45 protein-coding genes, 1 tRNA gene and 1 pseudogene (2 of these 47 running past the window's edge) are annotated in these 57,671 nt (G+C 70.2%); 24 read left to right on the top strand and 23 right to left on the bottom strand.

Translation table 11 applies throughout. The features are described from left to right. Positions 1–1,476, bottom strand: the 5' portion of a protein-coding gene (locus H1D33_RS26190; protein WP_181570647.1) for a potassium channel family protein. It extends 297 nt beyond the left edge of the window; 1,476 of the gene's 1,773 nt are visible here — the first part of the coding sequence; it begins with the start codon at positions 1,474–1,476; the stop codon falls past the left edge of the window. A gap of 88 nt (positions 1,477–1,564) precedes the next feature. Here H1D33_RS26190 and H1D33_RS26185 point away from each other — a divergent pair, with 88 nt between their 5' ends. The 5 genes from H1D33_RS26185 to H1D33_RS26165 all read left to right on the top strand — a co-directional run bounded on the left by H1D33_RS26185 (position 1,565) and on the right by H1D33_RS26165 (position 5,971). Further along, positions 1,565–2,047 carry an MSMEG_6728 family protein gene (locus tag H1D33_RS26185; RefSeq protein ID WP_307755257.1) on the top strand — a complete coding sequence of 161 codons (483 nt, stop codon included), beginning with the start codon at positions 1,565–1,567 and terminating at the stop codon, positions 2,045–2,047. Positions 2,048–2,074: 27 nt separating this feature from the next. Beyond that, positions 2,075–2,551, top strand: a complete 477-nt coding sequence (locus H1D33_RS26180; RefSeq protein WP_181570648.1) for a hypothetical protein — start codon at positions 2,075–2,077, stop codon at positions 2,549–2,551. A 94-nt stretch (positions 2,552–2,645) separates the two neighbouring features. Beyond that, positions 2,646–4,187 carry an FAD-dependent oxidoreductase gene (locus tag H1D33_RS26175; RefSeq protein WP_181570649.1) on the top strand — a complete coding sequence of 514 codons (1,542 nt, stop codon included), beginning with the start codon at positions 2,646–2,648 and terminating at the stop codon, positions 4,185–4,187. A gap of 18 nt (positions 4,188–4,205) precedes the next feature. Then, positions 4,206–5,324 (top strand): hypothetical protein, encoded by a 1,119-nt coding sequence (locus H1D33_RS26170; protein ID WP_246411852.1) that lies wholly within the window; start codon positions 4,206–4,208, stop codon positions 5,322–5,324. 206 nt (positions 5,325–5,530) lie between these two features. Beyond that, a complete protein-coding gene (locus H1D33_RS26165; protein ID WP_181570651.1) occupies positions 5,531–5,971 on the top strand; it encodes an HNH endonuclease in 441 nt (146 codons plus the stop codon). Positions 5,972–6,284: 313 nt separating this feature from the next. Here the strand turns inward: H1D33_RS26165 and H1D33_RS26160 are convergent, their stop codons facing one another. The 3 genes from H1D33_RS26160 to H1D33_RS26150 form a co-directional block, all read right to left on the bottom strand. Further along, a complete protein-coding gene (locus tag H1D33_RS26160) occupies positions 6,285–6,881 on the bottom strand; it encodes a hypothetical protein (protein WP_181570652.1) in 597 nt (198 codons plus the stop codon). Positions 6,882–6,937: 56 nt separating this feature from the next. Further along, a complete protein-coding gene (locus H1D33_RS26155) occupies positions 6,938–7,705 on the bottom strand; it encodes an enoyl-CoA hydratase/isomerase family protein (RefSeq protein WP_181570653.1) in 768 nt (255 codons plus the stop codon). A 77-nt stretch (positions 7,706–7,782) separates the two neighbouring features. Continuing rightward, positions 7,783–10,179 carry a M4 family metallopeptidase gene (locus H1D33_RS26150; protein WP_181570654.1) on the bottom strand — a complete coding sequence of 799 codons (2,397 nt, stop codon included), beginning with the start codon at positions 10,177–10,179 and terminating at the stop codon, positions 7,783–7,785. A gap of 188 nt (positions 10,180–10,367) precedes the next feature. On the opposite strand from H1D33_RS26150, the gene H1D33_RS26145 reads away from it, so the two are divergent. Continuing rightward, positions 10,368–10,805 (top strand): hypothetical protein, encoded by a 438-nt coding sequence (locus tag H1D33_RS26145; RefSeq protein WP_307755256.1) that lies wholly within the window; start codon positions 10,368–10,370, stop codon positions 10,803–10,805. 10 nt (positions 10,806–10,815) lie between these two features. Here the strand turns inward: H1D33_RS26145 and H1D33_RS26140 are convergent, their stop codons facing one another. Next, positions 10,816–11,700 (bottom strand): LysR family transcriptional regulator, encoded by an 885-nt coding sequence (locus H1D33_RS26140; protein ID WP_181570656.1) that lies wholly within the window; start codon positions 11,698–11,700, stop codon positions 10,816–10,818. Positions 11,701–11,772: 72 nt separating this feature from the next. Between H1D33_RS26140 and H1D33_RS26135 the strand changes: the two genes are divergently transcribed. Continuing rightward, the gene (locus tag H1D33_RS26135) at positions 11,773–12,429 is read left to right on the top strand and encodes a type 1 glutamine amidotransferase domain-containing protein (protein WP_246411854.1); all 657 of its coding nucleotides are present in this window, start codon (positions 11,773–11,775) and stop codon (positions 12,427–12,429) included. 149 nt (positions 12,430–12,578) lie between these two features. Here the strand turns inward: H1D33_RS26135 and H1D33_RS26130 are convergent, their stop codons facing one another. Further along, a complete protein-coding gene (locus tag H1D33_RS26130; RefSeq protein ID WP_181570658.1) occupies positions 12,579–13,193 on the bottom strand; it encodes a histidine phosphatase family protein in 615 nt (204 codons plus the stop codon). A 67-nt stretch (positions 13,194–13,260) separates the two neighbouring features. Continuing rightward, entirely contained in the window at positions 13,261–13,695 is a 435-nt protein-coding gene (locus H1D33_RS26125) for a VOC family protein (RefSeq protein WP_181570659.1), read from the bottom strand. 175 nt (positions 13,696–13,870) lie between these two features. Between H1D33_RS26125 and H1D33_RS26120 the strand changes: the two genes are divergently transcribed. Then, positions 13,871–15,748 carry an asparagine synthetase B family protein gene (locus H1D33_RS26120; protein WP_181570660.1) on the top strand — a complete coding sequence of 626 codons (1,878 nt, stop codon included), beginning with the start codon at positions 13,871–13,873 and terminating at the stop codon, positions 15,746–15,748. On the opposite strand, the gene H1D33_RS26115 is transcribed toward H1D33_RS26120, so the two are convergent. Beyond that, positions 15,717–16,166 (bottom strand): helix-turn-helix domain-containing protein, encoded by a 450-nt coding sequence (locus H1D33_RS26115; RefSeq protein WP_181570661.1) that lies wholly within the window; start codon positions 16,164–16,166, stop codon positions 15,717–15,719. The genes H1D33_RS26120 and H1D33_RS26115 overlap by 32 nt on opposite strands. Positions 16,167–16,330: 164 nt before the next feature. On the opposite strand from H1D33_RS26115, the gene H1D33_RS26110 reads away from it, so the two are divergent. The 4 genes from H1D33_RS26110 to H1D33_RS26095 all read left to right on the top strand — a co-directional run bounded on the left by H1D33_RS26110 (position 16,331) and on the right by H1D33_RS26095 (position 23,692). After that, positions 16,331–16,993, top strand: coding sequence for a DUF4386 domain-containing protein (locus H1D33_RS26110; protein ID WP_181570662.1), 663 nt, complete (start codon positions 16,331–16,333; stop codon positions 16,991–16,993). 403 nt (positions 16,994–17,396) lie between these two features. Then, positions 17,397–19,991 (top strand): type I restriction-modification system subunit M, encoded by a 2,595-nt coding sequence (locus tag H1D33_RS26105; RefSeq protein WP_181570663.1) that lies wholly within the window; start codon positions 17,397–17,399, stop codon positions 19,989–19,991. Beyond that, positions 19,984–21,339: a restriction endonuclease subunit S gene (locus tag H1D33_RS26100; RefSeq protein ID WP_181570664.1), complete on the top strand. Its 1,356-nt coding sequence runs from the start codon at positions 19,984–19,986 to the stop codon at positions 21,337–21,339. The genes H1D33_RS26105 and H1D33_RS26100 overlap by 8 nt, the downstream gene beginning before the upstream one ends. Before the next feature lie 277 nt (positions 21,340–21,616). Beyond that, positions 21,617–23,692: an AIPR family protein gene (locus H1D33_RS26095; RefSeq protein ID WP_307755255.1), complete on the top strand. Its 2,076-nt coding sequence runs from the start codon at positions 21,617–21,619 to the stop codon at positions 23,690–23,692. A 73-nt stretch (positions 23,693–23,765) separates the two neighbouring features. Here the strand turns inward: H1D33_RS26095 and H1D33_RS26090 are convergent, their stop codons facing one another. The 5 genes from H1D33_RS26090 to H1D33_RS26070 form a co-directional block, all read right to left on the bottom strand. Then, a complete protein-coding gene (locus tag H1D33_RS26090; protein ID WP_181570666.1) occupies positions 23,766–25,520 on the bottom strand; it encodes an ATP-dependent nuclease in 1,755 nt (584 codons plus the stop codon). Between the two features lie 852 nt (positions 25,521–26,372). Next, positions 26,373–26,912: a DinB family protein gene (locus tag H1D33_RS26085; protein WP_181570667.1), complete on the bottom strand. Its 540-nt coding sequence runs from the start codon at positions 26,910–26,912 to the stop codon at positions 26,373–26,375. Positions 26,913–27,152: 240 nt separating this feature from the next. Continuing rightward, the gene (locus H1D33_RS26080; protein WP_181570668.1) at positions 27,153–27,587 is read right to left on the bottom strand and encodes a hypothetical protein; all 435 of its coding nucleotides are present in this window, start codon (positions 27,585–27,587) and stop codon (positions 27,153–27,155) included. A gap of 297 nt (positions 27,588–27,884) precedes the next feature. Further along, the gene (locus H1D33_RS26075) at positions 27,885–28,352 is read right to left on the bottom strand and encodes an NUDIX domain-containing protein (protein WP_246411857.1); all 468 of its coding nucleotides are present in this window, start codon (positions 28,350–28,352) and stop codon (positions 27,885–27,887) included. Between the two features lie 23 nt (positions 28,353–28,375). Further along, positions 28,376–29,599 carry a helix-turn-helix domain-containing protein gene (locus H1D33_RS26070; RefSeq protein WP_181570669.1) on the bottom strand — a complete coding sequence of 408 codons (1,224 nt, stop codon included), beginning with the start codon at positions 29,597–29,599 and terminating at the stop codon, positions 28,376–28,378. Positions 29,600–30,561: 962 nt separating this feature from the next. Here H1D33_RS26070 and H1D33_RS26065 point away from each other — a divergent pair. The 7 genes from H1D33_RS26065 to H1D33_RS26035 all read left to right on the top strand — a co-directional run bounded on the left by H1D33_RS26065 (position 30,562) and on the right by H1D33_RS26035 (position 38,076). Beyond that, positions 30,562–31,287 carry a GntR family transcriptional regulator gene (locus H1D33_RS26065; protein WP_181570670.1) on the top strand — a complete coding sequence of 242 codons (726 nt, stop codon included), beginning with the start codon at positions 30,562–30,564 and terminating at the stop codon, positions 31,285–31,287. 654 nt (positions 31,288–31,941) lie between these two features. Beyond that, on the top strand, positions 31,942–32,370 hold the full coding sequence (locus H1D33_RS26060; RefSeq protein ID WP_181570671.1) for a hypothetical protein: 429 nt from the start codon (positions 31,942–31,944) through the stop codon (positions 32,368–32,370). A 426-nt stretch (positions 32,371–32,796) separates the two neighbouring features. Beyond that, a complete protein-coding gene (locus H1D33_RS26055; RefSeq protein WP_246411859.1) occupies positions 32,797–34,176 on the top strand; it encodes an FtsK/SpoIIIE domain-containing protein in 1,380 nt (459 codons plus the stop codon). Then, complete coding sequence (locus H1D33_RS26050; protein WP_181570673.1) at positions 34,173–34,781, top strand: DUF2637 domain-containing protein; 609 nt, start codon at positions 34,173–34,175, stop codon at positions 34,779–34,781. The genes H1D33_RS26055 and H1D33_RS26050 overlap by 4 nt, the downstream gene beginning before the upstream one ends. After that, positions 34,778–36,577: a replication initiator gene (locus tag H1D33_RS26045; RefSeq protein WP_181570674.1), complete on the top strand. Its 1,800-nt coding sequence runs from the start codon at positions 34,778–34,780 to the stop codon at positions 36,575–36,577. The genes H1D33_RS26050 and H1D33_RS26045 overlap by 4 nt, the downstream gene beginning before the upstream one ends. Before the next feature lie 60 nt (positions 36,578–36,637). Then, a complete protein-coding gene (locus H1D33_RS26040) occupies positions 36,638–36,835 on the top strand; it encodes an excisionase family DNA-binding protein (protein WP_181570675.1) in 198 nt (65 codons plus the stop codon). Next, positions 36,835–38,076 carry a tyrosine-type recombinase/integrase gene (locus H1D33_RS26035; protein ID WP_181570676.1) on the top strand — a complete coding sequence of 414 codons (1,242 nt, stop codon included), beginning with the start codon at positions 36,835–36,837 and terminating at the stop codon, positions 38,074–38,076. Before H1D33_RS26040 ends, H1D33_RS26035 begins: the two co-directional genes overlap by 1 nt. Before the next feature lie 73 nt (positions 38,077–38,149). On the opposite strand, the gene H1D33_RS26030 is transcribed toward H1D33_RS26035, so the two are convergent. Next, a tRNA-Thr gene (locus H1D33_RS26030) sits at positions 38,150–38,226 on the bottom strand. Positions 38,227–38,589: 363 nt separating this feature from the next. On the opposite strand from H1D33_RS26030, the gene H1D33_RS26025 reads away from it, so the two are divergent. Beyond that, the gene (locus tag H1D33_RS26025) at positions 38,590–39,681 is read left to right on the top strand and encodes an ABC transporter ATP-binding protein (RefSeq protein ID WP_181570677.1); all 1,092 of its coding nucleotides are present in this window, start codon (positions 38,590–38,592) and stop codon (positions 39,679–39,681) included. Positions 39,682–39,741: 60 nt separating this feature from the next. Here the strand turns inward: H1D33_RS26025 and rlmB are convergent, their stop codons facing one another. After that, entirely contained in the window at positions 39,742–40,866 is a 1,125-nt protein-coding gene (rlmB, locus tag H1D33_RS26020) for a 23S rRNA (guanosine(2251)-2'-O)-methyltransferase RlmB (RefSeq protein WP_181570678.1), read from the bottom strand. Then, complete coding sequence (gene cysS / locus H1D33_RS26015) at positions 40,866–42,281, bottom strand: cysteine--tRNA ligase (RefSeq protein WP_181570679.1); 1,416 nt, start codon at positions 42,279–42,281, stop codon at positions 40,866–40,868. The genes rlmB and cysS overlap by 1 nt, the downstream gene beginning before the upstream one ends. 63 nt (positions 42,282–42,344) lie before the next feature. Between cysS and H1D33_RS26010 the strand changes: the two genes are divergently transcribed. After that, complete coding sequence (locus H1D33_RS26010; protein WP_181570680.1) at positions 42,345–42,992, top strand: IclR family transcriptional regulator; 648 nt, start codon at positions 42,345–42,347, stop codon at positions 42,990–42,992. A 133-nt stretch (positions 42,993–43,125) separates the two neighbouring features. Next, positions 43,126–44,100 carry a PDDEXK family nuclease gene (locus tag H1D33_RS26005; protein ID WP_181570681.1) on the top strand — a complete coding sequence of 325 codons (975 nt, stop codon included), beginning with the start codon at positions 43,126–43,128 and terminating at the stop codon, positions 44,098–44,100. Between the two features lie 119 nt (positions 44,101–44,219). Here H1D33_RS26005 and H1D33_RS26000 read toward each other — a convergent pair whose 3' ends face one another. From H1D33_RS26000 to H1D33_RS25985, 4 genes are all read right to left on the bottom strand, one after another. After that, complete coding sequence (locus H1D33_RS26000) at positions 44,220–47,759, bottom strand: hypothetical protein (RefSeq protein WP_181570682.1); 3,540 nt, start codon at positions 47,757–47,759, stop codon at positions 44,220–44,222. A gap of 250 nt (positions 47,760–48,009) precedes the next feature. Next, positions 48,010–49,698 carry a S8 family serine peptidase gene (locus tag H1D33_RS25995; RefSeq protein ID WP_181570683.1) on the bottom strand — a complete coding sequence of 563 codons (1,689 nt, stop codon included), beginning with the start codon at positions 49,696–49,698 and terminating at the stop codon, positions 48,010–48,012. Positions 49,699–49,787: 89 nt separating this feature from the next. Then, the gene (locus H1D33_RS25990; RefSeq protein WP_181570684.1) at positions 49,788–50,486 is read right to left on the bottom strand and encodes an HAD family hydrolase; all 699 of its coding nucleotides are present in this window, start codon (positions 50,484–50,486) and stop codon (positions 49,788–49,790) included. Then, the gene (locus H1D33_RS25985) at positions 50,483–51,445 is read right to left on the bottom strand and encodes an EamA family transporter (protein WP_181570685.1); all 963 of its coding nucleotides are present in this window, start codon (positions 51,443–51,445) and stop codon (positions 50,483–50,485) included. Before H1D33_RS25985 ends, H1D33_RS25990 begins: the two co-directional genes overlap by 4 nt. 72 nt (positions 51,446–51,517) lie before the next feature. Between H1D33_RS25985 and H1D33_RS25980 the strand changes: the two genes are divergently transcribed. Both H1D33_RS25980 and H1D33_RS25975 read left to right on the top strand, forming a co-directional pair. Beyond that, a complete protein-coding gene (locus H1D33_RS25980; protein WP_181570686.1) occupies positions 51,518–52,063 on the top strand; it encodes a CGNR zinc finger domain-containing protein in 546 nt (181 codons plus the stop codon). A gap of 135 nt (positions 52,064–52,198) precedes the next feature. Further along, positions 52,199–53,049: pseudogene (locus H1D33_RS25975) on the top strand (IS5 family transposase). A 17-nt stretch (positions 53,050–53,066) separates the two neighbouring features. Here the strand turns inward: H1D33_RS25975 and H1D33_RS25970 are convergent. From H1D33_RS25970 to H1D33_RS25960, 3 genes are all read right to left on the bottom strand, one after another. Next, positions 53,067–53,297, bottom strand: a complete 231-nt coding sequence (locus H1D33_RS25970; RefSeq protein WP_181570687.1) for a winged helix-turn-helix domain-containing protein — start codon at positions 53,295–53,297, stop codon at positions 53,067–53,069. 275 nt (positions 53,298–53,572) lie between these two features. Next, positions 53,573–54,982, bottom strand: a complete 1,410-nt coding sequence (locus tag H1D33_RS25965) for a class II fumarate hydratase (protein ID WP_181572579.1) — start codon at positions 54,980–54,982, stop codon at positions 53,573–53,575. A gap of 44 nt (positions 54,983–55,026) precedes the next feature. Continuing rightward, on the bottom strand, positions 55,027–57,671 hold the 3' portion of the coding sequence (locus H1D33_RS25960; protein ID WP_181570688.1) for an AfsR/SARP family transcriptional regulator. The gene runs 337 nt beyond the window's last position; the window shows 2,645 of its 2,982 coding nt (coding positions 338–2,982); its start codon lies beyond the right edge, outside the window; its stop codon occupies positions 55,027–55,029.

The following is a 57,671-nucleotide window of genomic DNA, read 5'->3' as shown; positions in this document are numbered from 1 at the left end:
CGCGCGGTCCAGCAGGGCCGCCGCGAACGACGGCGCGGCCAGGTAGGACACGCTGCGCGAGATGCCGATGCCGAACGCCTGCTGGATCCGTTCGGCGAAGTCGCCGTCGAACAGCCGCAGCACCACCCGCAGGTCGGCGTCGAGCGAGCGGGCGATCAGCGCGGCGCGCAGGTTCGCCCCGTCGTCGGTGGAGACCACCACCAGCGCCTGGCTGGTGTCGACCGAGGCGGACCGCAACGTCTCCTCCAGGCCGGCGTCCCCGACGATGACCGGCACGCCCAGCCGGTGCGCCAGCGCGGCGCCCCGCGCGTCGGGGTTCTTGTCGATGACCACCACCTCGACGCCGAAGTCGTGCAACTGCGCCATCACCCGGGTGCCGATGTTGCCCAGCCCGACCACCACCACGTGCCCGGAGCGGTCGGGTTGGATCCGGCCGGCGTGCAGGGCCAGCCGGGCGTTCACGATGCCGTCGACCACGGCGGCCGTGATCAGCGGAATCAACGCGAGCCCGGCCAGGTTGAGCACCACCTGCATGACCTGGGCGGCGACCGGTTTGTTGACGTCCGGGTCCTGGCCGCTGAGCGTGGTGACCAGGGTCAGGTAGATGGCCTCGCTCCAGGTGACGGCGGCGGCGCGGGCGTTCAGCCAGCCCAGCACCGCGATCACCCCGAGCAGCACCAGCACCGCGATGCCGATCTTGCGGGTGGCGAAGCTGCGGACCGCCCGCACCAGCACCTCCACCGGCTGCCGGCGCCGCCGGGCCCGGACCAGCCGGCGCGCGGCCAGTTCGGTGCCGGGCGGCTGGCCGGTCGCCTCGGCCAGCACCACGTCGGCCGCGGCCTCGTCGGCGGGCAGCACCCGGACCAGCTCCGGGTCGGTGGTCACGGCCAGGCCGCAGACCACGTCCCGCGGGCGTACGTCGGCGCGGCGGGCCACGTAGAGCGTGCGGCCGGCGTGCCGGAAGTGGGTGGGCGCCACCTCGCCCAGCGCGGCGGCGACGAAGGCCGGGGCGGCCATCGAGGCGTCCGAGATGACCGCCGAGTCGGGGAAGAGCTGGCGCAGCCCGTCGGCCAGGTTGGTGTTGAACATCCGCACCACCAGGCGCAGCCGGGGCTCGACCTCCTGCGCGCAGAGCGCCGCGTGCATGTTGCCCACGTCGTCCTGGTGCAGCAGGGCCAGCCCGGCCGCGTCGGCCAGGCCGGCCCGGCGAAACGCGGCCTCGTCGAGCCGGTCCGCCGTCACCACGCGTACGCCGGGCACGCCCCGCCCGTCGGGGCCGTCGGAGCGGCGGCGCTCCGGCACCACGAGCGTCACCCGGACCTGCCCGGCGGCCGGGTCGGTGGCGAGCAGCGCCCGGACCACCCAGTAGGCCAGCGGGTCGGAGCCGCAGACCACGTAGTGGGGGCGTTCGTCCCCGTTCGGCCGGAACCGCCACCCGGTCGCGCGGCGCGCTCGATCGCGCAGAGGCTCGGCCATGCCCGGATCGTAGTCAGCCGCTCGCAGCGAGCGCAGCCCCCTTCGATCTTGAACGCATGCCGCCGCCGGGTACGGGTAGAGCACCGGCATGCAGACGTTCCTGCCGTATCCGGACTTCCTGGCCAGCGCCCGGACGCTGGACCAGAAGCGGCTGGGCAAGCAGCGCGTCGAGGCCATCCAGGTGCTGCGCGGGCTGACCCGACCCGACTACGGCTGGCGCAACCATCCCGCGGTGAAGATGTGGGCCGGGTACGAGGAGGCGCTGACCCGCTACGGGCTGGACATGTGCGCGGTGTGGTGCGAGCCCGGCCGGGCGGACACCTGCGCCGCCACGCTCGCCACCGACCTCGCCGCCGCGTGCGGCATCACCACCGTTCGCGCCCAGGACGAGCTGGCCGCCACCGGGGATCTTCCGCCCTGGCTGGGCCGCGACGACCTGCACCGCAGTCACCGGTCCTCGCTGCTGCGCAAGGACCCCACCCACTACCGCCCCCTGTTCCCCGCCGACACCCCACTCGACCTGGACTACATCTGGCCCCCTTCCGACCGCCCCCGCCACTGCCTGCCGTGAGAGGCCGTCCCCGCCTAGGGTGTCGGGATGACGGTCGCACCGCGGGAGGCGGAGACGCGCATCGGTCCGATCGGCGCCCTGCTCTGCCGAGTGATGTTCCTGGCGATCTGCCTGCCCGGACCGGTCCTCCTGGTCGCTGCCGTGTCGCAGAGCCGGAGCCTGTCCGCCACAGACTTCTGGGGCCTGCTCGCCGGGGGTCTACTGACGACGATCGTCGGCGTCGGCTTCGGAGTCTGGGGCCTGCGACTCGTCACCCGCTCGCGCCGCGACATGCGGCGGCTCGCCGCCACCGGCGTCGCCGCCACGGCGGAGGTGCTCGCGGTGGCTAATCACCTGGGCGAGGACCCCGGGCTGCGACTCCGCCTGCGGATCAGTGGGGTCGGGTTCGCCACCTTCGAGGTCGAGGCGGTTCGCCCCGATGACCCGGCTCTCGTGCCCGGAGCGCTCCTCCCCGTGGTCGTGGACCCGGCGTCGCGCGTCTTCTCGTTGTGCGGCAATGGTTAAGCGGGGGCCCCGCCTCTACCGAATGCGTTAAGAAGGGCCCCCGCCTTTCACCTCGGGCAGGATGGGGGGCACTGTTGAGTGGAGGGTGGGGGAAGTGGGGCTGTCGCAAGCGGTTGGTCGGCTCATCGGCGTACGCGAACACGTGGTGGACCCGGGCGGTGGTGGCGCGCCCCGCGTTCCCCGGCCGGCCTCGGCGCTGGTGGTGGGTGGCGGCATCGCCGGCATGTCGGCGGCGGTGGTGCTGGCGGAGCGCGGGGTGGCGGTGACCGTGCTGGAGGCCGCGCCGCATCTCGGCGGCCGGCTCGGCGCCTGGCCGGAGGCGCTGCCCGACGGTCCGCAGCAGAACGAGCACGGCTTCCACGCGTTCTTCCGGCAGTACTGGAACTGGCGGTCGATCCTGCGCCGGGTCGACCCGACGCTGGGTTTCCTCAAGCCGATCCCGGGCTATCCGATCCTGTCCGCGCAGTGGCCGACCGAGGAGTTCGGCAAGCTGCCGCCGGCCCCGCCGGCCAACCTGCTGGCGCTGCTGCTGCGCAGCCCGAGCCTGCGCCTGGCCGACCTGCGGTCGATGGACCGGGACGCCGCGCTGCCGCTGCTCACCTACGACCCGGAGCGCACCTACGCGGAGTTCGACGAGCGGACCGCCGACGACCTGCTCACCTCGCTGCGCCTGCCGGACCGGGCCCGGGCGATGCTGTTCGAGGTCTTCTCGCACTCGTTCTTCAACCACGAGGCGGAGATGTCGGCCGCCGAGATGATCGCGCAGTTCCACTTCTATCTGCTCGGCAACCCGGAGGGGTTGGCGTTCGACTGCCCGGACCAGGACTACGCGACGGCGATCTGGGAGCCGCTGACCCGGCACGTGGAGAAGCACGGCGGCCGGGTGCTGACCGGCGCCCGGGCCGCGACGCTGGACCGCACCGCGGAGGGCTGGCGGGTGACCGGTGCGGACGGCGACTCCTGGGCGGCCGGGCACGTGGTGCTCGCGGTCGACCCGCCGGCGCTGGCCGCGCTGGTCGCCGCCTCTCCCGGCCTGGTCACGGCGGCGCCCGAGCTGGTAGCGCGGATGCCCGCGTTCGGCGAGCCCGGTCCGCCGTACGCGGTGGCGCGCTACTGGATGGACGGGGACGTGCGCCCGGACCGGGCGGTGTTCAGCGGCGTGTCCCGTCAGCCCACACTGGACTCGGTGACGCTCTACCACCGGCTGGAGGCGGAGCCGCGCCGCTGGGCGGAGCGCACCGGTGGTTCGGTGGTGGAGTTGCACGCGTACGCCTGCGAGCCGGACGTGCCGGCCGACGAGCTGGCCGCGCGGATGCTGCGGGAGCTGACCGCGCTCTGGCCGGAGGTGGCCGACCTGCGGGTCCGCGAGCTGCGCGCCCGGGTCGAGGCGCAGGCGCCGGCGTTCACGCCGGGTAGCCACGCCGGACGGCCCGGGGTACGCACCGACGCCGAGGGGCTGTACCTGGCCGGGGACGGGATCCGGACCGAGTTCCCGAGCGCGTTGATGGAGCGTTCGGCGGCGACCGGGATCATCGCGGCGAACCACATCCTGCGGGCGGAGGGGGCGGCGGCTGAGCCGGTCCGCTCGATCCGTCCCCGGGGGCTGCTGGCACGAACCGCCGATAAGCGGTCATAAAACGCATAAGGTCGGGTGGTGGGCACCGCGGCGCGGACGGAGGACCGGCAGGACGAGCGGACCGCCGTGGTCACCGCGCTGCGCCTCGGCTGGTCCATGGCGGACGCCTACCACCACGCGCAGACCGCCGACCTGGTCGCGGACCCCCACCGGCCGGCGACCGCCCCGGCGAAGCTGTCCAACCTGACCGAGATGCCGGGGCGGCAGCGGCTCGGCATGTACCTCGACGGGGTCGACGTGGCGCTCGCCCAGATCGCCCCGCTGACCCCGTCCGGTCGGGTGCTGCCGTCGACCGACGCCGCCCGGCGGGCCGCCGGGGCGGACCGGGAGCCGCTGCTGCTCGCCCTCGACGGGCTGAACGTCGACGTGCTGCGCTGGACCATGGCGACCAACCACCGGGTCGGGGTGGCGTACCGGCTGGGTCGCTCGCTGGCCGACACGGTCCGCCGGAGTGACGCCGCCGAGCTGGTGCAGCGGTTCGGCGGGCGGCAGGTCCAGCTCAGCCGGTGGCTGGACGAGTTGGCCAGCGTGCTGCCGCCGTACTCGGCGGCGGTGGTGCGCCGCTCGCTGTCCGCCTGGGCCGGCGCGGTCGGCCGGGCCACCGTCGGCGACCCCGGTGAGGCGGGGCTCGCCGAGCTGGCCCGCGAGCTGCGCAACCAGGGCGACCTGTGGCAGGACGTGCTCACCGGCGGCCTGCACCCGCGCGACCTGCTGGACGAGGAGAACTGGGCGGTGGTGGCCCGCAACGTCGTCATCCGGGACCGCAGGCTGGTGGCGCAGGCGGCCCGGGGCATCTTCTGGCCGGTGCTGGCGCCGCTGCTGGTGGTGCTCCTGGCGGTGGTCGGGGTCAGCGCCGCGGCGGCGGCCGGCTCCCCCACCACCCGGGCCGCGGTGGCGCTGGTCGGCCTCGGTGCCGGGCTCACCGCCATCTGGCGGTCCATCTCCACGCCCACGCTGTCGGTGGCCGCCGAGGTGAACCGGCCGCTGCTGGAGAGCGAGCTGGTGGCGCAGATGAGCGCCCGGATCGACCGCCCGCTCGCCGCCGCCCGCCGGGCCGGGCGGGCCGGACGGCAGCGGCCACCGTCCGACGTCGGATCGAAATACGTTGCCCGCGTTTCCGGCGTCGATCTACCGTGAACCCGCAAGGTCAACCACCGTTCCGGGAGCCGTCCATGTCGCTGCGATCCGCTACCACGCTGACGTCGTGGCTGCTCAGCGACGGCTGCCCATGGTCCGGAAGGCCCGACTGACGCGCCTCGCGCGTCCCCGTCGTCGCCGCCCGGTCCCCGTGGACCGGGCGGCCTTTTCGTCGCACCAGCGACCGATCGTGAAGGGAGAACCCGGTGGACGCCGTCCTCGTCGTCAACGCCGACCTCGGCCCGCTGCACCGGGTCACCGTCCAGCACGCGATCCGGATGCTCTGCCGCCGGGTCGCCGAGATCCACGAGTCCGAGCCGGACCAGGTCATCGGCATCTTCCCGCTGCCGCGGGTGGTCCGCCTCGTCCGGTACGTGGTGACCCGTTGGCGGTTCCGGGCCGGCCCGGCCTGGTCCCGGGCCGGGGTGCTGGCCCGCGACGGCCGGCGGTGCGCCTACTGCGACGGCCCGGCCACCACGATCGACCACGTCCTGCCCCGCTCGCGCGGCGGCCGGAACACCTGGGGGAACACCACCGCCGCCTGCTACCCGTGCAACCAGCGCAAGGGCGACCGGACCCCGGCCGAGGCGGGCATGCCGCTGCGGCGGGAGCTGGCGACCCCGAGCTGGGCGTCGCTGGCGCGGTGACGGACGGCCGGCGGGCACAGGGGGCGGCGTCGGGGGTACACCCCGGCGCGGCGCCCGCCGGCCCCGTCCGCCGGAGATCTTGGTACAGGTCGGCCCTCAGAGGGGCGGTTCCGTACCAAGATCTAGGCATTTCCGGGGCGCGCCACGAAGGTGTGGCTGGCCGCCGACGTCGAAGCCTGGATCACCGAGCACCGACGGCCTCGGCCGGCCGACGACGAGGAGTAGCCCCTCCCCCGGGGCCAGCCGGGATCTTGGAAGGAAACGGCCCCCAGAGGGGCCCAAATCTTCCAAGATCTAACGAGGCGCGTGGTTCTCACGCATCGGTGGGAGCGGCGGCGGGGTAGCGACGCAGGAACGCCTCGGCCCGGCGCGCGTCGCGGGGAGCCTGCCAGCAGGCGATGCCGAACATCACGCCGGTGAGGCCCAGCAGGACCAGCCAGATCGGGGCGAAGCTGAGCAGCCCCTGACCGAGGTTCGTCGTCGCCAGGCCGGCGAGCAACAGCACGATCCATCGCTGGCCGGCCAACTGGGCCGCGGTCGCGCGCAGCCAGGGCAGGTCGTCCGGGGACTCCACGACACCACGCCGAACCGCCCGCACCAGTTCACGGCGGCGACGCCAGTCCACCGCCCAGAGCCGCGACTTCCGGTTGGCCCGGTAACCGCCGCTACGAAACATCTGGACCAGCGCGACGATCTCGATCACGACTCCCAGCGCCATCAGGACCTCGCCGGTCACCTCCGCCCAGCCCGGCGGGTCGCCACGTTCCAGCCAGGTGTCCCAGAAGCCGTCCGCCAGTGCCCCTAGCAGAAACGACACCAGCGCGAAGGCCACAATCGTGCCGGCGAGCAGCAGCCGGAACCGTCGACGTCCGCGCCGGATCTCCTGGCGCTCCCCCGTACCGTCCATCATGGTCCCCCGTTCGACCCTCGGGGGCGTACCCCCAGGGTGTGGCGGGGAAACGGCGGTCAGTGCGGCGCCGGCGGGGTCCAGCCGAAGCGCGGCGGCCGGCGTTCGTTGACCGCCGCGATCCCCTCGCGGGCCTCGCCGCTGTCCCGCACCTGGGCGTGCCACCAGGCGATCCGGTCGGCGTCGGCGCGCCCGTCGACGATCTCCTTGGCGGCGGTCACGGTGAGCTGGGACCGTTCGGCGATGGTGGCGGTCAGCGCCGCCACCCGGTCGGCGAGCGCGCCGGCCGGGAGCACCTCGTCGACCAGGCCGATCCGCAGCGCCCGGTCGGCGTCGACCAGGTCGCCGGTGAAGAGCAGGTGCTTGGCGGCGGACGGCCCGACCAGCCCGGCGAGCCGCCGCGTGGTGGGCACCGGATAGACCAGGCCGAGCCGGGCCGGCGGTACGCCGAAGCGGGCGTCCGACGCGGCCAGGCGCAGGTCGCAGGCGACGGCGAGCTGGCAGCCGCCGCCCACGCAGGCGCCCTCGACGGCGGCCACGGTGGGGCGGCGGAACGCGGCGAGCCGTTCCTCGGCGGCGACCGCGATGCTGCCGTCACCGGCGGCCAGCAGCTCGTCCAGGTCGCCGAGGTCGGCGCCGGCGCAGAACGTGCCGCCGGACCCGGTGAGCACCAGCGCCCGCACCGCCGGGTCGGCCTCCAAGCCGTCGAGCAGCACCGGGAGCCGGCGCCACATGGCCGGGGTCATGGCGTTGCGGCGGGCCGGGTTGTGGATCACCACGGTCGCCACCGGGCCGGTGACGGTGACGGTCAACTCCGCGTCGGGCATGGGGCTGACCGTAACGGGCGGGGCCCGGCGACCACCCGCGTGGGGTGGCCGCCGGGCCCCGGGGTCGGGCGGTCAGGTCAGGAGACGTTGAGCGCGGTGTCGTCGACGACGAACGAGGTCTGCAGCGAGGCGTCCTCGGTGCCGGTGAACTTCAGGGTGACGGTCTGCCCGGCGTACGCGGCCAGGGAGAACGACCGCTGGGTGTAGCCGGTGGCCTTGTTCAGGTTCGAGTAGGTCGCCAGCGTCGCCAGCACGGTGCCGGACGAGTTGAGCACCTGCACGTTCAGCTTGTCGTACTGCACCGTGGTGGTGGACTCGGCCGAGTCGATGTGCAGCCAGAAGCTGAAGTTGTAGGTCGAGCAGCCCGTCGGCAGGCTCACCGACTGGGCCAGCGTGTCGGTGCGGGTGGTGCCGTAGCCGTTCAGCCACGCGTTCCAGGTCCCGCCGTGGGTGGGCTGGCCCTGCGAGCCGTACTGCCCGATCACGCCGGAGGTGGTGGTCCAGCCGGTGTTGCCGGACTCGAAGCCCGGGTTGCCGAGCTTCTGGCCGGCGCCGGTGCAGCCGCCGCCGGTGCCGGTGACCGTCAGCGAGTACGTGGCGGTCTTGGCGCCCGAGGTGGCGTTGCCGGTGACCGTCACCGAGTAGGTGCCGGCCGGGGTGCTCGCGCTGGTGGAGATGGTGAGCGTGGACGAGGCGCCCGAGGTCACCGAGGCGGGGCTGAACGACGCGGTGGCGCCGGTCGGCAGGCCGGACGCGGAGAACGTCACGGTCTGCGCGGTCCCGCTGGTGGTGGCGGTGGCGACGGTGGCCGAGGTGGATCCGCCCTGCGCCACCGAACCGGCGGTCGGGGAGAGCGAGACGGAGAAGTCGTTACCGGTGGAGCTGCACGGGGCGTCGTTGCCGGCCACGTTCACCGCGGTCCACGCCGCCTGGACGGTCTTGTACTCGGTGGAGCAGTTGCCGTACAGGTCGGTCGCCGCGCGCAGGGTGTACGCCCGGGCGGTGTTCGACGGGGTGGTGGTGTTCACGTACGAGGTGTTCGAGGTGAAGTACACGTCGAGCGCCCGGTACCAGATCTTCTCCGCCTTGGCCCGGCCGATGCCGGTGACCGCCGGGGCCGAACCGCAGACCGGCGAGGTGCCGTACGAGGTGGCGCCGGTGCCCTCGGCGAGGTTGAAGAAGAAGTGGTTGCCCACGCCGGAGGAGTAGTGCACGTCCTTGTTCTTGGTGCTGGTGGACCAGCAGGAGTCGGACGAGCCGTCCAGCGACGGGTTGTACATGTAGCGCAGCGGCGTACCGTTGCCGTTGATGTTGATCTTCTCACCGACCTGGTAGTCGCCCGGGTCGCTCGGCGCGGCGGCGTAGAACTCCACCATGTTGCCGAAGATGTCGCTGGTGGACTCGTTCAGGCCACCGGACTCACCGGAGTAGACCAGGCCGGCCAGCGCCTCGGTGACACCGTGGCTCATCTCGTGCCCGGCCACGTCCAGCGAGACCAGCGGACGGGCGTTGCCCGAGCCGTCTCCGTAGGTCATCTGGGACCCGTCCCAGAAGGCGTTGACGTAGTTGTTGCCGTAGTGCACCCGGCTCGGCACGCCCTGGCCGTTGCCGAAGATGCCGTTGCGGCCGTGCGTGTTCTTGAAGTAGTCGAACGTCTTCGCGGCGCCGAAGTGGGCGTCCACGCCGGCGGACTGCCGGTTGGAGTTGGTGCCGTTGCCCCACGCGTTGTCCGCGTCGGTGAAGGTGGTGCAGGTGGAGGTGCCGTTGTTCATGTCGCAGGTACGGCCGTTGCCGTGCGACGGGTCGATCATCTGGTAGGTGCTGCCGGAGAGCGTCGTGTCGATGCTGACCGTGCCGGTGTAGATGCCCTGGCCGCTGCCGACCACCGACTCGATCTCGTCGTACGAGCCGATCACCTTGCCGGTGCTGGCGTCGGTGACGACGTGCAGCTTCGACGGCGTCTGCTTGTCCGCCTTCCAGCCACTGGCGACGGTCTCCCAGGCGAGCCGGCCCTTGCCGCTGCTGGCGTCGACGAAGAGTTCGGGCGCGCCGACGGAGGTGAGGCTGCCGGTGAACGCCTTGCGCGCGCTGGCCTTGGCGGCGGCCGCGCCGACCTTGGCGGTGGTGCCCAGGGTCAGCGGGGCGGACAGGCCGACCGAGGTGCCGGTCAGGGTGCCGTCGGGGGCGGTGTGGACGACGAAGTCACCGCCGTAGACCCGCAGACCCTGGTAGGTCCGGGTGTAGCGGGTGTGCGCCGCCCCGGAGGGGTCGACCTTGGTGCGGACCGCCCGGTACGCCTCCCCGCCCGCGCCCTGGACGGCGCCGGGGTTGGTACGGATCAGGCTGTCGGCCCGGGTCGCGGCGGACCCGGGGGTGGGGGCGCTGGGCGCGGCCGCTTGCGCCGTGGTGGTGACGCAGGCCAGCACGCCGCTGGTGAGCAGCGCTGCGCTGACGGCGGCGACGGTTCTTTTCACGTGCCCTCCTGCAAGGAGAAGTTGTGACGGGGGTAGTCACTGATGTAGATATAGCTGAGACATCGACGGACGTGAAAGAGGGCGACGGTTTCCCGTCCCAGACACTGACCGAACGGATGAGGAGGCGCGGTGGACCGGAACCCGGTGGCCCCGTCGTGCGTCCGATCGGCATGAGAGCAGCTCACGCCGTGGCGGTCACCCTCACCGCCGCCCTCGTCCCGCTCGCCGGCTGTGCCCGCGCCGACACCCCGGCACCGGTCGGCCCGGCCGCCACCGGGCTGCCCGGCGTCGAGGTGGTGCTCGTGCGCTCGGGCGGCATCGTCGGCCTGACCGACACCATCACCGTGCGCCCGGACGGCAGTTGGACGAAGACCGACCGGGCCGGCGCCGCCCGCGACGGCCGGCTCGACGGGTCGGACCTCGACCGGCTGCGGCGGCTCGCCGCCGACCCCCGCCTGCTCGCCGAGGCGGCCGTCACCGTGCCGGCGACCATGTGCGCCGACGCGTTCAGCTACCGCCTCACCATCGGCCCGACCACCGTCGGCTACGTGGACTGCCCACCGCAGGCCACCCCGCCGGCCGCCACCTCCGAGCTGGTCGGCCTGCTCACCGGCGCCACCGGCTGAGCGGGCCGGCTCACCAGCCGGGCGCCGCCGCGAGCAGCGTCCGCCGCACCGCCTGCACCTCGCGCCGCCCGGCCGCGCCCGGCCGGACCGCGAGGAAGAGCGTGTTGAGCGGCGGCACCGGCGGCGCGAGCAGCGCCCGCAGCGCGCCCGAGGCCAGCTCACCCCGGCAGAGGTACGCGGGCAGCACGCTCACCCCGGCGCCGGCCGCCACCGCCGACCGGACCGCCCGCAGGTCCGCCACCACCAGGCTCGGCGTCCGGGTGAGCCGGGTGTCGAAGACGGTGCGCCAGTAGCGGCGCAGGATCGGCGCCTCCTCGCCCCAGGCGACCAGCGGCACCTCGCGCAGCGCCGCCGGGGTCACCGGCCCGGCCAGCCGATCGGCCCACGACGGCGCCGCCACCAGCACGAACTCCTCGTCGTAGAGCGGCTCGACCATCACCGGGCGCCGGCGCGGCCGCACGCTCGTCACCGCCAGGTCGAGCCGGCCGGCGACCAGGTCGTCCAGCAGCCCCTCCGGCATCCCGGCCGCCACCCGCAGCTCCAGGCCGTCGGCGACCGGACCGGCCAGCGCCGGCAGCACCCGCTCGGCGAGCAGCTCGGCCGGCCCGCCGAGGAAGACCGTCCGGGCGTACGCGGTGTCCGGCGCCCCGGTCAGCACGGCGGCGAGCCGGTCCAGCGGCTCGGCCACCCGGCGGGCCAGCTCGTCCCCGGCGGCGGTCGGGGTGACGCCCCGCGGCAGCCGGTCGAACAGCGGCCGGCCGACCGCCTCCTCCAGCGCCCGGAGCTGGGCGGTCACCGTGGGCTGCGCCACACCCAGCAGTTCGGCCGCGCCGGTGATCGAGCCCGCGCGGTGTACGGCCAGGAAGCTGCGGAGCAGGTCCAGCGACGCCTTCACATCAGCAAACCTATCGCCGACGTGACTCTTACCTATTGGTCAGCTATGGCTCGGCGCGCCAGCATGGACGGCATGACTCGTGCACTCATCGCTCTGACCAGCCATTCCGAACTCGGTGACACCGGCCGCAAGACCGGCTACTACGTCGGCGAGGCCGCCGAGCCGTGGGAGGTCTTCCGGGCCGCCGGGTACGACGTCGACCTGGTGTCGGTGGCCGGCGGCGAGCCGCCGACCGACGGCCGGGACGCCGACGACAAAACCCAGAACGACTTCCTCGCCACCGCCGGCGTGACCGACACCCCGAAGGCGGCCGACGTCGACCCGACCGGGTACGACGTGATCCTCTTCGCCGGCGGCCACGGCACCATGTGGGACTTCCCCGACGACCCTGACCTGGCCCGGATCGCCCGTTCGGTCCACGAGCGCGGCGGCGTGGTCGCCGCCGTCTGCCACGGCCCGTCGGCGCTGGTGAACCTCACCGGATCCGACGGCTCGCGCCTGATCGCCGGCAAGCGGGTGGCCGGCTTCACCAACGACGAGGAGGCCGCCGTCGGCCTGACCGACGTGGTGCCGTTCCTGCTCGCCGACAAGCTCGCCGAGGCCGGCGCGCAGCACGTGCCGGCGCCGAACTTCACCGAGCACGTGGTGGTCGACGGCCGCCTGGTCACCGGCCAGAACCCCCAGTCCGCCCGCGCGGTAGCCGACGCCGTGGTGACCCTGAACCCCTGACCCGCTCGCACTCCGCGCGCACTCCGCTCGCACTCCGCGATCTTGGAGTTGTGGCACCTCGAATGCACCTTTTCACCCACTACCAGAGGTGCCACAACTCCAAGATCGGCGGGAAGGGTGGGCGGTGCCTCGCGGCCAACGCCGTGACGTCAGAAGTGGTAGTCGTCGGGGAAGCCGGTGGCGCGCAGGTCGGGCGGGAGGTGGGCGGCGTCGTTCAGGGCGATCACGGTGGGTGGGCCGGCGTCGCTCCAGCGGATCACGGTCAGCGCGCAGTTGGCGTGGTTGAGTCCGATCCAGCGGCGCTCCGGCGCCTCCAGCGCGTGGCGTACCAGCCAGGCGACCAGGAAGTTGTGGGTGACCACCAGCTCACGGACGTCGCCCTCGGCGGGAGCGGTGGCGAACCGGGCCACCGCCTCCGCCGTCACACGCGGCCCGTCCCGCCGCTCCTCCTCGGTGAACTCGGCCAGGAACGCGGCGTGCCGCTCGGGCAGGCCGGTGGGGTCGGTGTCGTGCGGCATGTGGTCGCCGGCCCGGTCGTCCCGATGGACCGGGACGCCGGGCAGCGCGGCGGCGACCAGCGCGGCGGTCTCCGCCGCCCGAGCCAGCGGCCCGTGGTGCACCGCGTCGAGCCGCGCCCCGCGCAGCCGCTCGCCGAGCAGCGTCGCCTGCCGCCGGCCCCGGGCGGAGAGGCCGACCTCCGGCGCCTCCGTCGCGGTCTCCTCCTGCTCGCCGTGCCGGGCCAGGAACAGCAGTCGGGTCGCCATCGGTCACCTCGCCAAGATCGGGAAGGCCGACCCTAACCCGCCGCCGAGGCGCCCCGCAGTCCCGCTGTCAGCCGTTCGCCCACTGCTCGCGCGGGTGCATCTGGCCGATCCGGATCCGGTTGCCGAACGGGTCCCGGATGCCGAAGTCGATCCCGTACGGCCGGTCGGTCGGCTCGTCGGTGATCTCCACGCCCTTGGCCACCAGATCCGCGTACGTCTTGTGCGCGTCGTCGGTGGTGAGGAACAGGAAGCCACCGGTGGCGCCCTTGGTGAGCAGTTCCCGGACCTGCTCGGCGGTCTTCGGGTCGAGCGCGGGCGGCCCCGGCTTCTCCAGCAGGATCTCCCGCTGCGCGTCGCCCGGCACGTTGACCGTGAGCCAGCGCATGAAGCCGAGATCCTGGTCGGTATTCACCTCCATGCCCAGCTTGCCGACATAGAAGTCGAGCGCCTCGTCCTGGTCGAGAACGTAGATCTGGGAGCGGGAGATCGAGGTCATCGTCATGCCGTCGACGCTAGAGCAACGCCCTGACCTGGCGCTTATCCAAAACTGCCCGGTTCGGGTCGACCGTGGGGCTGCCCGTCCTGCGGCTTTTGCCCCCACGGCAACACCGGTGCGTAACTCGTTGCTAACGTTCCGCGCACAGGCTGCTCGTTTCGCATCCTCGGGGGAAGCACCGATGCACGTCATGCTGGCCTGGGCCGCAGCGCGTCCACTGCCCGGGCCCGCCCGGACCGCCCGTGAGCAACGCTTCGCGCGGGCGGTCGCCGACCTGGTGCCCGAGGGCTGGCGCCGGCACCGGTACGGCGGCGACGACTGGGGTGTGCTGGTGCTGCACCCGGCCGACCACGGCGCGTACCGGTGGCCCACGCTCGCCACCGACGGCCCGCTCACCGCCGTCTCGCTCGGCGTCCCGGTCGGCGTCGACGCGCCCGACCCGGTGACGCTCGCCCGACGCCTGCTCGCCGGTGACGACATGCACCGGGCGATCGTGCCGCCGTTCGGGCTGCTCGCCCTCGACGGTGACCGCTTCGCCCTGCAACAGGACTGGCTGGGCATGGCCCGGGTGTTCACCGGCGCCGCCGATGGGGTCACCGCCTGGTGCACCCGGCCCGGCCTGCTGGCCGCCTTCCTGCACGGCGCACCCCGCCCCGACTTCGCCGGCTGGACGTCGTACCTGCTCTGCGGCCACTTCGGCGGCGACCTCTCCCCGCTGGCCGACATCCGGTTGCTCCGGCCCGGCGAGCGGGTCACCGGGCGTCGTCGCGCCACCGGCGGCTGGCAACTCACCACCGAGTGCCGGTACGCGGTCGACGACGTCGTGCGCGCCGGCCTCGCCGAACGGGAACGACCCGTCGCGGAGCGGCTGGACCGGGCCGCCGACGCGCTGACCCGCGCCGTCGAGAGCCTGCACCGGCTGCACGACGGGGAGGTCACGCTCGGCCTGTCCGGCGGCAAGGACTCACGGCTCATCGCCGCGACGCTGGTCGCCGCCGGCCGTACGCCGAACCTGGTCACCCACGACGACACCCCGGCCGAGGCCGACGTGGCCCGGGAACTCGTGCGGCGCCTGCGCCGGCGCGGGCTGGACCTGCCGCACCGCACGGTGCCCGCCGCGGCGCCGGCCGACGTCCTCGGCGTCGGACTGCGCGAGCGGGCCCGGCGCCTCGCCGAGTTGCACGACCACCAGTTCCCGTCCACCTATCTGGTGCGGCCGCCCGCACGGACCCGGCTGCCGGAGACGATCCGCCCGGCGAGCCTGACCGGCGCGGCCGGCGAGCTGGCGGTCGGCTACTGGTATCCCCGGGCCGACGCCGACCCCGCCCCCACGCCGGAGCAGGCGGGTCCGGCGCGGCTGCTCGCCGCCCTCCCGCACGGCGCGGCGGCGCCCGAGGCGCTGGCCGCCGAACGGGACCGGGTCGCCGCGGTGCTCGCCCACGCGCGCGACCTCGGGCTGCGCGACGAGCACCTGATCGACTACCTCTACCTGGTCGAGCGGATGCGTCGCTGGTGCACCTCCGCCTACACCACCGGCATGGTCACCCCGTTCCTCGCGCCGGGTTTCGTCGCCACCACGTTCGCGTGCGGCGTCGCCGAGAAGCGGGCCCGACTGCCGCACACCGCGTTGATCGCCCGGCTCGTGCCGGAGTGGGCCGAGGTGCCGTTCGTCAGCGCCGCCACCGGGCCGTCGCGGGCCACCCGGATCTGGGAGGGCGACGGCGTCGCCACCGTGGCCGAACTGCTGGACACCGCGCACGGACCGCTCACCGACCTGATCCGCCGCCCCGCCGTGGAACGCGCGCTGCGCGCCGCCGCCCGAGGCAAGGGACCGGACCCGCGGGTATTGCAGCAGTTCACCGCGCTCGCGGTCGCCTCCGGTCACCTGGAGCCGGGCACCAGCCGCCCGCCGACCGGCGCCACCTACGCGCGGGTCACCGCGCCGCCGCGTCCACGCGCACCGCAGCCTCGTCGGCTGGCCGGGCTGCGCTGGGTGCGACGCAGCCGGCTCGGCGACCGGCTCTGGGTCATGGTGCGGCGGCGGGTCCGGGGCCACTGAGGTCGCCCGGCGGCGGGCCGGCGGCGGTGCTCGGGCGCATCCACGCCTTGGTGAAGCAGCTCGGCAGGTCCGCCGGGGCGACCTTGCGGCGCCGGTAGTCCGAGGGCGACTCGCCGACCACGTCGCGGAACGTCCGGCTGAACGTGCCGAGACTGCCGAAGCCGACCAGGTGACAGATCTCGGTGACCGGCTGCGCGGTGTGCACCAGCAGGTACATGGCCCGCTCGACGCGCCGGCGTTGCAGGTAGCGGTGCGGGGTCTCGCCGAACGTGGCGCGGAACGTCCGGATGAAGTGGGCCTCGGAGACGTGCGCGATCCGGGCCAGCGCGGGAATGTCCAGCGGCTGCGCGTACGCCCGGTCCATCGCGTCCCGGGCGCGCAGCATGGCCCGGTTCGACTCCTCCACCGCCCGGCTCATCGCTGCAGGCTACGCCCGAAAGGCCGGGCCCCCGGTTAACGCCTCAGGCATAGGAAGGGGCCCCGCTTAACATCTCGGTCCGGCGAACCTGGCCGAGTGGCCGATCGCCCGCGGGCAGCCGAGTGGCCATCATCGATGGAACGGTGGCGACGGAGGGGGTGCCGGTGGACCCACTGCGGAAGACCTCGCTGGTGGCCGGCGGGTTCTACGTGCTCACCTTCTCCTCGATCCCCACCGTCGCGCTGTACCGCCCGGTGCGCGACGCGGACTTCCTGACGAGCACCGCGTCGGAGACCCCGGTCGTCGTCGGCGGTGTCCTCGAGGTGATCGTCGCCCTCGCCTGCGTCGGCACCGCCGTCGCGCTGTTCCCGGTGCTCAAGCGTCATGGCGAGGCGCGCGCGCTGGGTTTCGTCGCCGCCCGGGTGGTGGAGGCCGCCGGCATCCTCGTCGGCGTCGCGAGCATCCTGACGATCGTCGGCCTGCGGCGGGCCGGGGCCGGCGCGGAGGCACCGGTGACCGGGCAGGCGCTGGTCGCCCTCTACGACTCGATGTTCCTGCTCAGCCAGAGCCTCATCCCGGCCGTGAACGCTCTGCTGCTGGGCTCCCTGCTCTACCGGTCGCGCCTCGTCCCGCGTGTGCTCCCACTGCTCGGGCTGGTCGGCGCGCCCCTGCTCGTCGCCTCCGACGCCGGCGTGCTGTTCGGGGCCTGGGACCGGTTGTCCCCGGTGACCGCGGTCGGCGCACTCCCCATCGCCGCGTGGGAGTTCTCGCTGGGCGTCTATCTGACCGTCCGGGGCCTGCGGCCCGCGCGGGACGCCGCCGTCTGACCGCCGGGACGTACGGCGGCTGCCGACCCGGGACGCCTTCTGGAATTGGAGCCCCCGGCCGGGATCGAACCGGCGACATCTCGCTTACAAGCTCTGTGCACCGCGTCCGCACGCGTCCGGCAACGGCTTCACGTTCGAAGCGTTGCTCGTGCCAGCCCTCGACAGGGTGCCGTCGTCCAGCGACGTTGCTGTCAGCGTTGCTGTCGACAGCATTGCGAACCGCCTCTCATCAGTCCTCGCAGCACCTTTTTCCAGTCTCGGCGCTCGCCGCTCGGCCAGCACTGCGGCGGCCGGCCGGCCTCGTCACGGAGCCTCGAGCTGCGTGGGATCTAGGTCACACACGCCTGCCCGGCTACCCTCTGGCTGACCCAACAACCTCGTCAGCCAGCCCCGAAGGAAGCCCATGCCCCCGTCGCGCCGACCTCCGACGGCCGTCCCGAGCAAGCACTACACGGATTCGGCGGAGAATCCTCTTCACCGCGACGGCTCCTATGTTTGGGCTCCGCTTGCGCAGGAATGGCGGATCGCGAACCCCGAGGAGTTGGTTCGTCAGGCGTTCATTTACCGCCTGTACACGTACTACGGGTACTCTCTTGAGCAGATGGTCCAAGAGAAGCCGATGCAGGTTGGGCGTCGGGCGACACGAGCGGACATCCTTGTCTGTCGCGATGCTGCCGCGAAGGCAGAGAATCGCGATTACGTCCTGGCGGTGGAGACGAAGGCTGAACACGTACCTCTGCTGGTGGAGGACTACTGGCAGGGCGAAAGCTACGCCCGCTCGGCCGAGTGCGAGTTCCTTGTGATGCACAACCACAAGGAGACTCGCTGCCTTCTGTTGAAGCCCGGTGCGCCGGGCGAGTGCATAGAGGTCGCAGACCTTCCGTCAGCGGCCGACCTCGCTGACAGGCGCAGGATGGCGGCCGTTCGGCGCGCCACCAAGGCGTTCACCCGAGACGAGTTCAGGAAGCTTCTGCACGAGTGTCACTCGATCCTGCGTGACAACCACAAAATGGATCCTGGGTCAGCTTTCGACGAAATCTCCAAGGTCCTCTTCATCAAAATGGGCTTCGAGCGGACTGGCGAGCGGGAGCGCTTCACTCGGGATTACATGGACCGGTACGCGCAAATGCGGCGCAGCAACCCAGAAGGACTGTTGAAAGATCTTTACGAAGACGCTAAGAAGATCTACGAGGCAGACGAGCTCTTCGGTGAGGAGGACACCCTCCGCATCTCTCTCGCTACTTTCCGCCGAATCGTGGCTAAACTTGAAGGCTTTGACCTCTCGGCGACCAGTGATGATGTCAAGGGAATCGCCTTCGAACGTTTTCTCGGTCAAACCTTCCGGGGTGAGTTGGGACAGTTCTTCACGCCTCGACCTGTCGTCGATTTCATGGTCGAGATGCTGGATCCAGGAGAAGGCGACCTCGTTTGCGACCCGGCCAGCGGAACGGGCGGCTTTTTGATCAAGGTCTTTGAGTACATTCGCGCTAAAATTCTCGCGGATGTCGAGAGCAGCAAACGACAGGCCCGCGCGGACCTAGAGGCAAAAGCTGTGGCAGAGGGCTGGGCAGATGAGCAGCTCCAGGCCGCCATCGAGCACCAATTTGCCAGGCTTAACTCTCAGTTGGACGACTCCGATGAAAGCTCACGGATATCCGTCCTGTCCCGTTCAACGATCTATGGGACCGACGCCGAGCCTCGCGCAGCGCGCACCAGCAAAATGAATATGATTATGCACGGCGATGGGCACGGTGGAATCTACTACCACGACGGCCTGATCGATGTTGGAGGGATTTTCCCCGGCCGCTTCAAGTACGTGATTACCAACCCGCCATTTGGATCCAACGTGGGCCGCGACCAGATTGTCGGCGCAACTGAGCAAACCCGGGTACTAGACGATCCCAAGCGCATCAAGCTCTACACCGACCTATACAAAGATGATGATTGGCACTCCAGCCACGTCAGGCTTCACCGAGCGGCCAGAGAGCGACTGCCCATCCTGAGCCTATTCGACATCGGGCGAGACCCGATTGGCGGCTCGGTAGCAACGTCGAAGATCCGACCCAATCGGTCCACCGAAACTTTGTTCGTCGAGCGCTGCATTGACCTTTTGGAGCGCGGCGGCGAACTCGGCATTGTCTTGCCCGAAGGAATCCTCAACAACCCCTCGATGCAGTGGCTACGGGACTATGTTGAAGGACGGGCCAAGCTCCTCGCTGTCGTCTCCGTCCCTCACGAGGTCTTTGCTAGTTCAAAGGCCACTGTCAAGACGTCTCTTGTCTTCCTTCGGCGTTTCACTACAGAGGACGAAGATGCATGGGCCGATGCCGTTAGCGAAGGCAAGGTATTTGCGCAAGGGTGGGCGGCTGAGCAGCGAGACCTGGCAGAGGCCGAAGCCGCTGCCGCATGTAAGGCGCTCGGGCCGGCTGCCGAGCGTCTGCGGCTCCTGCTCGTTGAGCGGAACCAACTCACCGACGAGATCATCGCCCTGCAACGCTCGTACAGGGCTGCGGTGAAGAGCATGAGCGCTCAGGAAAAAGCAGAGGTGCGCCGCTACCAGCGGGCCGTCAATCCGAACACGTTTGCACCAGCAGACGCCTTATTCGAGGACGGCACTGTCGCCGATTCCTCCTCTGTGACCCCCGAAGACGCCATGAGAATCTGGGCTCGCATCCGATCCGCTGAAGACAGCAATAAAGCGCTGCAGCAGGAGTTAGACGGCCTCTCGCTGTCTTTAGGCGACTCGCAGCTTGACGCGGTCCAAGAAGTTCTGTCTGCCGAGGCTGCGGCATCGGCTGATATTCGGGACCGCACCGAGGGGGTGGCGCGTCAGCGAGCACGGGAGATCTTTGATTATCCGATCTTTATGGCCGAGGTAGAGAAGGCAGGAATTACCGCGACCGGCGATACTGGTCCCGATGTTCCGAATGAACTCCCTGAGATTCTCGAACGCTATCGCGCGTTCGCGAAGAAGCGCAGCGAGCAAGAACATGTATAGCAAGGTGACCCGCTTCGCCGAATTGAGGCGCTGGGACGTCAAGCAGCTTAGAACTCTGTCCTGGCCGCAGGAACCCAGCCTCTTGGAGCCGCTGTCGCGTCTCGCCGTGCGGCGATCCGAAACGGCGCTTTCGACTGCGCCTCTTGGGAGCATCTCATTTGACGGAAGCGTCACCGTACGCGCTGGCGAAAGGCTCATTCAAGGCAGGACGTATCTAGCCAAGAGCGGGGACCTGGTTTTCAGCAAGATCGATGCTCGGAACGGCGCGATCGGGATTGTCCCACCCTCGATCGATCTACTGGCCTTCTCAACTGAGTATCCGATCTTCGACCTTACGTCTGCGGAAGCGCTCCTTCCCCAATACGCGGCACTTCTACTTCGAACGCCGATCTTCCTGTCGCAGCTCGAAGGACTTGCGGCGGGCCATAGCGGGCGCAAACGTGTCACCCCAGAGGACTTCTTGGGACTTCGCGTTCCAGTGCCTGACCAAGAAGTGCAGCGGTCGATTGTTGACGAGTACGAAGAGAAGCGCGCGAGCGCAATCCAGCGGATCGCGACGGTGGAGAATGTCGTACCTCAAACCATGGTCGAGATACAGGACGTTCTCGGCATCTCGATGGATCTCCGGCGGGCGGTTGACACGCGCTTCACAGCTCAGCTCAGCCAGCTCAGTACTTGGAGTGTCCGCCGCACCAGATCTGATTTGTCTGGGCTCTCGGACGAGTTGCGATGCGCGTTCCCTGTCCGGAGGCTTGGCGATCGGACAGTGGCTATGATCCTGCGAGGAGTCTCGAAGTCGCCTCGAAACCGCCCGAATCAGAACGCCCGCCCTTACCTCCGTGTCGCCAACCTGCGAGCTGGGTTCATTGACTTGTCGGATATTCGGACTATTGATGTACCTGAAGATAGTTTTGAGTCGATGCGCCTCCACCTTCACGACGTGCTTGTATGCCGGAATAACAGTCTCGAACTGGTCGGCAAGGCAGCGCTGTGGAGGGGCCAAGTCGAAGAATGCACTCACGACGACCACATTTTTCGGGTTCGGGTCGCCGGCGGCGATGTTAGCCCCGGGTACCTAGAGGCATACATCAACACTCCCTACGCCCAAGCCTGGCTGCAGAGCCGAGCGCAGGTCACGACGAACCTCGCGGGAATCCCGGGATCCGCCTTGGCGAACCTTCCAACACCAATTCCCGACCGCGCCGTTCAACTCAAGGTCGAATCTCTGTATCAGACCGCGCTGGACACCTACGCTGCAACCGTCGACCAGGCGTACCAAGCACTCCAGGAAGCCAGATCCCTCGCTGCAGCAAACGTGTCCAACGCCACGCCTCGCACCTTGCGCTGACTGTCGCGTCCGCAAGCAGCCCAGCCGACTCCTCAGCCTTCTCGGTTGGACGTTCGCGGAGGGCGACCACAAATCAATGAGGTGCCCTGGACGGATAGCTTTGTGATCATGGCCTGGGGGGGCCCAAGCGTGAGACACTCACACACTACGCCGCACGCCGCGATAGTCCCGGGGGTAGCTCTTGAGTCCGACAAGCCCACGCACCGGCAACGGGGATACCGCCCTCCAGGTACGCCAGGTCGAAGCGTTCCTCAGGACGTCGTATGTGGACGCTGGCTTGCTGGATCTCAGCGACTTGGAGGGGAAACCTGACGAGGAACGCGAGCCGCGCATGCTGTCTAGGGCCTTGGCGGCTCAGGCGGTTCGCATTGCCACAGGCTGGACTCCACAGGAGGCGTCGCTCGCCGTCACCGACGGCCATGCAGACCAAGGTATCGATGCGATCGCGGTCGTGGATGGTGCGGATCCGCACGTCTTCTTGGTTCAAGCAAAATGGAGCAAGAACGGAAGGGCTAGCTGCGACCGCTCTGCGGTGTTGGAACTTCTCGCCGGACTGCGGCTAATCGACGACGAGGACTTTGCCCCGTTCAATCCCCGAGGCCGGCAACTGGCCGAACGAGCAAAGAGCGTCATGGCAAGCGGCCCCGTACCAGTTACGCAAGTCATCGCACTGATGCGAGCCGACGACGTGACCGACGGATTCCAGCTGGCCATCGATAATGGCGAGCAGGAGTTCAACCGCCACGGCGACGTGCTGCGCCATCGAATCATGTTGTCGTCCGAACTATGGGCCTCGGTTCGGGATGACATTGCGCCAAGGCCAGTTGACTTGGAAGCCGATCTGTTTCCCTGGTTTGCCATTAGCACGCCATACGAGTCTTACCAAGGTGTCGTTGAGGCGGAGCAGGTAGCGCACTGGCTTGAGCACGGCTCGACCCTCTTCAACCTCAATATTCGCAATCCCCTTGGTCGCACACCGATCAACAATGAGGTCATTGATACTCTTACGAGAGAGCCGGCCCACTTTTGGTACTTCAATAATGGGGTAACGATCCTCTGCGAGTCAGCCGAAAAAAGTCACCCGTCCATGCGTTTCCCGCAATCCCGTCCGCTTGGGCTGACCTTGCGCAACGCCAGCGTGGTAAATGGGGCTCAAACGGTTCGTTCGGTCGCTGAGGCGGTTGCCGCAGATGATATCGCCGCATCGGCTCAAGTCGGCGTGCGCATCATCGTTACGGGCAAGGCTGCGGACTTCGCCAAACAGGCGACTCAGGCGACGAATCGTCAGAATCGCGTCGAAGCTAGGGACTTTATCGCCCTCGATCCAATCCAGGCAGCGATTTTGGAGGAAATGCGAGCAGAGCTCGGGCTCGAATACAGTGTCCGCCGCAGCGAGCTGGAGCCGCAACCCGACACTGGCTGCTCGGTTGTGGAAGCTGCATGTGCGCTGGCTTGTTTTCATCCCGATAGCCAATATGCAGCGCGCATCGCGACCACTCTTGACGTGTTGTGGGAACGGGGCTCGCAGGGCATCTACGATGTCCTTTTTCGGCCGCAGCCTGGTGTCTACCTGGTTTGGAACGCGGTCCAGGTACTAAGGCAGGTGAGGCGCACGCTCCATCAACTTCGTACTCGCTATACAGGACGTGGCGTTGCATTAGCCGAGCATGGGGTATACCTCCTCGCCCATCTGGTATTCCGTCGGCTCGATACCGATGCGATTGACGAACCGGATCCGCGGCTTGAGTGGGCCGAACATGCCGTCAATGAGACAAAACGGCTGGTTGAGGAACTCCTGCCTATTGTTGCGGGTGCAATCGATGCGCTCTACACGGAGCGTTCACAGATCCGGTCGGTCTGCTCCGATGTATCACGGTGCCGAGAAATCGCCGAGCAGGTGCTTGGTGGCGCGCAACAAGCTCACCTCCCAGATCGGAATAAGTATCGTCGAGTGCCAGCGAAGCGCAAGCGGCGCCCGAATGCCGTCTCGGTGCTAATAGATAAGGCGGTTCTTGCTGAGGGAGAGGCTCTCACATTGTCGCCAGGCAATCGGTCTGAGGCCGAGGCATTGAAGGACTGGCTGGCCGAGGACCCGACCCGGGCACGGGCTACTTGGACCCCTCATCGGACGAAACCGCTAGTGTGGGCAGCGGACGGCCTGCAGTATTCACCATCGGGGCTAATCTCTCATATGTGGAACCTGGCTCGGTGGGAAGACCAGCCTGTGGCAAATCAAGGAACTGCCCGCTGGGCTATCAGCACTGGTGAAACCCTTGCGGATCTAGCATGGAGCGCCCTAGGCGAGCTTGAAGCCTCTGATGAGACTCCTGAGCCGAAGGTCATCGCTCCTTAAATCTGCCGACATTCGTTATTGCTGGCAGCAACGGTCGTCACGTAAGGCTGCCCGGGGCCCGCAGCCTGAGTCTCTACGACTCGTAGCGCTGGTCTGCCATCCCGTCGCCGTCGATCCCTGCTGGGAGCGGGGCGCCGTCCTCGGCTAGCTGAAGACCGAGTCTATGGTCGTCCCTTCCTGGAAGCCGATCCGGCATCTCGCTCGGCTTCTCGGCGGGGGCTGACCGAGGTGACGGGGTGGTTATCGGATGCGGCAAGCTGTATCGAGCTCCAGGCTCGTCACCGGACGCCGGCACGGGCTGGAAAGGAATTCGACCCAGCTCGACAATCCTCCGCTCGATTTCCTGAAGTTTTTCCACAACCTCACGAGCAGACTCACTAAAGGCACGTTTTGCCCGGTCTTCGTCCTCGCCCACCCAGGTTAAGACTTTGTGCAGCAGTATGCGCTTAGACTCGCGGCGCTGTCGCTTGTCAGCCATCGATAGAATCCGCTCGGCCTCGGTCATGAATGGCTCCGGATAATACTTTTCGAAGTCATGTTGTTCGAGGTTGATGAACCGGTCACTCTGCCAGGTTGGAAACTTGGCCCTGAGCTCGCGTATCACTCGTACACCCGATTCGTCTCCGTCGGCAATTACCCACGCACGACCCCGATACATGGGCTCTAGATGCGCAAAGAGAAACAGCTCAAAGAAATCCTGAACGATCGGTTGCAGGCGAGACGTGCCACTTGCGGCCAGTGTTCTCAGACGAACTAGTCTGGGCGCGAACCATGGAATGAGGAACTCGCGGGCCAAACGTTCGGCGCTTGACTCTTCAAATATCAGCCAGCCCTCGCCCAGTTCAAGGTCGGCTAGTTCGTAGCCGAGGTCCTGCATAACGGAAATCCTGCCTGGCGGCGAGTCGATGACGTCGAAGGAGGTTGAGGGAGGAATCAGCCCGTCACTCTTGGTGTGAACAACGACAGCACCAGGAGCTGAGCCCAGCTTGGCTAAGACGACGCTGCTGTGAGTCGTGATAACGAACTGATTCTCGTTCGAGGCCTTGAGAATCAGGTCTAGCAACGCCTTCAGCGCCTGAGGATGCAGGTCATTCTCCGGCTCTTCAATCAGGAATAGTTTGTTGTGACTTGTGCTTAGGCTGATAAGCAAGTTAAGAGCACTCGTGATTCCTGCCCCCATGGCGCTTAGCGGTATGTCAGCAAATCTGTCGATCTGGATTCCTACGCTTTGCTGACCGTGCTCCGTCGTAAAGACATTAAGACTGACGCCGAGGACATCTTTGCATGCCTGACGGAAGGTTCGGGCTTCAGGGATTTCCGAAGTAGCCAGCGCCATTACCCGCGACACAAGGTTGGAGTCGGTTGGGGCCACCGTTATTGCAGCTTCTCGCCTGACCTGCTCTTCGTAATTCTGTTGACGGCGAGTGGCAAGAACCGGGTAGATCGCATTGTTTGGCTCCGTATTCGGAGCGAGTTTCACCGTGAATGCCGCGTCATTGATGCGGACCATCCCACCATGCACAGTGCCATGGCTGAGCAAGGTGAGCGTCGCGCCGACCGGAATCCGCTGTCGTTTGCGAGTCTTGGAGCCTTCCTCAGTGAACGTATGCCAAGGGCCTAGTTCTAACTTGACCTCGGATGCCCGTGAACCGATTCGCACGTCGCGAGAGCTCGTGGGTGCGCCATCTTGCGCGAGATGGATGGCGCGAACCAGAGCTGACTTGCCGGCGTTGTTTTGGCCGACGAGCAAGGTAATCGGGCCGAGCGGAATTCGGCCAGAGCTAGCTATTGAGCGGAAATCTCGGACGGATACTGACGTGAATAGCATGGCATGACCCTTTCTGCTGAAACTCTCCGCCCAAGATCTTCTATCCAACCCCGGCTGGCATAGTTCCGCTAGTACCTACGCTGCATGCGTCACTTCCGCCATCCCGTCTGCCATCGACCACCCACTGGCCGCGAGCCGCCGGCGGAGCCCCGGCCATCCTGGAGCCGGAGCGCCCCCGCCGGAGGCGCAGTAACCGCAACCCCGCGACCGGCGTCTGCTCCCCTACGCGGCGCGGGCTCGTGGCCGCGCGGCACGGCCGGCTGCCGGCCCACAGCACCTTCGGTCAACGGCTTGTCGTTCTGCGGCGGCCCTCCGGGCTTCCCGCTCTCCGCGCCAGCCGCCGGGCATCAGGCGTGACGGCCGCAGAGCGACAGCCGCAGCGGCCGGCGCGCGCCTAGGCGGCGGCGCGTGCGGCCCGTTCAGGGCCCCCTTGAAGAAGTGCAGAAGCTACGAACCACTTCGCCGCGCCGCCATCGACTCGAAGAGTCGGCGCTACCCTGTCGGCCCCAATCAGGGCTCCGGATGCCGATCTGCGCCGCTCATCTGATCATCAGTGGCAAGCCGCGTAGCGGCGCGGCAGCGATCGCCCTGCCCGCCACCGCTGTTCCATCCGCTCGCGATCGTCACGGCATGGCTGTCCGTGATCGCAACTATCTCGATCCCGCCCGGCGTGCCGGCCGATGCCGGCCGGAGGCCGCCAGCAGGCCGAGTGCGCCGGGCGGGGCCGCGCTCGCGCGGCCCTTGATCCTGATGAGATTGTTTCGGCAGTCAGTCAGCCACCCGGTCCGCCCGCCCGGCGTCCTGAGGTGCGGCACGTGTCCGCCAACTGATGCTGACCCATCGCCCGGTGGGTTACAGGCCAGTTCGCCCGTCGATGCACTCGCGCAGGAGGTCGGCGTGGCCGGCGTGCCGCGCGTACTCCTCGATTACGTGGACAAGTACGTCACGCGTGGCGTGGCTGCCACCGTCGACCGGCACCTCGCGGCCCAGGGCGGTCTCGTCGAGGGCGTCGAGCCATTCGTCGGTCTTGGCGATCTCAGCCTTCCAAGTTGCGAAGGCGTCCTTCACCACCGCTAGGTCGGGGACTGCGCCACCGAAGTCCCAATCCGGCTCGTCCTCGTGCTGGTAGAGGCGCGGTGCGTCGGTCCGCCCTTGCAGCACACGCTGGAACCAGTGGTTCTCCATCTGAGCCAGGTGGCGGACCAGGCCGAGCAAGCTCAGGGTGCTGGGCGGTACTGAGCGTCGGCCGAGCTGCTCGGCGTCCAGTCCGTCGCACTTCATCTCCATGGTCAGACGGTAGTTGTCGAGGTACTCCCGGTAGGTTGCCTTCTCGCCGACGGGCTGGCCGAAGGTCCTCGGGTCGTCCTCGGGGGCCGTCCACGACTTGCTCACGACGCCACCCAATCGCGGGCGGAGCGCACCAGTCAAGCTGGTTGCGGTACCTCAACTTCGACGGCCGCCAAGAGGAATTCGATCTCCGCTCGTTCATCCGCAGATCCGTTCGTCCCGACGCCCACTGATGCTCTCCTCAGCTCATCGCGCTGTCGCGCATCACGTGAAGAAGGTGTGTCGCGCATCGGTTGTCGGATCGCATGCGGCCCACCCCCCATCGGGTCGACAGCCTGCCGCTGATCACGGACATAAGGTCGCCCGGATATGCACCCCGCACCAGGCCGGCAGGTCGACGGACCACACCCGCCACCCGCCCCGGTCCTTGCGCAGCTCCCACCGCCACGAGTGAGCAGTACCAGCGAGGATCTGCGCGTCATTCCACCACACTGCACGTACCTGCTCGGTCACCGTGGCCCGGTCGGCGCCCTGGTGCTCGATCACGCTCGGCCCCACGCTCTCCAGCTTCGACGGCTCCCGACCGGTCCCGGTCATCTCGGCCCGGTAGTCCCGCCACTGCTGCCGCAGCTCGTCATGACGCGCGCCCGCCAGCACCCGCGACAGCCCCAACTCCTCACCAGCGCTGAGCTTCAACAGCCACACCCGGGCCGCGGCCTCCGGCGTCGCCTCGCCCCGGTTCGCCTCCAACTGCTTACGTACCGCCCACGAAGCCGGCACGGCCACAATGCCTGCGCAACTGATCATCACCAACGCCACCAGCACCCAGTGCCACCGCCGGCGACACCCACCTTGTCGGATTCGGCCCGTCCGCCACCCACGCAGAACCTCCCCCATGATCATTTGCGCGACGATACGAGAACCTCTCGGACGGTGTCTCGTCGAGGTGCTCGAAAGACGTCATGCCCCGTGGCCGACTCCTCCGCGCCCACTGCTAAGGCGAAAGCGTCGGCGAGCTGCCGCGCACCCGAAGCGGAGTGTGGAGCCCTTGAACGCGGTCTTGAGGAGGCCTGGGTGTCAGACAGCGCTGCCGTGCTCGGCGTACGCGGAGACGCGACTGCTGCGGGCTGCAATTGCGGTGCGGATCCGACGGCCAAGCCGGGAGGGACCGTAGTGTTCTACCGACTCTGCGTCTACGTACTGCCATTGGGTGAGTTCACCGTCCGCGAAGCGGATCGCGCGCTCCTGCTCGGCTCCGAGTGACCCACCGTCAAAAATAAAGAGCAGTTTGTCGCCCTCGTGCTCGGCCGGTGCCCAGTCCACGACCAGCATCGGTCCGAGTGCGGGCGTGAGGCCAAGTTCCTCGCGGACCTCCCGGACGCAGGCCGCCCGCGGTGACTCGCCGGGCTCGACGTAGCCGCCCGGGATGTCCCAATGCCTCTTGTAGCTGGGGCGCACGAGCATCACCCTGCCTTCGTCGTCGAAGAACAGGGCGCCGGCGGCGACGCGTGGGGTCGCCACGGGTGGCATCTCGTTGGCCGTCACCAGGGCAGCCTAAATGCCTCGGTTCAGTCGAGCACCTTCAGCCGGCGAGCCAGGCCGACCAGCTCGCCTGGCGGCTTGCTGCGCTGTCGGCGGACCCAGGTCAGGGCTAGCTGCCTGCTGAGAAAATGGTGCCGCACTTGCTCGGGTGCCATCTGTTCGGCTTCGAGTAGCACAGCCTGGGCGTCGTCGAGGCGGTTCCACGAACTGTAGGCGCGGGCGACTTCGAGGGCGTGCCGTACCCGCCGTTCCATCGGGAGTCCGCGGGTGTCAACGCGCGGGCCGAGGTCGACGGCCACCTGAACATCACCCAGCTCGGCTGCGGTGGCGACGCGGTGGATGGCGACGTTGGTCGGGCCGAACGCCGTCCAGAGGTGGTTGGCATCGGTCCCGAGCTGGCCGGCGGCATGCTCTGCCGCGGCGAGGAAGGTGCGGGTGGTCCCGGCGTCGTTGGAACGAGCGGCTGCCATGGAGCCGGACAGGAACAGGGTTCCGTAGACGGAGAGCAAGGCCGGCGAGGCATGAGCCAAGTGGGGCTCCAGGTAGCCGGCGGCGTCTTCGGTGAGGCGTACGGCTTCGGTGTAGCGACCGGTGGCGTGCAGGGCGTGACCGACAGATCGGAACAGGGAGCCGGTGATGAGCGGGTCACCGGTAGGCCGGACGGCTGCCAAGCCGCGGTCGGCGGCGATCCAGGCGAGGTCGGCCTCTCCGAGCTTGGTGAGCTGGGTCGCGGTCAGTTGGTATGCCAGGCCGAGGAGCCGGCGGGCTTGGTCCTGGTCGTCGCCGTCGTGGTGGTCGGCGGCGGCCTGGGCGCGCTGGAGTAGTTCGGGTAGTTGGCCGGTGACGTACCCGAATCGGGAGTCCTGATAGGCGTCCCAGAGCGCGCCGACGTCCTTGCGGAGCACGGCAACGGTCGGGGGTTCGTCGTGGGGAGTGCCGCCGAACGGGGCGATGGCGCGGTAGTTCATCAGCGCCGCCCGGAGAGCGGGGACGGTTTCGGTGCCCGTGTCGGCGGTCCAGTCGAGCAGTACAGGTTCGCCGAGCAGGTCACCAAGGGATACGTCCAGGACCTCGGCGAGAGACTTGATGACGGAGAGCCGGTCCAGCTCGATGCGGTTGTTCTCGACCTTTCCGAGCCAATCAGCGGTGCGGCCGATGAGCCCGGCAAGGACTTCCTGCGACAGGCCGCGCCGACGGCGGTACCAGGCGACGCGCTCGCCGATGGTCAGGGTGTTGGTTGTCCCGTGCACCGTTTCACCTTCTCCCCTCGACCGGCTGCGGCCCCGGAAGGATTTTCCGGGTCACTGGGCGGTTTGTGCCACAACCTGTCTCCATGACGGGGCTGAACGTATCGACCAACTGCCAATCCTGCTCGGGTGCCGGCTGGAAGTACACCCTTGCGCGGTCCGCGGTGCGGGTCTTGGGGCAGGGGTCGGAGCGGAATCGGTCCCTGGCTCGGCGGTCCTGCATGGACTGCGCGGGCTCCGGTCGCGCGGCGACCTGCTGAGGCTGGCCCGGGGTGGGTGCTGGCATGGGACCGCGACCCGAACGCCGGTTCCGAGAGAGCCCGCCCACCCCGGCGCCCCGCAGACGGCAGCCGGTTTCGCTGCGCCCGCCCAAGCCGGGCGACCTGGTCTTCCTCGACGGCCGCGCGTCGGTGCAGTTCGGCGGCGATCGGGCGCTGTGGCTACGGGTGGCTGCGGTCCGTGATTGGCCGACGTACGACGGCTGGATCTGGCTGTCCGGCTACGTCATCGACCCGACGAACGGGCAAGCGTTGGCGCGGCGGGACGTCTTTGCGCAGACCGCCGGCCTTCAAATTGGTTCCCCATCCAGCGTGCCGTCGCCGGCTCGGCCGCGGACGGCAAGGAGGCCCAGTGTTTGACCTACGGGTACGGCTCGGCATAGTGCTCCGGGTGGAAGCGGCCGACCGCTACCGCCCATCCGACGGCCCAGTGATGCTCCGTGTGACCGGCGTCCGCCTGGTGCTCAACCGCCCCGACCGCGATCAGTGGATCTGGGTAGAGGGAACCAAGGTGGTACCGCGCAACCAGCGGGGCGAGTACACCCAGATCCTCGTACCCGTCCGGCTGTTCTCCCCACGCGATCCAACTCGCCGTTGAGCTCGGCGGTCGCCTGAACTTGTCCTGTCAAGCAAACAACTCATAAGCTGCTGTAACTCATGCAGCGTTCCTAGGTGGGGTGGCCCGCGATGGCGTACGAGATTCCGACGCCGAAATACCTGCGCGTGTTGAACACGCTGCGGAAGCGCATTGAAGACGGCGACTACGCGCCTGGCGCGGCCCTACCGTCGGAGAGCCAGCTCTGCACGGAGTTTGGCGTGTCCCGGCCTACGGTGCTCAAGGCGCTCGGCATCCTCAAGCAGGATGGCTGGATCGAGTCGCAGCAGGGCAAGGGCAGCTTCGTTCGCGGTCGGCCCGCCTCCGGTCGCACCTCTCCCGAGTACGCGCGGGACGCGGTCGAACTGGACGAGACCGGGGAGACGGAGATCCTGCACGTCGGCCCGGTGCTCGCCTCACCGCGGATCGCGGCCGAGCTGAAGATCCCCGAAGGCACGCCGGTCTACGAGCGGCGGCGCCGGACGGTCTCGGAGATTGGCCCAGTCGACCTGATCGCCACGTTCGTGCCGGTGGACATCGCCGCCGGTACCGACATCATCAAGCCGGCTCCGATCCCCGGCGGCCTGCTCGACCTCATCACGCGCCACAAGGGCCTGCGCGCTGACTACGCCACCGAACGAATGACCGCCCGACGGGTGAGCCCGGTCGAGGCCGACGCCCTGGACGTCCCGGCGGACGAGCCGGTGATGAGCGTCGTCATTACCGTCTACCAAGCATCAGGCGATCCGATCATGACGTCGATGCTCGTGATGCCGGGCAGCCGCCACGAGATCGAGGACACCTACGCACTGAGCTGAGCTACTGCTCTGCCTCAGAGTCGCCCTTCAGGAACTCCCGCATCCGGCCTCGCCGATTGAACGTCTACGGCAGCCGGGTTGCCAGCGCACGCTCCACGCCACGGCTCATCCTCCTCGACGCGGAAGGAAGGCGTTGCAAGGACCGCACCTCGTGTGCCGCCAGTTCAGGCCGCCTAGCGAGAGCGATCGCCGCAGCGTAGGGCCGCACAGCCGGTCGGCTCAGATGAAACGCAACCTCCTGCAGCACCCTGAGCAGGACACCTCTGCCCGCCTGCGGATGTTGAGCGACAAGCCACAGGAGGTGGTTGCGGTCCCACTGGGAAAACTCGCCAGCGAGCAGCTCGTCCAAGGCTGCGACATCTGCGCGTGCCTCCTTAGCGACAGCTAGGCGAACGAAGGCGTAGCGACTCCGCGCGAGGACCCGCAACCCGGCCGCGTCGATGCGCGGGTCTGTGACCAAGTCCAGGTAGTCCCGAGGCGTTCGCGATCGGGGAAGCATTTCCTCGACGTCCACAGTTGCCCCCTTCAACTCTCCACATTGTGCATCCGACTCTCCGCCACCTTGCTTGTACTTACAAGCTGGCGTAACTTGTTAGATCAACCGGTTGTCAGCAAGACGACTAGTGAGGCTAGGAGGCTGTCCACGTGGTTCCGATGACGTTGAAGGTTCCGGTTCCGTCCGAGTACGTCTTTCCCGCCGGGGCGCTGTGCCTCGGTGTCTCCCCGCAGATCGACTTCGACCGCCGTGGTGAAGCGGACAACCAGGCGCGGGACAAGGACACCGGCGAGCGGGTCTGGGTGGTCCGGGTGATGGACCTGGACCCGGAGGCGGGGAAGTTCGGTCGGTCGACCGAGGTGAAGGTCAAGGTCGTGGCTCCGCAGCAGCCGGTTCCGCCGCCGTCGACCGTGCCGGGCTATCCGCCGGCGGTGAAGTTCGAGGGTCTGACCCTCACGCCGTATGTCGATTCGCAGCGGTGCAAGCCGGGGCGTTCCTCGGGTGACTGCCGTTCCCGGATGGCGTACTCGCTGCGGGCCACCTCGATCCGTCCGGCGTCGGTGGTCCCGGGCTCGGTGGCGGCCTGACGGCTGCTGGTTGTGCGCGGGGCGGGTCGTTTCCCCGCCAAGAGTCCCGACCCGTCCCGCGCTCTCCCATCCCTCATCTGATGAAGGAGGGCGTCATGCCCACCGTAGTTCCTGCTGCCCTGAGCCCCTCGCGCCGCCGCTGGTCGGGGTGGTGGTCCTGATGTCGCGTACTCGTCTGGTCGGCGTGCGGCACGCGTACCGGGAGGTGGAGGCCGCCGTCCGGTCGGTGCTGCATCTGCCGCCGGCTTCGGCGCGCGTGTGCGCGATCCGTTGCCCCCGTTGCTGCCGGTGGGTGAAGCCGCGCCGGTTCGACCTGCGCCGCATGTCGTGTCACTCGTGCATCGCCACGTTGGGGCGTTCGGCTCGGGGTGGTGACCTGTGCCTCTGATCAACGTGATTCCCGGGGACAAGATCCCCATGGCGCCGATGAACGTGCGTCTTCCCGCGTGGCGGGTTCCGGGTTGGCTGTTGGTGCTGTGGTGGCTGGCTCGGGGCCTGTTCCGCGCCTGTGTGCTGGCGGTCCGGTACTGGTGGCTCACCGCTCCCGCCGCGCTGGCTCTGTGGATCCGGGCGGAGTTCGGCGGCCTGGTCCTGGCCGGCGTCGTCCTCACTCTTGCCGCTGGCTGTGCCGGGTGGTGGCGGTGGCATCCGTCGTCGTGGCTGCGGTTCGGCTGGTACCCGCTCGTCAGCCGCGTCCGCGCCCTGTTCGTCTACCGCCGGCGGTGGGCATCCGTGATGGCTACCTGTGGCCTCGCGACGGCGTTCGCCGGTGACCGCTACGTACCGCAGCTCCTGCGGGTGCGGTGCGACCGGTACGGCGACGAGCTGACCGTCCGACTGCTGCCAGGGCAGATCCCCGACGACTGGGGCCAGGCCGCGGAACGCCTCGCCTACGCCTTCCGCCGCCGAAGCGGCCAGGCCCGCTCCACAGACCGCCCAGATCGGGTGGTGGTGCGCCTCGTGCGCCGTGACCCCCTCGCCGCCGTCGTGGCACCGCTGCCGGTGGCCGACGTGCCGGAACTGGACGCGCTGCCGCTCGGCATCGACGAGGACGGCCAGCTCTACCGGTTGCGGCTGGCCGGGTCACATGTGCTCATCGCGGGAGCGACCGGCTCGGGCAAGGGCTCGGTGCTGTGGTCGCTGCTGCGCTCCCTGGCCGGCGGTATCCGCTCCGGGCTGGTGGAGGTGTGGGCGTTCGACCCGAAGGGCGGGATGGAGTTGGCGGCCGGGGTGCCGCTGTTCACCCGCTTCGCCTTCGACGACCCGGACAGCATGGCCGGCGTCCTCGAAGAAGCCGTGAAGCGGATGCGGCTGCGCGCGGCCCGGCTGCGCGGGGTGACCCGCCAGCACGTGCCGACGCCGGAGGAGCCGTTGCTCGTCCTGGTCGTCGACGAGCTGGCCGCCCTCACCGCCTACATCACGGATCGGAAGGTCCGCGACCGGATCAAGGAATCACTCGGCCTGCTGCTGTCGCAGGGCCGGGCGGCGGGCGTGCACGTGGTCGCCGCGTTGCAGGACCCGCGCAAGGACGTACTGCCATTCCGCGACCTGTTCCCCACCCGCATCGGACTGCGGCTGACCGAACCGGAACAGGTGGACATGGTCCTCGGCGACGCCGCCCGCGACCGGGGAGCCCTCTGCGACCGCATCCCCGAATCCATGCCGGGGGTGGGGTTCGTGGTCCTCGACGGCGTCCGCGAACCCGTCCGGGTCCGGTTCGCCTACCTCACCGACGACGACATCCGCCAACTCGGCCGCGACTACCGCCGCCTCTGCGACGACACCGACCAGGAGGTGACCCCGTGAAGAAGGCCGACACCGAACGTGTGGAAGGGCTCGCCCTGGTGCTCATCGTCCTCACCGCCGGCGGCCTGGCCGGCGCCGCCTCGTTCACCCACGTCCACGACTGGACCATGAACAACTCGCCGGCCGGTACCGGAGACTGGTTCGGCTGGGCCAACGCCGCCATCTCCGAACTACTGCCGTTCGCGGCGCTGCTGACCATCCGGCGACGCCGCCGCACCGGCGGCCCGGTCGGATACCCGCTGTTCCTGCTCGTCTGCGCCGTCGCCCTGTCCCTCGCAGCCCAACTCGCGGTGGCGAAGCCGAGCCCGTCCGGGTGGCTGCTGTCAGCCGTACCCGCGCTGGCGTTCCTCGGCCTGTCCAAGCTCGTCTTCTCCACCGCCCCGGCGGCCCCCAAGGAGTCGGCCGGCGACCGGGGTGAGGTGCCACCCGGCTACGACCCGATCGAAGATCACCGGCCCGTCGTGGTGCACGAGGACCAGGCGGTCATCACCGAACCGGCCCGGCCGGTGGCGGTGGCGGTGCAGCGGCCCGGCCTGGTGCCCGTCTCCGCGGCGGCGTTCACGGCCCGCAATGGCACCTCGTACGGCGCGGAGCGTGACCAGTGACCCAACTCCCCCTCATCCCCGAGACTCCGACGCAGACGCCGCCGCGGCCCGGGTCGCGGGCCGACCGGATGCGCAAGCCCCTCGCCAAGGACGCGCTCAAGCAACTCGCCGAGTCACACGGCGTCTGCGTCCGCCCCCTCGCGTTGCGCCGCACCGACACCGCCACCGGACTGACCGAGGTGGTGGAAGTGCCGTGCGGGGCGACCCTCGCCGTCAAGTGCAAGCCCTGCGCGGAGAAGGGCCGGCGGCTGCGCATCCAGCAGATCCGGGAGGGCTGGCACCTCGCCGACGAACCCGCCGTCCGACCCGACAAGCCGGACGGGGACGCGCTCGCCCTGGTCCGTGTCCGGGCGCACCTGGAGTTCGAACGCGAAGCCGTCCAATACCAGCCGATGACCCCCGACGAGCGGGCCGCCCAGGTAGCCGAAATCGACGCCGCGATTGCTGAGCTGGACGAAGCCCTCGCCGAAACCAGCCTGCGCGGCCAACTCACCCCGAAGGAACGCGACGAGCGACCCCGCCGCAAGCGCTCCACCCGCCGGCGCCAAGACTCGCCCGACCTGCCCCGGCTGCCCGTCGACCCCCGCACCGTCGGCCGCGCCTACTCCGGCAGGACGGGCAAGACTCACCGGCCGTCGATGCTGGTCACCCTGACGCTCGACTCGCACGGGCCGGTGCACTCCCACCTGCGCCGGGGCGCCTACGTCGCGCCATGTGAATGCGGCACCCGGCACGGCCCGCACGACGATGTCCTCGGCACCCCGGTCGACCCCGCCGGCTACGACTACCGGCGGGCGGCGTTGGACGCGATTCACTTCGCCCGGGTTCTCGACCGGTGGTGGCAGAACGTCCGCCGCGCCGCCGGCTGGAACGTCCAATACGCCGGCGCCGTCGAGCTGCAACGCCGCCTCGCCCCACACGCGCACTTCGCCATCCGGGGCACCCTGCCCCGTCGGCTGCTCAAGCAGATCGCCGCCGCCACCTACCACCAAGTCTGGTGGCCACCCTTCAACGAACCCGTCTACCGGGTGGACAAGCCGCCGGTCTGGGACGTCGACCGACAGGCATACGTCGACCCGAAAACCCGTAAGCCGCTGCCCACCTGGGGTGAAGCCCTCGACGCCCTGGAAGAACCCGACAGCCGACCCGCCTACGTCGCCCGCCTCGGCCGCATCGACGCCCGCGGCATCGACCAAGGCACCCGCGATGCCGAACGGTCCATCCGCTACGTCACCAAGTACGTCACCAAAGACCTCACCGACCAGGCCAAGCCACGCTCCGACCCGCAGAAGGCGCACTTCGACCGCCTCCACGCAGAGCTGTCGGTGCTGCCGTGCTCGCCGACGTGCGCCAACTGGCTGCTCTACGGCGTCCAGCCGGACGGCGTCAAGGCGGGCTTGACGCCTGGCCGCTGCACGGGGAAGGTCCACCAACGCTCCACCCTCGGCTTCACCGGCCGCCGCGTCCTCGTCTCCCGCCAATGGTCCGGCAAGACCCTCGCCGACCACCGCGCCGACAACCGGGCGTGGGTGCGCGCGATCCTCGCCGGCGGCATGGCCGACACCGAGGACCACGACCAGGCGGCCGACGACGCGGACGGGTCCAAGCGGTACCGGTTCGAACTCGCCCGACCAGAAGACCCCGACGTGCCGCCCCTGGAACACCGACTCCTGCGCGCGATATCCGCCCGCATCCGCTGGCGCACAGACCTCGACACCGCACGGCTACGAACAACCGCGATCACGCCGGCAACCGATCAACCCGCCGCGCTCGCGGCCTACGCCGTCGAGAAGTGACCGCCCTTGCCGGTCCGACTTTCCGCACGTCACCCCTCCGCACACGAGGAAGGCCAGTCGATGAACGCCACCAGCTCGATCACTCCTCGCGTGCTGCGCGTCGAGGAAGCCGCCCATGCGCTCGGCATCGGCCGCTCGCTCGTCTACGACCTGATCCGCTCCGGCCGGCTCCGCTCCTTCAAGGTCGGAAGCCGCCGGCTCATCCCCGCATCGGCCATCGACGAGGCCATTGCCACGCTCACGGAAGAAGCCGCCTAATGCCCAAAGACCCGAAGCAACGACAGTCGGCCGCCCGCCGCAACCCCAACGGGGAAGGCTCGATCTATCAGCGCTCCAGCGACGGCCGGTGGGTCGGGCAGGCGTACGTGCTCGCCACCGACGGCACCCGCAAGCGGAAGTTCGTCTACGGCGCCACCTGGGACGAGGCACACGCCAAGCTCATCGAGCTGAAGGCGCAGTCTCAGCGCGGCATCCCCGTCCCCGACCGGGCCTGGAAGCTGGCCGACTACCTGCCCTACTGGCTGAAGACGTACGTCAGTGACCTGAAGCCAACCACCGTTCGTGGCTACGAGAGCGCCGTACGGCTGCACCTGGTGCCGGCCCTCGGCACGAAGCGTCTCGACGGCTTGCAGGTGCAGCACGTCAAGGCGTTCATGGACGGCTTCCGCCGCAAGTGCCTCTGCTGCACCAACGGCCTCGACAAGATCCGCCCGGCTGGCCGGCGGTGCTGCTCGGTCGGTCGCTGCTGCCAGAGCTATCCCAGCGCCCGTCAGGTGCAGTTCGTACACGCGGTCCTCCGCAACGCGCTGCAACACGCGATGCGGGAGGAGCTGGTGTCGCGCAACGTGGCGAAGCTGGTGCGGGTCCCCTCCCCGCGCTACAAGATCGGCAAAGGGCTCTCCGTCGACCAGGTGCGCAAGATCCTCGCCGCCTCGACCGGCCACCGGCTTCACGCCCTTTACGTGGTGGCGGCCACGATGGGCCTCCGCCGCGGGGAGTTGGTCGGGCTCCGCTGGGCGGACGTCGACCTGGACGACGGCACCCTTCGGGTGCAGCAGACCGTTCAGCGGGTCGCCGGGACGCTTCACGTCCTGGACGCCAAGACCGAGGACTCCGAGGCGGTGCTACCGCTGCCCGAGTTCACCTGGCTCACGCTGATGGAGCACCGGGAGCGCCAGCAGGCGGAGCGGGCCGCACTCCCCGAGGTCTGGGAGGATCACGGGCTCGTCTTCCCCTCCGAGCGCGGTACGCCGATGGAGCCGACCAACCTCAGCCGCTCCTTCGCCCGCCTCCGGGAGTCCGCCGGCCTACCCGGCGTCCGGCTGCACGACCTGCGACACACGGTCGTGTCGCTGCTGATGGAGCTGGGCGTGCCACCGCATGTCGTCCAGGCCATTGCCCGGCACGCCGACGTGAAGGTGACGCTGAAGGTCTACGCTCACGCCAACCTCGACGCGATGCGTCAGGCGCTCGGCAAGCTCGACGGGCGGCTGTCATGAACCCCGTTGCTGTCAGCGTTGCTGTCAACCGGGGAGATCACGACGGCCACCGGCCGGGATCGCCTTGTGGAATTGGAGCCCCCGGCCGGGATCGAACCGGCGACATCTCGCTTACAAGGCGAGTGCTCTGGCCAGCTGAGCTACAGGGGCGCGCGTGACGGGCTCAGCATAGCGACTGGGTCCCGGAATTCCCGCCTGGCAGCGCTCCCGACCACGGAAAACGTCAGTTTCCCGACCGGCTCGACCGTCGGATCGTCGCCGGATCCGGTTGACAGCCGGGAGATTGATGCCTTGCCGTGCCCGGGTGACCGAAATGTGTATGCCGTCCGTCCCACCCGTTGCTCCACGTCTTGGCACGATCGTGAAAGCCGTTTACGGTGCAGTGACACGGACGACACTCCGGCCGGCCTCGGCTGCCCGGGTGACGCCCCGTTGGCCGGCACCCTGGGTGCCGGTCGCTCCTTCACTCGGATCGTCCGGCACGTTCCTGCCGGTGAAAGGAAGCGCTCCATCATGGCTACGGTCACCTACGCGAAGGCGTCCCGGATCTATCCGGGCACCGAGCGCCCCGCCGTCAACCAGCTCGACCTGCAGATCGGCGACGGGGAGTTCCTCGTCCTGGTCGGCCCGTCCGGCTGCGGAAAGTCCACCAGCCTGCGGATGCTCGCCGGCCTGGAGGACGTCGACGACGGCGCGATCTACATCGACGACCGGGACGTCACCCACCTCCCGCCGAAGGCCCGCGACATCGCGATGGTCTTCCAGAACTACGCCCTCTACCCGCACATGACGGTGTACGAGAACATGGCGTTCGCCCTCAAGCTGCGCAAGACCTCCAAGTCGGAGATCGACCGGCGGGTCAAGGAGGCGGCCAACCTCCTGCAGTTGGAGGAGTTCCTCAGCCGCAAGCCGAAGGCGCTCTCCGGCGGTCAGCGCCAGCGGGTCGCCATGGGCCGCGCGATCGTCCGCGAGCCGCAGGTCTTCCTCATGGACGAGCCGCTGTCGAACCTCGACGCCAAGCTCCGCGTCCAGACCCGTACGCAGATCGCCTCGCTCCAGGCGAAGCTCGGCGTCACCACGGTCTACGTCACCCACGACCAGGTCGAGGCCATGACCATGGGTCACCGGGTGGCGGTCATGCTGGACGGCGTGCTCCAGCAGGTGGACACCCCGCGGGCGCTCTACGACACCCCGGCCAACGTCTTCGTCGCCGGCTTCATGGGTTCCCCGGCCATGAACATCAAGACGGTGAAGCTGACCGATCAGGGCGGGGCGTTCGCCGAGCTGATGGTCCCGCTGACCCGTGAGCAGATCGAGGCGGCCCGCGCCGAGGGCGGCGACGGCAAGGTCACCGTCGGCTTCCGGCCGGAGGACTGCGACCTGGTCGGCCCGTCCGAGGGCGGCATGCCGGTCGTGGTGGAGCTGGTCGAGGACCTGGGTTCCGACGCCAACGTCTACGGCCACGCCGCGCTGGAGGGCCACAACGAGCGGTTCGTGGTCCGCACCGACCGGCGCACCATGCCGAACATGGGCGACACCGTGTTCGTCAAGCCGCGCACCGGCCGCAGCCACGTCTTCCACGCCTCCACCGGGCACCGGATCTGACGTACGCGAAGCAAAAAGGGGCGGCCCGCCACGGCGGACCGCCCCTTTCGTGTGTGCGGGTCAGGCCTCGACGGCGCGACGGCGCGCGACTTCGGCGAGCGTGACCGCGGCGGCGACGCTGGCGTTGAGCGACTCGACGTCGGAGACCATCGGGATGCTGACGGTCAGGTCGCAGGTCTCGCCGACCAGGCGGGACAGCCCGCGCCCCTCCGAGCCGACCACCACGACCAGCGGGCCGACGGCGGCCTCCAGGTCGTACAGGTCGGTCTGCCCGTCGGCGTCCAGGCCGACCACGACGAAGCCGGCCTCCTTGCACGCCTTGAGCGACCGGGTCAGGTTGGTGACCTGGGCGACCGGGACGCGCGCGGCCGCGCCGGCGCTGGTCCGCCAGGCGGTCGCGGTGATCCCGGCGGCACGCCGCTCGGGTACGAAGACACCCTGCGCGCCGAACGCGGCGGCGGACCGGATCACCGCGCCGAGGTTGCGCGGGTCGGTGACGCCGTCCAACGCGACCAGCAGCGGCGCGGCCTGCTCCAGCGCGGCGGTGACCAGGTCCTCGAACGGCTCGTAGGCGAACGGCGGCACCTGGAGCCCGACGCCCTGGTGCAGCACGCCGCCGGTCATCCGGTCCAGCTCGGCGCGGCCGACCTCCAGGATCGCGATGCCCCGGTCGGCGGCGGTGCGGACGATCTCCTTGACCCGGTCGTCGACGTCGATGCCCTGGGCGGTGTAGAGCGCGGTCGCCGGCACCTGCGCGCGCAGCGACTCCAGCACCGGGTTCCGGCCGACCAGCAGCTCGGGGCTGTCCTTCGCCGGGTTCGACTTGCGGCCCGGGGAGACCCGGGGCCCGGACCGGCCGGCGGTGGGCTTTCCGCCGCGGCCCTTGGCGGCGGTGGGTACGCCCCGACCGCCGCCCCGGCCCCAGGTGGTGTCCTTGGTGCCCGGCTGGCCGATCTTGGGCGCGCGGCCCTCCTCGGCGGCGGCCCGGCGCTCCTTGTCCTGCTTCCAGGCGGTGCGCTGGGGCAGCTTCTCGGTGCCCGAGTAGGCCTTGTGCCAGGGGCGCTCGTCCGCCGGGAGGGTGCGGCCCCGGCCGGCGAGCGAGTCCTTGTTCTTGCCGCCGGTGCCCTTGGGGGCGCCTGCCTTCGACGTCAGTCGCCGGCCACGGCGCTGCGAGTTGCCGGCCATCAGTCCTGCTCTCCAATAGTCCAACGCGGGCCCTGGGGGGTGTCCTCGACGACCACGCCGGCCTGCTTGAGCTGGTCGCGGACGGCGTCGGCGGCGGCCCAGTCCTTGCGGCCGCGGGCCTGGGCGCGCTGCTCCAGGGCCAGCGCGACCAGCGAGTCCACCACGCCGCGCAGGTCGCCCGCGCGGTCGCCACCGGTCCAGGCCGGATCCAGGGGGTCGACGCCGAGGATATCCAGCATCGCCCGGGCGGCGGCGAGCGTCGTGCGGACGGTCACATCGTCGCCGCCGCTCAACGCCGTGTTGCCGTCCCGGACCACCTCGTGCAGCACGGCGAGCGCCGCCGAGGTGTTGAGGTCGTCGTCCATCGCCGCCACGAACCCGGCCGGCAGCCCGTCGGGTCGGCCCGCGCCGACCCGTTCGGCCGCCCGCTGCACGAAGCCCTCGATCCTCCGGTACGCGACCGCGGCCTCGCGCAGCGCGTCCTCGGAGTAGTCGATGTGGGACCGGTAGTGCGCGGCGGCGTAGTAGTAGCGCAGTTCGACCGGGCGCACCCCGAGCGAGGCCACGTAGTCGAGGTCGAGCGTGTTGCCCAGCGACTTGCCCATCTTGGTGCCGCCGATGCCGAGCAGGCCGTGGTGCACCCAGTAGCGGGCGAACGGCAGGTCGGCGGCCTGCGACTGGGCGATCTCGTTCTCGTGGTGCGGGAACGTCAGGTCGAGCCCGCCGCCGTGGATGTCGAACTCGGCGCCCAGGTAGCGCCAGCACATCGCCGAGCACTCGATGTGCCAGCCGGGACGGCCGCGGCCCCACGGGGACGGCCAGGCGGCGTCGGCCGGCTCGCCCGGCTTGGCGCCCTTCCAGAGCGCGAAGTCGCGCGGATCCCGTTTGCCCCGGTCGGGGGCGTCGCCGGCCGGCTGCATGTCGGCCGGGGACTGCCCGGACAGCGAGCCGTAGGCCGGCCAGGAGGCCACGTCGAAGTAGACGTCGCCGGAGTCGTCGCCGGCCGGGTAGGCGTGCCCGGTCTCGATCAGGCGGGCGATCAGCTCGTGCATCTCCGGGACGTGCCCGGTGGCCCGCGGCTCGTAGGTCGGCGGGAGCACGTTCAGCGCGCGGTAGGAGGCGGTGAGGATCTGCTCGTTCGCGTAGGCGATCGACCAGAACGGCCGGCCCTGCTCCATGGCCTTGGCCAGGACCTTGTCGTCGATGTCGGTCAGGTTGCGGATGAAGGTCACCTCGAAGCCGCCGGCGACCAGCCAGCGGCGCAGCACGTCGTAGTTGACGCCGGAGCGAAGGTGACCGATGTGCGGCGGGGCCTGGAGCGTGAGACCACACAGGTAGACCCCCACCTTGCCGGCTTCCCGCGGGACGAAGTCCCGCACCGATCGGGTGGCGGTGTCATACAGGCGTAGCGTCACCTCACAAGGGTAGCCGTCCGCACATTTCGAGGTTGGCCGGAGCCGGGTCGTACGCTGCGTGCTGTGGACACGGCGGCACGCCCCCCGGAGACCGCGCAGACCCTGGACCGGGGCCTGCGCCTGTTGCACCTGGTCGCGGACGCCCCCGGCGGGCTGACCGTCACCGAGGCGGCGCAGCGGCTGGGCATCGGCCGGGCCGCGGTCTACCGGCTGGTCGGCGCGCTGAGCGGGCACGGCATGCTCCGGCGCGACGGGGAGGGCCGGCTGCGGATCGGCGTCGGCGTGCTGCACCTGGCGCGACGCGCCCAGCCGCTGCTCGCCGAGGGGGCGCTGCCCGCGCTGCGCCGGCTCGCCGAGCGAACCGGGGCGACCGCCCACCTGACCGTGGTCGAGGGCGGCGAGGGGGTCGCGCTGGCGGTGGTCGAGCCGAGCTGGACGGCCTTCCACGTGGCGTACCGGACCGGTTCCCGGCACCCGCTGGAGCGGGGCGCGGCGGGCCGGGCCGTGCTGGCCGGGCGGGCCGGCGACCCCGGGCCGGTGAGCACCAGCGGTGAGCTCCAGTCCGGCGCGTACGGGGTGGCCGCGCCGGTGCTCGGGGTGCCGGGGCTGGAGGGCAGCGTCGGCGTGGTGTCGCTGACCCCGCTCGACGTGGCCGAGGTGGGCGCCCAGGTCACCGCCGCCGCCGAGGCGGTCGCCGCCGCGCTCTCCTGATCCGCCGCACACCCGTCGCGCCTAGCACACCAGGGGGCGGCGTGGAGGTTGTCCACAGGACGCGGCGGTAGGCGCCGGCGGTGGTTGTCCACAGGGCTGTCGTACGGCCGCGGGTCCGGCTGACCCTGGGCACATGCCACCTCATCCCCATCGACCGCAGCAGTTGGCCTGGCAGGTCTTCCGCGGGTCGGACGCGGTCCGACGCGGGTTGCTGTCCCGCCACCATCTCCGGGGCGCGTCCTGGATCCGGCTCCGGCAGGACGTCTACGCCGACGCGCGTCTCGACCGTGACCACGCGCTGGCCTGCCGGGCCGCGCTGCTCCGGATGCCGCCCGGCAGCCTGATCGCCGGGCCGTCCGCGGCCTACCTCCACGGGGTCGAGCACGCCGCCGGCTTCACCGACGACGTGCACGTGCTGCTTCCGGCCACGGCCCGGGCGGATTCCCAGCCGGGCGTCCGGGTGCACCACGCGCCACTGGTCGGCGCGCGCAGTGGTTTCCTGGTCGCCGCCGGAGCTTCCGTCGCTGGCGGTCCCGGCACGAACGCGCCGTCTCCGCCCGGGCCCGATCGACCGCCCGGGCCACCGCCCGGCACCGACCCGGCCGCCTGTGCCTGGGAGACGGCGGTCTGGGCCGATCCGGTCAAGGCGATCGGCATCGTCGACGGGCTGCTGCGGATCGGGGTGGTCAGCCGGTCCGAGCTGGCCTCGGAGGCGGCCCGGAACGCCGGTCGGCCGGGTGGCCGGCGAGCGTCCTGGGTGTTCGGCCTCACGGATGGCTGCGCCCAGTCGCCACCCGAGTCCCACCTGCGGGTTCGGCTCATGTTCGCCGGGCTGCCGCGTCCCGTGGCGCAGCATCCGGTACGCGTGTCCACCGGCCTGGTCCTGCACCCCGACCTGGCCTGGCCGGAGTTCCGGGTCGCCGTGGAGTACGACGGCCAGTGGCACGCCGACCCCGAGCGGACGCACCTCGACCGGCGTCGGCTCAATCAGCTCGTCGAGGCCGGCTGGCTGGTGCTGCACGTGACCGGCCGCCGCCTGCGGCAGGAGTTCCCCGCTCTGGTCCGCGAGATCCGCGCCGCCCTGGTGGCCCGGGGATGGCGCCCGTGACCAACCTCGACCCGGCCGACGCTCGCCGGGCCCGACGGCACCACCGGCGCAGCCATCCCCGGGCCCGACGGCACGGTGCGGCGGCGCCCGGGACACCGGACGCCGCCGCACCGGTCCCGTCAGGCCGGCGTGGTCACGGCGATGATGCCGCTGAACGCCGAACTGCCGGACGAGTTCACGGCCTGGATGCGGTAGTAGTAGGTGGTCGACCGGGCCCGCCCGGTGTCGCTGTAGCTGCGGGCGGTCCCGGCCAGCGTGAACGTGGCCAGGTTCGCGGTGAACGCCACGTTGGTGGCCCGCTGGAGCACGAAGCTGGTGACCACGCTCGTGGCGGCCTCCTGCCAGGTGAGGTTCACGGTCGCGGTGCCGCCGGTGACGGCGACGGCGGTGCCGGCGAGGTTCGTCGGCGCGGCCGGCGGGGAACCGACGGCGATCGTCGCGGTGTTCGACCAGGGCGAGCCGACGCCGAGGTAGACCGTGCGCACCCGGTAGTAGTAGGTGGTGCCGGCCACGACGGTGGTGTCGGTGTAGCTGGTCGCGTTGGCGGCCAGCGTGACCGTGGTCAGTCCGGTGGTGAAGGTGGTGTTGGTCGCGCGCTGGAGTTCCACCGAGGTCGAGTACGACCGGTTGATCCAGGTCAGGGCGACCCGCACCGGGCTGCCGCTCGGTTGGGTGGCGGTCAGGTTCGTGGGGGCGGTCAGCGCGAGCACCGCCGATGCGGTGTTCGACCAGCCGGAGTAGCTGGCGCTGTTCTCCCGGCGGACCCGGTAGAAGTAGGTGGTCCCGGGCACCGCCGTCGAGTCGGTGAAGCTGGTCGCCCCCGCCGCCGCGGTGAACGCGGTGAGTCCGGTGGTGAACAGGGAGTTGGTCGAACGCTGCACGAGGACCTGGGTGGCGGCCGGCAGGCCGGCCGGGTTGGTCCAGGTCAGGACGATCGCCGGTGGGACCGTGGTCGAACCGGCGTTGGCGGTGGCCGTGAGGTTGGTCGGCGGCGCCGGCGACACCCGGATCACCATCGGCCGCATCATGTCGAAGTCCTCGTGGTCGACCATGTGGCAGTGCCAGACGTACTCCCAACCGAAGTTGTAGGGCACGTTGGTGACGGTGGCCGGGTCGCCGGTCTGCGGGTCGATCTGGGTGAAGCCGTTGGTGGTGCCGGGAACCTGGGTCGGGTCGAGCAGCCGCACGCTGTCGCCGATCTTGAACGGCAGGTTGGTGGGCAGCGCGGGCCGCATGGCGACGATGCAGTCCTCCAGCGGGTTCATCCGCACGGTTTCCTTCCAGCCCACCTCGTTGGCGTCCGGTGGCTTGTAGGCGCCGTCCCAGCCGACCCGGTTGACCAGTTGCACGTTGAAGTAGTGGAAGTGGACGAAGTGGGTGTCCACCCCGTTGTGGGTGATCTTCCAGATCTGGGTGCCGTCGCCGGTCGAGCCGACCGGGGTGGCCAGGTTCGACATGTAGAGGATCTCGGTCGGCGGGTCGATGTACGCCAACGGGATCGTGGTCTGGATGAAAGCGCTGGTCTTGGGCAGTTCGACGCCGAGCGTGGGCATCATCCGCCCGTAGACGGGGTCGAACTCCTCGACGATCGCCTTCGGCTGGAGGTCGAGGGTCACCGGGGTGGTGCCGCCCAGCGGCACGTAGGTGATGGTGGTGTCCTGGATCGCCACGTAGTGGTTGGTGGAGTTGGTCCCGAACGCCGCGTTGTACGCCTTCTCCGGCACGATCGGCTTCGGCTGGCTCTGCCCGTACGCCTGCGGCAGTCGGGTCCGGAGCAGGGCGAGGTTGTACCGCGCGGCCGGGGGGCCCACGACGCGGATCTGCATGATCGTCCGGGTGTTCGGGCCGTAGCCTGGCTGGGTGGTGGGTGCCCCGCCGGCGTCGGTCTGGTCCGGGTCCCCGGTGTAGTAGTCGTACCTGGTGTCGTAGGCCGGCATCGGCGCCGGGGCGTCGTTGTAGAGGATGAGCGTCGAGCCGGGCGCGACCGTGGAGAAGTCGACGATCACGTCGGCGCGTTCGGCCGGCCCGATGAGCAGCGAGTGGTCGGAGACGTTGAGCACGGTGATCGAGCGACGGTCGTACTCGTAGTTGATCGGCTGCGGTGGGATGACGGCGACCTCCGGCAGGAGCCCGCCCTCGTTGCCGATCTGGATCCAGTCCGGGCCGACCGCGGACGGCGCGGGCACGCCGCCCTCCCGGCCGTCGGTGGGCCAGGTCGGTGGGAAGGCCGGATTCGGGCAGGCTTCGACCATCGGCACCTCGCCCGCCGCGCCGTCGTTCAACGTGCCGTCCGGCTTCCACATCGTCCCGTTCGAGGCGGCGTGGTAGAGCTGGAGGTTGAGTGCCCGGTCGTTGCACGCGTTGAGGATCCGGAACCGGTAGGCCTTCGGCTCGACCTGCAGGGTGGGATAGGCGCAGCCGTTCACCACGGGAGTGTCCATGAACGCCTCGGGCGTGATGGTGGGCAGCGGTGTTCCGGGCTGGACCGGCGGTTCCCACGGCCGGGTGACCGGGTCGTAGTACGGGTTGGGCACCGGCCCCTGCTGGATGCCGGTGAACGGCGGCCAGAACCACGGCCCGTAGTCCCAGCGGCCCATCGGGTTGGCGCCGGTCTCGTTGTACGGGTTCTGGTTGGGCATGTAGACGTGCGGCATCCACAGGCTGCCCTTGCCGCCCCAGTTCGCGGTGTCCCAGGTCGGGTCCTCCGCGGCGAGCTGCGCCGGGTCCGGTACGAACGTCTTGTCCTGGATGAGCAGCGGGATCTCCTCGGCGGGGACGACCCCGTCGGTGACCAGTTGCCGCTCCACCGGGTCCTGGAGCAGCAGGAGGCCGATCTGCCCGCTGTACGGGGTGAGGTGCGTGGTCGCCTCGGTGTGGTCGTGGAACCACATCATCCGGGCGCTCTGCTGCATCGGGAAGTAGAGCGTGACCGCGCCCGCGCCGGGATCGGGCATGTCCGGCACGTTCGCGTAGCTGGCGCCCTTCGGATAGGACGTGACCTCCCCGGCCGGGGTGAACCACTGCAGCGGGGTGCCGTCGCTGATCCACTGCGTCTCCGAGCCGTGCAGGTGCACGACGGCGCGGTTCTGCTTGTAGAGCTCGGTGTTGTTCAGCGGGCCGGTGCCGGCGCCGGCGAGTGTGATGTCGACGGGCAGGAAGAGGTTCCCGGCCGCGCCGGTGGGCAACTGGTTGACCAGCTTGATCCGGATCGGGCGGTTCCGGCGGGCGTAGATGAGCGGGCCGCCGAAGTAGGGGCGGGGCGGCGGTGCCACGGTGTTGTGACCGCTGGCGTCGGTGCCGTTGTTGAGCTGCTTGTATCCGCGCAGGCGGGTGGCCGGCAGGTCCTTGTGGAACTGCTGGGAATACTGCTGGATACCGATCTCGTAGTAGTCGCTGCCGGGGTAGGTGATGGTGTCGGGCACCGCGACCGGCAGGTAGTTGCCCAGGTCGTTCGCCTTGACGGGGCCGACGCCCGGCAGGGTGTCGACGAACTTGCGCATCCCGGTGCCCGGCCGCACCACGCCACCGACGACCGTCGGCAGGGGACTGTTCGCGTAGTTCGGGATGAAGCCGAAGTAGTCCGGCGGCGCGGCGGCCACCGCCGCCTCGGGCGCGTTCTGCTTCGGGACGGCCACCTCGCGGATGGTTTCCTCGGACATGTCTTCCTCCTCCCCGAGGGCCGCCGCAGCAGCGCCGCCCGCAGCCCGATGATCACTCTCTGTGACAATTCAAGCCGAACGGGGTCGCGGAAGGAAGGGACCTTTGGCCTATGACATGCGGTTTGAGCTGGGCAAACGCCAATTCACGCCAACCGGACAGCGTCCGGCGGGAAGACCACTGTGCGCATTCGCGAACACGGAGAAGCCCGGGCGACGTGAATCGCCCGGGCTTCTCGGTGGTGCGGGGTGGTTACGGCCGCGCGTTGGGCTTCAGCGGCGTCTTCACCGCGGCGTAGGCGTCGATGATGCCGTAGCCGTAGAAGCCGTTGAAGTTCAGCGAGCCCGCGCAGTACGCGTTGAACTCGGCGTCGCGACCCTCGTTGGTGTAGGTCTGCAGCCGCGGCTCCGGGCAGGCGTGCTCCGCCGCCGTCCGGTAGAGGTGCTGCTCGACCAGGTCCGGCGCCAGGCCGAAGCCGTCCCGGCCCTGCTTCTTGCCGAACTTGCTGACGATCAGCGCGGCCACGCCCGAGGCGTGCGGCGAGGCCATCGAGGTGCCCTGAAGGTAGGTGTAGTAGCCACACTCACCCTTGGCGGTGCACTGCTTGAACACCGAGTTCTCGAAGCCGGCCACGATGTTGCCGTTCTCGTCGACCGACCCCTCCTCCTGGAGCACCTTCTTCGGGTACGTGGAGAGGATCATGTTGGCGTCGGCCCGGTAGGTGTCGGTTCCGAAGCCATCGCGGAACCAGCCGCCCGGCGCCGCGACCGAGGTCTGCTCGGTGCCGTAGTTCGAGTAGTCGGCCTTCTTGCCGGACGGGCCGACGGACGACACGCTGATCACGTGCGGGCCCTCGGTGGGCAGGTCCCAGCAGCTCGCGTTGTCGATCGGCCGCGGGTACGGGTCGGCCCCGTAGTCCGGGCTGCTCACGTCCGTACGCGGGTCGCCGAGGTCCTCGTGGTTGTTGCCGAGCGCGCCGACCAGCGTGACGCCCTTGCGGTGGGCGAAGGTCAGCGCCCGCTTCATGGCCTCGATGATGGTCCGCTGCTCGGCCTGCGCCTCCGGCGAGTCGGCCGGGTTGGCGGCGCAGTTGTAGAGCCACGGGTCGACGTAGAAGGACATGTTGACCACGTCCAGCCCGGAGCGACCGGCGTGCACCAGCGCGTTGACCACCGGGTTCAGGAAGAAGTAGCCGCTGTCCTGGCCACCCTTCAGCTCGACCAGGGAGACCTTCGGGGCCACGCCGGAGAGGCCGAAGCCGTTGGCGGCGGCGCCGATCGTGCCGGCCACGTGCGTGCCGTGCCCGCCGTCGTCGGTGCCGACCGGGTCGAGGCAGCTCGCCACCTCGCACGGGCCGTCAACGTCGGGGATGTCCGGCGCGAAGTTGCGCGACAGCGCCCAGTTGAAGTTCGGGGCCAGGTCGGGCTGGCTGGCGTCGACGCCGGTGTCCAGCACGCCGACGGTCACCCGACGGTCACCCGGCTCGATCTTGCGCGCCTGGTCGGCGCGGATCATGTCCAGGCCCCAGAGCTTGTCGTCCAGCGGGTCCAGCTTCTTGGCGTTGCCCTTGGCGGCCTTGCCCTTGGCCGCGGCGGCGGCCAGCAGGTGCTCCTGCTCGACGCGGTCCAGCTTCGGCTTGCGGCCGATCGCCTTCTCCTCGGCCGCGCCGACCAGCGCGCCGGCGGCGTTGGCACGGCTGGCGAAGTCCGCCCGGTCGCTGGTCACCTGGAAGAGGCCGACGTCGTCGGTGCGGGAGACGACCGTGCCGCCGGCCGCCTTGATCGCGGCGATCGCGGCGTCGCTGGACACGCCGCTCTCGGCCAGCACGGTGAAGGTCCGGGTGTCCGACGGCGCGGCGGTCGCCGGGACACCCAGGCCGGTCACCGTGAGTGCCAGCGAGGCCGCGACCGCGACCGCGCCGGCGGTGAAGCGCTTGCTCACCACATCAGATCCTCTCGTTGAGGGACGTGGCAGTCATCCCACATCACGAGAGCGGGTTACGCCAGACGTGCGCCCGGAATAGCCGGCAATCAGGCATTCGCGCTCGTCACATCGACGAGCACGCCGGGCAGGTCGGCCAGCGTGGACACCTCCGCGTCGGGGGCGAGGCCGGGCGGACGCGGCAGGCCGGCCCGGTTGAGCCAGACGGCCCGCAGGCCGGCCCGCTGGGCGCCGGTCACGTCGTGTTCCGGCGAGTCGCCGACGTGCACGATCCGGTCGGCGGGCAGTCCGGTCGCCGCCACCACGGCGGCGTAGAACCCCGGCGCCGGTTTCTTCGGCAGGCCGCCCTCGTGGGCGTACAACGCGAAGGCGAACTGCCCGGCGAGCCCGCAGCGTTCGGCGCGGCTGTTGCCGTTGGTGGCGAAGCCCAGCAGGTGGTGCGGGCGCAGCGCGGCGAGCGCCGGCAGCGCGTCCGGGAACGGCCGGCTCAGGGCGTAGCGCCGGGCGAAGAAGAGCGCGGCGAACTCGTCGAGGTGGGCGCCGAGCCCGGCCCGGTCCAACGACCGGGCCAGCGCGGCCCGCCGGATCTCCTGCACCGGGGCGGCGCTGAGCGCGCCGAAGACCGCACCCCAGTCGCCCTCCAGGTCGGCGAGCGAGACCTCGGCCGCCGCCGGGGTCCGCCGCCGCATCTCCTCGAGTACGGCGGCCAGCGCGCCGGTCACCGCCGGGCGCAGGTCGATCAGGGTCTCGTCGGCGTCGAAGACGACGGCGGTGCGGGGCGCGCTCATCGCTCGCCGCTCAGTGCCGGCTCGGTCGGCGCCGGCGCGACCGCCTCGGGGGCGGAACGCATCTCGTCCACCCGGACCAGGGCGACGCCGCCGACGATGAGCACCCCGCCGGCCAACTGGATCAGGGTGGGCAGCTCGTCCAGCACCAGCCAGGCGATCAGCACCGCGAACATCACCTCGGTCAGCCCGACGAACGAGGAGAGCCGGGCGCCGAGCAGCCGGGTGCCGGCCACCCCGGTCAGGTAGGCGACCACGGCGGCGATCAGCGACAGCCCGGCGATCGGCACCAGCCAGCTCATCCGGTGCCCGGCGAAGTCGACGTCGGCGGTGCCGGCGGCCAGCGGCAGCGCCCCGATCGCGCCGAGCAGCAGCAGCACCAGGGCGCCGACGGCCATGCCGCCGCTGGCCATCACCACCGACGGCAGTTCGTCGTCGAGGCGGCCGGCGATGACGAAGTAGCCGGCCAGCCCGATCCCGGCGCCGAGCCCCCAGAGCACGCCCACCGGGTCGAGCCGGCCGGCGCCGGTGAGGTCGAGGACGAACACCAGGCCGACCAGCGCGGTCAGCGAGCCGGCCACGGTCAGCCGCCGGGGACGCTGGCCGTGGACCAGCCACATCCAGCCGACCACCAGCACGATGCCGAGGTATTCCAGCAGGAGCGCGACGCCGACCGGCAGGTAGCGGACCGCGTTGAAGAAGCACGCCTGGGCCATCGCCACGCCGAGCAGCCCGAACAGCACCACGGTGAGCGCGTTGCGGCGCAGCACCGGCCACCGGCCGCGCAGCGCCAGCAGGGCGGGCACGGCCAGCACCAGGGCGGCGATGCCGACCCGGGCGATCACCACCGCGACGGCCGACCACTCCCCGGTGATCAGCGGTCGGGCGAACGTGCCCGAGGTGGCGAACGTGAGCGCGGAGAGCAGGGCCAGGCCGAGCCCGGCGCCGGACCGTTCACGCATCGGCAACTCCTGGTCATCAGTGAAGAAGCGTTACGCTGATGACGTTAGGGGGACCGTCCGACAGGAGTCAAGGTGCTTTTCGCTCATGACACCGAGTGCGCGCTGACCGCCGCCGCCGCGCTGGTCAACACCGCCGGCCCGGACCGCGAGGGCCTGCCCGACGTGGCCGCGCTGGACACGTTCTTCACCGCGTACGGGTGGAGCGGCCGGCACGAGCAGACCGACGGCGAGCTGCGCCAGGTCCGCGCGCTACGGCCCCGGCTGCGGCGGATCTGGGACGCCGACACCGACGAGGTGGTGGAGATCGTCAACGCGCTGCTCCGCGAGTCGCACGCCCTGCCGCAGCTCATCCGGCACGACGACGAGCCGTACCATCTGCACGCCGTGCCCCGCGACGCGCCGCTGGCGACCCGGATGGCGGTCGAGGCCGCGATGGCCGTGGCCGACCTGATCCGGATGGACGAGCTGAGCCGGCTGCGCCACTGCGCGCACCCCGACTGCGACAACGTGCTTGTCGACCTGTCGAAGAACCGGTCCCGCCGGTTCTGCGACGGGAGCTGCGGCAACCGGGCCGCGGTCAGCGCCTACCGGGCGCGCAGGGCGGCGTCCCACTCCTGACCCACCGCCGGCCAGTCCGTGAGGCGAGAGATCTTGGAAGAATTGCGCCCCTCTGGGGGCCGTTTCATACCAAGATCTGCGGTCACCGCGCTAGGCGGTGTCTTCAAAGGATCTTGGTGTCGGATGATGTAGCGCGTGGGTCGTCGCTACGAGTTGTCTGACGTCGAGTGGGAAGCGCTGTCGAGGTATCTGCCGTCGGCGGTGACCGGTGGTCGGCCGCGGGCGGATGACCGGCGGGTGCTCAACGGGATCGTGTGGAAGATCCGGGCTGGAGCAGCGTGGCGGGACGTGCCCGCCCGTTACGGCTCGTGGCAGTCGATCTACACCCGTTTCCGCAGGTGGGCCCTTGATGGCACGTTCGAGCGGATGCTCGCCGGGGTCCAGGCCGACGCGGACGCGGCTGGTGACATCGACTGGCTGGTGTCGGTCGACTCCACGATCGTGCGCGCTCACCAGCACGCAGCCGGCGCTAAAGGGGGCGGCGGGAATCGGACGAACCACAAGATCACGCCCTCGGTCGAAGTCGAGGTGGACTGACCACCAAGATTCACCTCGCCTGCGACGGCTGGGGTCGGACCCTGGCGTTCGTGCTCTCCGGTGGCAACGTCAACGACTGCACCCGCTTCACCCACGTCATGGCCGCCATCCGTGTCCAGCGGGTAGGAACCGGCCGGCCTCGAGTCCGCCCGGACCACGTCATCGCCGACAAGGGCTACAGCTCCAAGGCCATCCGGTCCGACCTGCGCCGACGAGGCATCGGGCACACCATTCCCGAGCGCGCTGACCAGCAGGCCAACCGCCGCCGACGAGGCAGTCGGGGCGGCCGGCCACCAATGTTCGACAAGCAGCTCTACAAACGGCGCAACGTCGTCGAACGCTGCTTCAACCGGCTCAAGCAGTGCCGCAGCGTCGCCACCCGCTACGACAAGACCGCGACGTCGTACCAGGCCACCGTCACCATCGCCGCGCTACTGCAATGGTTGTAACTCTTTGAAGACACGGCCTAGGCCGGTAGCTCCTCCGCGACCCACAGGCCACGACCCTGCAAGCCCACGACCAAGCCTCGATCCTTAAGGATGATGATTGCCCGCTGCACGGTCGTGACGCTCACGCTGTAGAGGTCGGCGAGCTCCTTGTAGGTCGGCAACCGTTCGCCTGGCGGGTATTCGCCACTTCTGATCCGGGTGGTCAGATCCTCGGCGACCTCTCGGTAGCCGCCGCTGGGTATGGGCATGGAGGTTCCTTCGTTCGGCAAGCGACGAACCGAGCCGGGACGGATAGCTCGCCGGCCGGGCAGTCCCCACACCGGCCGGCGAGCGATATCACCAACGACTCAGCTCGAAAGGGAACGCGCATGCCCGCACCCGACCGGCCGCACCTGCCGCTGCGCCCACTCTGGCTCTGCCGCGCCTGCGGCACGCCCTGGCCCTGCCCCGACGCGCGTCTCACCCGGGTCGGCGACTACGCCACCGACCCGGTCGGCCTCAGCGTCCACCTCTGCGGCGTGACTCAGGGGTGGGTCATGCGGAGCAGGTCCAGGGCCTCGTCCAACTGGGTCTCGGTGAGCTTGCCCGAGTCGACGTGGCCGCGCGAGATCACCACCTCGCGGATCGAGACCTGCTTGGCCAGCGCCTCCTTGGCGATCGAGGCGGCCTCGTCGTAGCCGAGGTGACGGTTCAGCGGGGTGACGATCGACGGCGACCCCTCCGCGTACGCCAGGCAGACCTCGGCGTCCGCGACCAGGCCGGCCACCAGGCGCTCGGCGAAGAGCCGGCTCGACGCGGCGATCAGCTTGATCGACTCCAACAGGTTCCGGCCCATGACCGGCAGCATCACGTTCAGCTCGAAGTCGCCCTGCGAACCGGCGAAGGCCACCGCGGCGTCGTTGCCGATCACCTGCGCGCACACCTGGCGCATCGCCTCGGCCACCACCGGGTTGACCTTGCCGGGCATGATCGACGAGCCGGGCTGGAGATCGGGGATGCGCAGCTCGCGCAGGCCCGCGCGGGGGCCGGACCCCATCCAGCGTACGTCGTTGGCGATCTTGTAGAGGCTGACCGCGACGGTGCGGAGCTGACCCGACGTCTCCACCAGCGCGTCCCGGGCGCCCTGCGCCTCGAAGTGGTTGCGCGCCTCGGACAGCGGCAGGCGGGTCGAGTCGCGCAGCCGCCCGATCACCTTGCCCGCGAAGCCGAGCGGCGTGTTGATGCCGGTGCCCACCGCGGTGCCGCCGAGCGGCAGCTCGGCCAGCCGGGGCAGCGCCATCTCCAGCCGCTCCACGCCGTAGCGGACCTGCGCGGCGTAGCCGCCGAACTCCTGCCCCAGCGTCACCGGGGTCGCATCCATCAGGTGGGTCCGACCGGCCTTGACCACGGTTTCGAACTCGGCCGCCTTCGCCTCCAGCGCGGTGGCGAGCTGCGTCAGCGACGGGAGCAGATCCTCCACCACGAACTGGGTGGCGGCCAGGTGGATCGAGGTCGGGAACACGTCGTTGCTGGACTGTGACGCGTTGACGTGGTCGTTCGGGTGGACGTCCCGGCCCAGCTCACGGCTCGCCAGCGAGGCGATCACCTCGTTGGTGTTCATGTTGGACGACGTGCCGGAACCGGTCTGGAACACGTCCACCGGGAACTGGTCGTCGTAGCCGCCGTCGGCGACGTGCGCGGCGGCGGTGGCGATTGCCTCGGCCACGTCCGCGTCGATCACGCCCAGCTCGCCGTTGACCTGGGCCGCGGCCCCCTTGATCTGGGCCAGCGCCTTGATCTGCGCCGGTTCGAGCCCGCGCCCGGAGATCGGGAAATTCTGCACCGCGCGCTGGGTCTGCGCCCGCCACAGCGCGTCGGCGGGCACCTCCACCTCGCCCATCGAGTCGCGTTCGATCCGGTAGCCGGTCGCCTCTGGAGTCGTCACGCACACCATCCTGCCGCGCCGCCCGCCGGTGTGCAGCGGAACGCGGGCCGGCCTCATCCCAGCTCGGCCAGCAACCCCTCGACCGCGTGCCGGTCCGGCGCCCCGATCTGCGCGAACAGCGCCAGCGCCCGGCCGGCGTACCGGCGGGCCTGCTCCGGATCGGTCCACCGCAGGCACCGGGCCATCCCGTCCAGCGCCCGGGCCTGCTCGTACCGGGCGTCCAGCCGGGTGGCGTCGCCGAGCACCCGGCGGTGCAGGTCGAAGGCGCTCGCCTCGTCGCCCTGGTCGAAGATGGCCCGGGCGAGCAGGTTGCGGGAGGCGCACTGCCCCACCAGGTCACCCGCGTCGTTGATCGCCACCAGCGCCTGCCGGTGCAGCGCGGCGGCCAGGTCGGGCCGCCCCTCCTCGCGCTCCATCATGCCCAGCTCGTTGAGCAGCTCGCCCTCGCCGAACCGGTTGCCCGTCCGGCGCTTCACGGTCAACCCGGCCAGCAGCAGCCGACGCGCCGGCCCCCGGTCCCCGCGGCGGTGCCGGGCCATGGCGAGATGACCGACGGCATTGCCGATCTGGCGCAGGTCGCCGATCTCCCGGGCGATGCCCAGATGGTGGCGGCACACCCGCACCGCCTCGTCGGTGCGCCCGCTCCACAGCAGGGTGAGCGAGAGGTTGTTGAGCAGGTTGGCCAGCGGCGCCGGACCGTCGGACTCCCGGAAGAACGCCCGCGACGCCTCCATCGTCTCGATGGCCCGCCGGAACTGCAGACCCACCGCGTACGCCGTGCCGAGGTTGGCGACCGCGCCCCGCAGCTCCCCGGTCAGGCCGAGCCGGCGGTAGATGCCCACCGCCACCTCCATCTGCCGGATCGCCTCGGCGAAGCGCGCCCGCCGGTAGTTCGCCGAGGCGAGGTAGTTGTGCATCGTCGCCACGGCCTTGTCGTCGCCCAGCCGCTCGGCGGCCCGCAGGCCGACGCGGTGCGTCTCGATCAGGTCGTCCAGGTGGCCGCCGTCGAAGTTGACCGCCCAGCCGGCGCGGGCGAGCTGCCAGCTCTGCGGCAGGAAGCCCTCGGCCTCGGCCAACCGCACCAGCGCGGCCAGTGTCGGCCGGTTCTCCTCGATCCAGGTGCGGCCCAGCCCCACCGTGGCCGCCACCAGGTCGGGTCGCACCGGGTCCGGCAGCGCGAACAGATCGCGCGGAACGGCGAGTTCCAGCGACACCGCGATGGTCGCGGCGACCTGGAGGTGATGGTCGAGGAGCCGGGCCAGCGCGGCCCGCCGCTCGTCGGCCGTCTCGCGTTCCGCGCCGAGCGTGCGCGCGTACTCCCGGATCAGGTCGTGCCGGCCGTAGCGCCCCGGCTCCACCTCGTCGAGGAGATGCGCGTCGATCAGCTCGTCCAGCGCGTCCTGCGCGTCGGCGAGCGGCAGGTCGGCGAGCACCGCCGCCACCCGGTTGTCGGCGCGGGCGCCCGGGTGCAGCCCGAGCAGCCGGAACACCCGCTGCGCCGGGGGCGTCACCTGCTCGTACGACAGGGCGAAGGTGCGGGCCACCGACCGCTCCCCGGCGGCCAGCTCGGCCAGCGGGTCGGCGGCGGTGGACAGCCGCTCGGCCAGGTCGGCCACCCGCCAGCGGGGCCGGTGCGCGAGCCGGGCCCCGGCCAGCCGCAACGCGAGCGGCAGGAACCCGCAGCGGCGGGCCACCTCCTCGGCCGCCGCCGGCTCGGCGGTGACCCGCTCCACGCCGACCACCCGGGCCAGCAGCTCGACCGCCTCGTCGAGATCGAGCACCGGCAGCGACAGCGGCCGACCCTCGTCCAGCCCGACCAGGCGGCGGCGGCTCGTGATCAGCACCAGGCAGTCCGGGCCGTTCGGCAGCAGCGGCGCGACCTGGCCCGCGTCCGCCGCGTTGTCCAGCACCACGACCGCCCGCCGGTCGGCCAGCTCGGAGCGCCACATCGCCAACCGGTCGGCCGGGTCGACCGGCACCCGCTCGGCCGGCACGCCGAGCTGCCGCAGCAGCGTCGCCGCCGCGCCCTCCGTGGTCAACGGGGTGCGCTCGCTGTGCCCGTGCAGGTCGACGAAGAGCTGCGCGTCCGGGAACCGGTCGGCGAGGGCGGTCGCCACCTGCACGGCGAGCGTGGTCTTGCCGCTGCCCGCCATGCCGTCGACCAACTGGACCCGGACCCCGTCCTCCTCGATCTCCTTGACCAGCCGGGCCACGGTCTGCTGCCGCCCGGTGAAGTCGCTGATCGCCCTGGGCAGCGCCCGCACCGGACCGGTGGCCCGGCTCTCCGACCCGCCCAGCGCCAGGTCACCGGCGAGCACCCGCTGGTGCAGCTCCTGCAACGGCGTGCCCGGTTCGATGCCCAGCTCGTCGGCGTAGATGCGCCGGCCCTCGCGGTAGACGGCGAGCGCGTCGGCCTGGCGGCCGACCGCGGACAGGGCCAGCATCAACTGCCCACGCAGTCGTTCGCGCAGCGGGTTGCGCTCGACGGCCTCGGTCAGCTCGTCGATCAGGCCGGCCGCCCGGCGCAGCCGCAGCTCGACGTCGACGCACTCCTCCAGCACCGCGAGCCGTTGCTCGTCGAGCGTCTGGGCCCGCCGCCGCACGCTGCGGGTGGGGATGCCGGCCAACGCCGGGCCGCGCCAGAGCGCCAACGCGGACCGGTAGTGCCGGCACGCCGCGTCGACCTGGCCGGCGACCA

It is taken from the genome of Micromonospora ferruginea (assembly GCF_013694245.2).
GTDB classification, from domain to species: domain Bacteria; phylum Actinomycetota; class Actinomycetes; order Mycobacteriales; family Micromonosporaceae; genus Micromonospora; species Micromonospora robiginosa.
This window is presented reverse-complemented; position numbering and strand designations above follow the sequence as displayed.

What these genes read in the sequence shown, in the direction of transcription:
- H1D33_RS26185 (WP_307755257.1), top strand. Translation starts at nt 1,565, where the DNA reads ATGCAGACGTTCCTGCCGTATCCGGACTTCCTGGCCAGCGCCCGGACG.
- H1D33_RS26180 (WP_181570648.1), top strand. Translation starts at nt 2,075, where the DNA reads ATGACGGTCGCACCGCGGGAGGCGGAGACGCGCATCGGTCCGATCGGC.
- H1D33_RS26160 (WP_181570652.1), bottom strand. Translation starts at nt 6,881, where the DNA reads ATGATGGACGGTACGGGGGAGCGCCAGGAGATCCGGCGCGGACGTCGA.
- H1D33_RS26155 (WP_181570653.1), bottom strand. Translation starts at nt 7,705, where the DNA reads ATGCCCGACGCGGAGTTGACCGTCACCGTCACCGGCCCGGTGGCGACC.
- H1D33_RS26135 (WP_246411854.1), top strand. Translation starts at nt 11,773, where the DNA reads ATGACTCGTGCACTCATCGCTCTGACCAGCCATTCCGAACTCGGTGAC.
- H1D33_RS26130 (WP_181570658.1), bottom strand. Translation starts at nt 13,193, where the DNA reads ATGGCGACCCGACTGCTGTTCCTGGCCCGGCACGGCGAGCAGGAGGAG.
- H1D33_RS26125 (WP_181570659.1), bottom strand. Translation starts at nt 13,695, where the DNA reads ATGACGATGACCTCGATCTCCCGCTCCCAGATCTACGTTCTCGACCAG.
- H1D33_RS26120 (WP_181570660.1), top strand. Translation starts at nt 13,871, where the DNA reads ATGCACGTCATGCTGGCCTGGGCCGCAGCGCGTCCACTGCCCGGGCCC.
- H1D33_RS26115 (WP_181570661.1), bottom strand. Translation starts at nt 16,166, where the DNA reads ATGAGCCGGGCGGTGGAGGAGTCGAACCGGGCCATGCTGCGCGCCCGG.
- H1D33_RS26105 (WP_181570663.1), top strand. Translation starts at nt 17,397, where the DNA reads ATGCCCCCGTCGCGCCGACCTCCGACGGCCGTCCCGAGCAAGCACTAC.
- H1D33_RS26100 (WP_181570664.1), top strand. Translation starts at nt 19,984, where the DNA reads ATGTATAGCAAGGTGACCCGCTTCGCCGAATTGAGGCGCTGGGACGTC.
- H1D33_RS26090 (WP_181570666.1), bottom strand. Translation starts at nt 25,520, where the DNA reads ATGCTATTCACGTCAGTATCCGTCCGAGATTTCCGCTCAATAGCTAGC.
- H1D33_RS26065 (WP_181570670.1), top strand. Translation starts at nt 30,562, where the DNA reads ATGGCGTACGAGATTCCGACGCCGAAATACCTGCGCGTGTTGAACACG.
- H1D33_RS26060 (WP_181570671.1), top strand. Translation starts at nt 31,942, where the DNA reads ATGACGTTGAAGGTTCCGGTTCCGTCCGAGTACGTCTTTCCCGCCGGG.
- H1D33_RS26055 (WP_246411859.1), top strand. Translation starts at nt 32,797, where the DNA reads ATGAACGTGCGTCTTCCCGCGTGGCGGGTTCCGGGTTGGCTGTTGGTG.
- H1D33_RS26040 (WP_181570675.1), top strand. Translation starts at nt 36,638, where the DNA reads ATGAACGCCACCAGCTCGATCACTCCTCGCGTGCTGCGCGTCGAGGAA.
- H1D33_RS26035 (WP_181570676.1), top strand. Translation starts at nt 36,835, where the DNA reads ATGCCCAAAGACCCGAAGCAACGACAGTCGGCCGCCCGCCGCAACCCC.
- H1D33_RS26025 (WP_181570677.1), top strand. Translation starts at nt 38,590, where the DNA reads ATGGCTACGGTCACCTACGCGAAGGCGTCCCGGATCTATCCGGGCACC.
- rlmB (WP_181570678.1), bottom strand. Translation starts at nt 40,866, where the DNA reads ATGGCCGGCAACTCGCAGCGCCGTGGCCGGCGACTGACGTCGAAGGCA.
- H1D33_RS26005 (WP_181570681.1), top strand. Translation starts at nt 43,126, where the DNA reads ATGCCACCTCATCCCCATCGACCGCAGCAGTTGGCCTGGCAGGTCTTC.
- H1D33_RS26000 (WP_181570682.1), bottom strand. Translation starts at nt 47,759, where the DNA reads ATGTCCGAGGAAACCATCCGCGAGGTGGCCGTCCCGAAGCAGAACGCG.
- H1D33_RS25990 (WP_181570684.1), bottom strand. Translation starts at nt 50,486, where the DNA reads ATGAGCGCGCCCCGCACCGCCGTCGTCTTCGACGCCGACGAGACCCTG.
- H1D33_RS25985 (WP_181570685.1), bottom strand. Translation starts at nt 51,445, where the DNA reads ATGCGTGAACGGTCCGGCGCCGGGCTCGGCCTGGCCCTGCTCTCCGCG.
- H1D33_RS25970 (WP_181570687.1), bottom strand. Translation starts at nt 53,297, where the DNA reads ATGCCCATACCCAGCGGCGGCTACCGAGAGGTCGCCGAGGATCTGACC.
- H1D33_RS25965 (WP_181572579.1), bottom strand. Translation starts at nt 54,982, where the DNA reads ATGGTGTGCGTGACGACTCCAGAGGCGACCGGCTACCGGATCGAACGC.